The sequence below is a fragment of the Cyclobacterium sp. 1_MG-2023 genome (assembly GCF_030546805.1).
Taxonomy (GTDB): Bacteria; Bacteroidota; Bacteroidia; order Cytophagales; family Cyclobacteriaceae; genus Cyclobacterium.
On the sequence record NZ_JAUOPC010000005.1, the window covers coordinates 1 to 57,671 of the forward strand.

Genomic DNA, 57,671 nt, shown 5'->3' on the forward strand with positions numbered 1-57,671 from the left:
ATTAACCTACTTTAAATGATCTTTCTTAGTGGCACGGTTTGACCGAAATCACTGGCATGGTCAGACCGAAATAGCCAGGCTTTTCCGTTTGGTCTTTTTTGTCTGCCATATCGTTGTTTTTTTTACTTTTCTAGTTGCAACTTGCGAGTAATATTACAACCGATAATGTTAGTATTATTTTATACCTATCGCTAATGTTAAATTATCACGATGTTTATTTAGCTGACGCACAACGTTCTGGGTATGGTGTCGTTTTTTTATTTATTTTCTTCTTCAATTTCTGGTTCGATTATCTCTGGAACTTCAAAGATCATAGGAACATTTGATTTTAAAGCTTTACCCGCTGCAATCGCTTGTCTAAACTTGAGATTTGGAAGAACGTTTGCAATACCTTGACCAAAATAATTGGAGAGGAATTCACTACTGGTTTTGTCAAATTCTTGAAATGATATAATTGTATTACATTGTGTAAGGACAGTTTTTGACACATTAGCCGTCCTTTGAGCGATTACCATTAGTCCAACATTATATTTACGCCCTTGTAGTGCAATTTGAGCGATACTGTTTAACAAAGACTGGGATGATTTGTCTGCTATTCCAACAAAATTCCATTCAGGAATCACAGTATGCGCTTCCTCTAAAACTAAACATACTTTATTGCCAAACGACTTGTCATTTTTTGCAATATGAAATAATAGCTTGAAGAATAATCGAGTATATTCTAAGATACCTGAAGTATTATTAACATCAGGCAATTCGAAGATTGAAATCTTTGCTGCAGGATTTTGCATGAAAGAAGTTATTTCAGCATGCATAGTTTTAGATACTTCTTTTCGCTTAGCTATTGTTGCCTCATTGTCTTTTCCATAATTCTTCGAAACGGCTAATTCAATTTCATCTATTTCTTTAAATGCCATATCGGCAACTGTATTATTGATTACATCAATTGGGTCTAAATCATCGAATTTCCCCTTATACTCACCTGTAAAATCAATACAAATAACCTTGATTGTTTCATCCTTTAAATATTCCCTAATAAGATTGCGGGCGAATATTGATTTGCCTGTTCCCGTAACACCAAGAACTGCAGTATGGTGGGTTAAGGCTAATTCTTTGTTTATTATAACGGGAAAATTAGTATTTGGAATATGACCAATCTGAAACTCAGTTCCCGCAATTTCTACATCTTGAATCTTTGAAGAAATATAGACGGGAGAGTTTATTTCGGGAACCCAACCAAATTGTTCAAACCTTACCTTTTCATGATTCCAAGTTCCTAATTGTATTGCTTCTCCAACTATTAAACCTGTTTCATTTCTATTTTCTAGTTGCTCAATTCTAGTTATTCCTTCTACAATTTGATAATAAACGGAGGTGTCTTTAACTCTAACTTCTAAAAGTTGGCCATCATTAACAGAAGCCTTTGAATTATATACAAATTTGATTTTTTGAATTGAAGAGTTTTCGGTAATTATACCTACAAATGTTTCTAGATACTCATTCTCTGGAACATCAGAGATTTTGTAAATGATATCGTCAGTATGTCCTTTAAGTATAGGCTTGTTTTCAAAAATCTTATTGATTTCAGCAGTCGTAAGAACCTTTATCCATTGTTGTTCATTTAATAGATAAGTGTCTAATATTATACCTTTTCTAATTTGACGAGTATCATCAATAGAGTAGACAAACTCTACAAAATCGAAGAGTTTTATTTTTTGTTTTCGTTCTGAAAATAATTTGACAAGAAATGTGTTTTTTGATTGAACACCCAAGATTGAGCCAAGAGCATTTTCTTGTTTTTCTAATTCTTTCGGTTCAAATAGATTATTGAAGATAACCGCAATTGCTGGAATATTGAGTATCATGAAAATAACCCAATACAATAGCAAAGCGTTAAAACCGTCACTACCTAATCCAAATTGATTTAACGCTCCCCAAAGAAAGAAAGCCGAGAATAGCGTTTGAGGTTTTCCTATTTCTCTATTTACCCTAGAGAAAAATTGTATCCATTTATTCTCTTGAGTTAAAGGATTATTTCTCACCCACATCAATAAGTAACTACTCAGGGCTAGATACAAGGTTATTCCAAGGAAAAGCCAAAAGACCCAATTCCTATTTTCTTCAGAAATTAAAAGAAGAGATATGCCTGCGGTAACGGCATTTATAAAAATACTTGAGTCCTTCGAAAAGTGAGGTTGGTCAATTAGAGAAAGTAATATTAAAAGCAAAAACCCTGAAGTGAACCAAAAGTCATTGAGTAAGAAATCAAAATCATTTGTAACGAATCTCCCAACTCCAATTAAAAGAAGTAAAGAGAGTCCGAGAAATATGAGCCTTGTTCTCTTATTCATTTTTAGTGTCTTTAATTAATGCACCCCAACGATCAATATAAAAAAAGCGTTTTAATGCCTTTTATATTGATCGTTGGGTACATTATGTTTCAATTTCTTCAGATGAAGTGTATACAAAATGCCCCAATTCTTCAAACAAATCTTCCATAGGTAAAGTGGAAATATTGTCCATAAGATCTATTAATTTGGTATTCCAAAAAATGCCTTGTCTTGGATTAAAAATTTCTATACTATCTATCGCCAATTTCTCTTCTGTCAGCCAATTTAAAGCACAATAAACTAATAATTGTTTAATATCGGATGCTTGAAGATTCCTTTCGCCTGCTTTAATTTCACATAGAGTATTTTCATAGTATATATCACCTTGACAATTTGCAATTATTCCACAACCTCTAAATTTTGGGTCGAAAACTAATGTCTTTCCGAAATATGTTTTTACTAATCTATCTGTTTGCTCATTAATTATTTTACTGTTTATCTGATCCAATTCAAATGTGTCCAAGCCATTTCTAGGAAAATACTTTAAATATTCCGCAGCAATTTGTACTACCTCCATTATTTCTAAATCATTAGATGTATTTTTTAGTTTGAAATTAATAAAAGCAGACGTATTATTTATAGATCTATGCTTAGCTTCGTCTAAAGAATCAATAGGTTTAAATATTCGATCAATACTGCCTTTATTAAGAAAACTCACATAGTCACTTAACCAAGGAGTATTTTGAGTCCAAAACGAGGTGTAACCTCGAGCAAATGTTTTTTCTGAAATCATAATGGTAATTTCCAGTTTGATGCCGAAGGATTTTTACTTCCTATCCATCTCTTTAACAAAGTTTCAAATTCTGATAATTGAGGTTCAATTTTATCTCTCCAATGTTTTCCTTCATCATTTAGATAATAACTTGCGGCTATAAATGCCCTTCTCTCCCAAGATGTAAACGTGGAAAATTGAGGCTTCAAATCAGACAACCAAAAGGAATTAGATAGGTTTGTCATACCATAAATACAATTCATTTTTACTAATGCTGATCTTGAGGCACTTGCTATGTGGTCAATTGCCTGAATACTACTTTCTCTGTTTTTTAAAGATAGTACTCGAGCAGTATACGATGAGTTATTATCAGTCTGAACAATGTATGAATCTGTAAATACCAACTCAGCTAGTGTATCTAGAAAAAAATCAATCGTTTCTTCATCACAATCCAAAAGTTTTCTATTAGCAAGATGCATAACAGAAGGGTAAATAGGATAAAACGAGTCTAAATTAGAGGCAATAGTTTTAAATGCTAAATTCAAAGGTTCATCTTCAAGGATGTTCACAGCATTTAAAAGTTGCTTCCCAAAAGCGTGATGAATTCTACTTTTTCTAATTTCAGTTTTTATTAAAGGAACAATATCAAAGTCTGATAATTTCCTTTTTAATTCTTTATAATCTTGTTCTGCTGTTATAGAATAGGGGTCGTATTTAATGTGTATTCTCATGAAGGCAGATCGTTCTTTTCCTTCCTTGTCATCTTCACCTTCAAGAATGACAGTCGATTGTGAAATAAATTCGGAACTTGTTAAAATTTGAGTCTTATTTTTTTGAAGGGTCAAGCCTTCATTTCTCAATAGAAATTCAGCACACCAGTTCAATTTTTTAAATGCATCTTCCTTTGAATCGGCAAATATTATATAATCATCAACATATCGGCAAAAATCTATTTTTTTACTATTTATAACTTGATCAAATGAATTAAGTAAAGTTTCAGCCAGAATTCTTGCAGCATTTCCCCCAACAGGTAACCCATAGGATGCATTTTTTGATATACTGTTAAGAATTGTCATAATCCTCTTAACGGAAGTAGTATTGCTTGTTGACCTCAATAAGGCATTCTCCAACCTGTGGTGATAAATACGAGTGTAGAAATCAGAAATATCAAGTTTAATTACGTAGGCAGAGCTGCTAGCCTTTGTTCTTGCTGTCTCATAAAATTTTCGCCAAGTTAAATCATTATCAAATAACTTTCCTGTAGTTTGTTTTAATTTTAACCGATAAGAAAAAACACAATTCTTTGATGGAGCTATTCTTTTAGTTTCTAAATCTTTTGAAATTCGTAATACTTCATAAAGTAAAAAAGCATTCCAAATTGGATCAACGATTGCTGCCCATCTAAATCCGGTAATACCAACAGGAATACAGCTATTGATTGATTCAACAGGATAATTAGTGCTCCAATTGTCGAAATCACCTGATATTTGTTCTAAAATTTTTTTTACTTCCTCGGGTTTATCATAAAACAGAGCATTTTCAATAGGGTAGGGAAATATATCGGTGTCCCCGAATTTTGAAATGTTATCTATTGCTAATTTGTAGTAATCCATTATTTTATTTATTGTGCCTAACAATCCTATATAAACACATTTTAGCCCAGGAGTTACATATATACCCACTATACACACCACTCATTCGACTAAACCACCCCTTAAATTAATAATTTAGGACAACCAAACCATTGTAAATACTGAAATCTTAATGGATTTTATTAAAAACGGTCAGAAAAGAGATATTAATGGGCATTGCTTTAAACAAAACACAGAATATACTTAGGCCTACGCTTTTCCCACTTCCATAATTTAAAAGCAATAAGTCCAAAAGCCTCTCTATATACAAAAAGCCACTAGAAATAAATCCTGGTGGCTTTGGCTTGGTTTTATGTTGGTATTTTAGGTCTAGTCCAGAAGCGCAGGGTTTCCAAGTTTACCCACAAATAATATCGCCCCACTGCTGTTCTCCTGGATAAAAAAGACAAAAGGTTTGTCCAGACTGAAAACCCTTGGCTGGGAAGGACCCGAACTGGTGGTTTCAATTGCTACAATGGTTGCAGCAGCAGCTTCGGTACCTTCTTCACTGACTTCAATTACCGCCTCGTGAATCACCCTGCTGATCGCCATTGGTGCGGTTGGGTTCACAAAAAGTTTACTGAAATTTAAAGGACTGGGTACAAATGGTTTTACCAAACCTAGGTGCTGTAGCTCTTCTTTTAAATTATCTATTCTATACCCCATCTTGAACTTGGGCATCTTTAGGATAAAATTTGAAGTATCTGCATTGGCTCTAAAATGCTCCAGGTCTTCCAAAGTAAAAGCCTCCATCTTACTGTCCAATTCAAAATCCTTATCCAAGATTACGCCCATGGTATACTGCCCGGTACTATAAGGTATTTCCAGGTACTCCAATGCGCCATCAGCGTAATACCTCAATCCTGCCGGAGAAGACATTTGCATCATGTCCACATCTACTTCCTGACCCGAGGCGGTATAAAAAGGCGCTTTCTTTGTATTACCAACATCAAAACGGTACTTCCAATTCGCCTTGAAATAGATGGCATTGACAAGGTACATCACTGCTGCCGGATCAACATAATCAAGCATGTCTTTGATCATTCCATTGGTATTGTTTTCAATCCACTGATTAATCACCTCTTTAGATTGTGGATTGGACATGTCAAGGCTCGCAATCTCTGCACTGAAACTGTCCCTCACATCCTCTGCAAATTCCTGATTCAATTCAAAGCCCTGTTTGTACCAAATGGCATTGGCGATAGACAACCTCACCTTGGGATCAAGTGCCAATAGATAATCGGTCAGGGACTTTGCTGCTTTATTCGCTTCTTCCAATTCCATCCCCTCAAATCGCAAAACCTGCATAAACTCTGCCTCTACCTCGTCTTCATTGCCATTCATGGCCATGGCGAGTGCCTGATGTACACTGTAGGGACTGAAAAACTGGTTGACATCCTCCTTCTTCTGAAGTTCATGAAACAAATCGAAGGCGAATTGAGAACTGCTCGAAACCATCTCTTGCTCCTGAACCTGTAAAGGCCGGATATTGGCTGTAAGGTCGATTTCCTCATCCTCTCCCCAATTGCAAGCGGTAAACACCATTAAACAGAGCAAAGCAGTCGTTATTTTCATGATTTTTGGGATTTATTTATCACCTATACGGAAAGAAGTGGGTAAATGCTACAATGAAAATTAAAAAAACCAAAATCTTCTTCCATTTTCGGATTGGAAGAGCTAATTACCCCATTAAAAAAAGGAGGACTCAGGGGGATTTATACGGTAGGATACTATTTTTTCAAGCTCGTATTTTTGAATGTTTACGAAAGAATCCCCCTTGGTCCCTCCGCCGCGGCGGAGGGATTTTGGATTTTCAGGATTTACGAATACGTTACTGATTTAACATTTTAACAGTACCTTTAAATTCTAAAAATTCAGCGTTAAAAAACCTTGGCCGAAACTCCCCCAAGGGGGATTTAAAACGGGCTTTAGCTAGATTTAACTTTTACTCCTTTTCAAACCTTACTACCAGGAACCTGAAAACACCCTCATCATAATCAGGATGGAAAAGATTATTTCTAGAGAGGTACAAGCCATCTTCCCTAACAAAAAAATTTCTTCCAACATAAACTTCGAAAGTGTCAAAAGTATGTTCCGCCAATATATTCAGGTCTTTATCTAAAACCATAATACCGGTATAAGGACGGTAATAATTCAAATGGTTTAAGTCTTCATCAGAGGCCTCCGGATCATATTCCACTGCTGGAGTGGTGACCCTATAAAATACATCTCTAAAAGGATCATAGATCAGGGCACCATATTGGTCATATTTTATCCTATCTTCCAAAGCCGCCCTGGGATTAGGTGCCAATTCCTCTACATAAAGAAAATTATTGACTGTTTCAGATTTAACTTCTTTTCTATGGACAACCTTACCCGATTTCGTGTCAAAAATCTGGATTTCATGGTCATACAAGGCCGCAATATAAATTTTATCTTCTCTTTTTGCCCAGGAATACCCACTGCCTTTTTTGCCCTTATCCCAATAGTCTTCCCGGTAAAAAACATCATACCACTGCACGGTATCCTCTGATATATCATAACTGTATACCAATTGGTGTTTTTGAATGTCCGCCTTATCCATGTCATGGTACTTCATAAAAAGTGGCTGCGCACCATACACCTTATTACCTATTTGGTAAAATGGGGTTTCCAAGGAAACACCTATATGGGAAATAGGGAAAAGCTCATTATGAATGGGTTTCCGTAACTGAACCTCTCCTTCCAAGTTAATTAAAACGATTTTTTGAGGGGCATAATTGACCAGCCAGATAGAGTCTTCTGCTATGAGTACTCCACCTGAAAAAGGCTTGACACTATTGGGTCCATCCATATGCAAGGGGACTTCCTTCACCAATTTCCCCTCAGGATAGGAATAAAACTGGTATATTATTTTAAAATAATTGTATATAAATATTTGAGATCCCGAATCAGTTTCCAAAAACTGAATATGCCCCGGATTGATAGGCACCAGGCTGTCTGTTTCAAAAGTAATTTCATCCACCACTTTTAATTTCAACTCTCCTTTTTCATTGTTATTTTGGCAGGCAAAAAAGAGGAGACTAAGTACCGAACAATAATAAAACAGACTCCACTTTATAAAAGGCTTGGCTAAGAACATGCTTAAAACTAAACAAATAATTACCGCTTCCCAATAAACCGCTCCCTTTTATCCTGGAGAAGAGAATATTTGTTGGGCAATATTCATTAGTGTCTAATTTTAATTTCAATTGCTCCGGATTCCCTCCAACCAACCGATGAAAACTTAATTTAACTGATAGCATTTGCATTATTAAAATTTAATTAGAAGATTAGGCAATTCAAAAGCAAAAAACCCTCCCTTAACCATGGAAAGAAGACAATTTTTAAAGATTGGTGGCCTGAGTTCCGTCGCCTTATTTTCCGGAATACCTTTTTCAAGTCACGCACGTTCGGATTATAAAATCAAAAAAATCCGTTATTACGCAGCTCCCGGATACAACAAGCCACTCTTTAACCAGGCAAGAGGCATTGTGGAAATAGAAACCGATTCCGGATTGATTGGAATAGGTGAAGGGGGCACTCCCGACATGGTCAAACAATGTGCTGAAATGCTCATTGGAGAAGACCCTTTCAGAATCGAACACCTGTGGCAATACCTCTATCGTGGGATGTTTTATCCCCCGGGCCGTGAGAAACTTCATGGAGTCGGCGCCATAGAAATGGCCCTATGGGACCTTAAAGGCAAAGCGCTGAATGTTCCACTATATGAATTACTGGGCGGAAAAACCCGTAACTATGTAGAATGCTACGCTACAGGTTTTCGCAAAAGCAAAGCCAGCACCATGGAAGGCCAGGCACAGGACTGTCTTGAGGCAGGACTAAGGTGTTATAGAATTGGTCCTACCGGTGGCAATGGGGACTTGCCATTTGATTTTTATGAAAACAGTAAAAAAACCATTGAAACTTGTCAACGGCTAGACAAAGCAGTGGGCGGAAGCGGCAATTGGGCCATTGACCTTCACACCCGCTTTGACACGACAGAAGCGATAAAGATCTGTGATGCACTAGAAGAATTGGAACCCTATTTTGTAGAAGACATCATCAGGTCTGAAAACCCTGAAGTATACCGAACCATTAGGAACATGACCAAAGTGCCCATTGCCGTGGGAGAGCAATTTGGGGATCGCTGGGACAGCAATGTGTTGATGGAAAATCACCTTATCGATTACAGCAGGGTAACCCTACCCAATACAGGGGGTATTAGCGAAATCAAGAAAATAATAGCCATTGGCGAAACGCATTATGTGGGCATCATCCCCCATTTTACCGGCCCGCTTTCTACTGCAGCACTGGTACATGTATTGGGATCTTCTAGTCCTACCCGATGCATGATAGAGCTAGCTGGTGGTGAACCTGAAAAACCCAATTATTTCAACGAAGATTTTATAGACTTCAGGGAAGGAAAAGTTCATCTGAATGACCGCCCCGGACTTGGCGTTATTTTCTCACCGGAAAAAGCCAATTTATTGTTTGAGGTAACAAAAAACACCGAGTTTACACATCCCTACTTGAAAAGTCCTGATGGCGCCATTCACAACTGGTAGTAGAGACTTAAAAAAACAAATAGCTTCCTATAAGGATTAAAAACCATTTACTAAAAACAAAAGAAAGGCTACTAGGGATTGTATTGCATACTGAGGTTTAGTCGGCCACGGCTATACCACTGGCTGTTATATTTTACCATGTCGGCTTGCGGTTTGACAAAATCACATTTTTCCAGATCATAAAATGTAATCAACATTATTAAATGGTATGAAAATCCAACCTTTTGATATGATTTATCGACTTTTATTACTAGCTATCCTTTTGTCTTCTTGTTCATTTTTTCCTTGATGAAAAAACGAACCAAAAAAATCAAGGCTGTATGTAAATCTTAACGCAAAATGAATCACTCCTTGGCTAAACAAAAAAAACTCGGCCGAAAAGGCCTCAAACAGTTTTTTGTTTTAACGCCATTGAGCAATCCATTTTACTAATTTCCATAAGGCCGAAAAAAATAAATGGAATTGAATAAGCTTAGGCAGCTAAAGCCATATAGGCTAGACATTTAACCTAACATAGAACTCATTTTCGCTTGACACTACTCTCTATGGTAATATTGAAGGAAAAGCCTAACAAATCCCAAAAACCCCATAGGGGTGTCATTTTTGTAGCCAAGGCTGTAAAGCCTTGGTTAAAACGATAAGCACAACCCGATTTTGGCGGTATTGTTGCTTTTTTTTTTCTGCAACAATGCTGACAAAATCCCTTTCGCCTATAGTTATCCAAATTTCTACCTGTTCATTTTTGTCCCTGAGTGAGTTAAAAATCAGGCAGGCTTTGATACAAAAACGAATCAAAAAGATCAAGGCTGTATGTAAATCTTAACGCAAAATGAATCACTCCCTGGCTAAACAAAAAAAAACTCGGCCGAAAAGGCCTCAAACAGTTTTTTGTTTTTAACGCCATTGAGCAATCCATTTTTCTAATTTCCATAAGGCCGAAAAAAAAAACAAACGGAATTGAATAAGCTTAGGCAGCTAAAGCCATATAGGCTAGACATTTAACCTAACATAGAACTCATTTTCGCTTGACACTACTCTCTATGGTATTATTGAAGGAAAAGCCTAACAAATCCCCAAACCCCATAGGGGTGTCATTTTTGTAGCCAAGGCTGTCAAGCCTTGGTTAAAACGATAAGCATGATACGATTATGGCGGTATTGTTGCTCTTTTTTCTGCAACAATGCTGACAAAATCATTTAATGTGTATTTCCTAAACTAAGCTTACACCTCCGGCTGTGATATTTCGCCACATCGGCTTGCGGTTTGCTTTTTTATTCCGAGCCCTGGTCGTGATTTATACCCGCAATGGATGAAGCACTTCCCATTTAATTTGGATGGACAATCGGAGTATTACACGCTTTCAGGGCTTGAATGCTTTAAAACACTCAATTAATTGTATTAATGTTCCTGAAGGATCTGAAAAAATAAAAGTCATGGATGCATGCCAATGGTCAGAAAAAAGCAAGCTCAAATTTTGGCGATATTGTAGCTTTCCCCCTCAACCATGCAGACTAAATCTCTAGACGAGGTTTATACTTACATCACTTTGCATACCATGAACATTGTTATCGCTTAACTGTTCTCACAATGGTAATATTGAAGGCAAAGCCTAACAAATCCCAAAACCCCAAAGGGGTGTCACTTTTGTAGCCAAGGCTGTCAAGCCTTGGTCAAAACCATAACCACAATCCGATTTTGGCGGTATTGTTGCTTTTTTTTCTGCAACAATGCTGACAAAATCACTAACGCTTATGGTTATCCAAATTTCTACCTGTATTGAATATTTTCTTAGGAGCTATACAAAAGAACCCTTACCATACAGGGCTTAAACAATAGTCATTTATTTAAATTTTTTTATCAATAAAATCAATTGTAACCAAGTAAAGCATCATAACATTTTAACAAGGTATTTACCTAATAACCAAACCTTTTCATTTATTTTTTAACCATTTAACAAAACATTTACACCTTCTATAAAATTTAAACAATATTAAATTGACATATATAATGATTAATAATATATTGAGTAAACAATAAATAAAGTATTAAAGTCAATAATAATATGATTTAAAGTAATTAATAACTTTTAGTCTTATTTTACTCAATTAATAATGATTTAAAATCATTTAAAATCAAATTAATAGGGTTTAATTACTATTTGTTATTACTCAATCAATTGTTGCACTTAATTACTTTATATCACTAACCCAAAATAACCTTAGTTATGAAAAACAAAGTAATTTTGCTTTTTCTCACCATGATTTGGTATGGCCAAATCTACGCACAAAACAACAGCATCAGTGGCACAGTGAGAGATGCCAGCGACGAACCCCTCCCCGGGGTAAGTATCATCATTAGCGGAACATCACAAGGTACCGTCACAGACATTGACGGGAAGTACAGCTTAAGCGCTCCTCCAAATGCTACCCTTATTTTTTCCTACATCGGCCATCAGCCCCAAACCATCGAAGTTCAAAACAGAAGCCAAATAGATGTGATGCTAAATTCCAGCGATATAGGCCTGGAAGAAGTGGTAGTAACCGCGCTGGGAATAAAAAGAGAAGCCAAGACCCTCGGTTTCTCCACCACTACTGTAGATGGTGAACTCATTTCAGACAACCGAACCCCTAATTTTGCAGACGCCCTTCAAGGCAAAGTTGCCGGGGTAAACATTTCCTCCATGTCTACCGGTCCCGGAGGGACAAGTAAAATACGGATTAGAGGACAATCTTCCTTTAGTGGGCAAAACAACCCCTTGGTAGTCATCAATGGCGTACCCATGGACAATTCGAATTACTCCTTGGGAGGAAATTACGGCAATCGACAAATGAACAATTCAGATGGAGGAGATGGACTATTGAGCATCAACCCGGACGACATCGAAACCTTGACCGTACTAAAAGGAGCAACCGCCGGAGCCCTGTATGGCTCTCGGGCAAAAGACGGGGTCATCATGATCACCACCAAAAGCAAAAACGCAAGCAAAGGCCTAGGTGTGGAAATCAACTCCAATTTCACCACTGACACTCCCCTTGATTTTACAGATTTCCAATACGAATACGGTCAAGGTGAAGGAGGTGTCCGACCAACCAGCGCATACCCTACTTCCGGTGTTTGGAGCTTTGGTGAGAAATTTGAACCGGGTATGACTCAGATTTTATTTGACAATGAGGAATGGCCTTACGAACCCGTATACGATCGGATCAGCCAATTTTATAATGTAGGCACCAACTGGACCAATACGGTAACTGTAGCCAACAGTGGTGAAAATGGCGGCTTCAGCCTTTCCTTTGCCAATACCGACAATAACAGCATTGTCCCCAACTCAGAGTTAAACAGAAAAACGATCAATTTAGGCTTTTCTCAAAACATAACAGACAAGCTAGTAGCCTCAGGAAACGCTAATTATTCCCATGAAGCCAACCAAAATCCACCTCAGGTAAATGCCCAGGATTTTTCTACCGCCACCGTTATCATGACCCTAGCCAATTCAATGCCTTTTGAAGCCTTGAGAAACAATATCACCCACCCCAACGGGGATGAGGTAGTGATGGCCAGGTTTCTGGTAAGAAACAATCCTTACTATTCCACCTCCAAACGATTTGATAATGTAAAAAGGGACCGCCTTATCGGCAATGTTTCTCTAAACTATCAATTTACGCCCTGGCTCTATGCCATGGGGCGCCTTTCCATGGATTTTTACGTTAGAGACAATGACTACAACACACCCAATGGCTACGCCCCCATTCCCCCGGCTCCTGCAGGTTTTGTAAACGGGAGTTTCACCCAAGACACCAGAAGGTTCAGGGAAACCAACCATGACTTCTTGATAGGTGCCAACCGAACCTTTGGCAATTTTAATATTGACCTGACCATGGGCGGAAACCAACGCTTTGTAAGAATGGACTACAATAGTGTGGCTGTCAAGGACTTTGTAATTCCCAACTTATACACAGTAATGAATGGCCGTGTAAAAGACCCATTGTACAGCCTTTCTGAAAGAAAAATCAACTCCCTATATGGGCTGGGAGAATTTTCATACAAAGAGTGGCTCTTTCTTAACCTAACGGCCAGGAACGATTGGTTTTCCACTTTGGCTCCTGCCAATAGAAGCATCATGTACCCTTCCGTGGCGACCAGCTTTGTGTTTTCCCAAGCCTTCCAAAACCTTCCGGAATGGCTTTATTTCGGTAAACTCAGAATGGCTTATGCAGAAGTGGGCGATGACAATGTCTCCCCCTATTCCAACGCCTTGTTTTATGCCGTAGACAACAACCTTTTCCCAAACCCTGATGGACTTCCATCTCCTCTAGGCAGAGTGAACGCCAGCACGGTACCCAATACCAACTTAAAACCACTGAGAGTTCAGGAAACCGAAATTGGTATGGAACTCAGGTTATTTGACGAAAAACTAAACCTGGATTTTGCCTATTACCATAAAATCACCAATGACCAGATCCTGGCTACCCAGATATCAGATGCATCCAGCTTTACCAATCAATTGGTAAATATCGGCCGAAGCATGAACAAAGGATTGGAAGTTTTGGTCTCGGGCGCCCCTATTCGATCAGAAAAATTCCGATGGGATGTAAGTGTAAATACTACTTACAACACTTCTGAAGTATTGCAACTCGGGTTAACTGAGGCCGACACCATGATTACGGTAAGCTCAGGCGGCGGGCGGATACTCAGGCAAGTGGTAGGTCAACCCATAGGGCAAATCTACACCTTTACCTATCTCCGGGATGATCAGGGAAGAATGGTTTTTGATGAAAACAGCGGCCGCCCCCTAAGAAATGACGAACCGCAAAACATGGGCTCTGTACTTCCAAAATACTACGGTGGTATTTCCAATACTTTCACCTATAAAGGATTAAGCCTGTATACCCTTATTGATTTTAAATTGGGCCACAAAATGATCGCCGGGAGAAACCAAAACTACCTTCGACATGGCCTTCACAAAAACACCCTCAATGGCAGAGATCAAGGCTATGTAATAGGTGATGGTGTCAATCCAAACGGAGAGATCAACACCACCCAATCTTTGATTCAACCTTTCTACGAAACCACCAATGTGCTGGGCATTAACGAAGACTGGGTAAGCAATGCCGGTTTTTGGAAGCTTCGACAGGTATCCTTGAGCTATGACTTTAGCAAACACTTGCCAGAAAATCTGTTTATCAAGCAGCTGCGCCTAAGCGGGGTAGCCAACAATGTATTGATCCTCAAGAAATGGACCCAGAACATGGATCCGGAAAATGTATCGGTCACCTCAGACAATGCCAATGGCATGGATTTCTGGCCTGCATTGCCACCAACCAGAAGTTTAGGATTTAATCTAAACGTAAAATTTTAAAACCATGAAAAAGCTAACAAAATATATTTTGAGCCTGATAATGGCTGTAGGATTTTTCAGTTGTGATGAGAAATTTGATGAAATCAACACCAATCTGGTAGATCCTACTTCTTTAAATCCTGTGTTTCTATTGAATCAGGGGATCTTAGACATGCGCTATAGAGATGGGGTAAGTTCCCTACAGGACCTTTCCTACAATTTCGGGATTGTTCAACAAATCATCACCCCCTTTGGTAGCTCCCTTGCCGGAGCCAATTACAACCAACTGAACCTGGCCCGCTCCCAACATATCTGGCAAAACACCTATCGAAACGTATTAAAAAACACGGTGGATGCAGTAGAGAAAAGTAAGGAGGCCTCTGAAGACACCAATCTTTACCATTCTGCCAGAATATGGAAAGCCTATGCCTATATGGTTTTGACAGACTCTTATGGAGACATCCCCTACTTTGAAGGTGCCAAAGGATTTATCGAACAGATTGTGACGCCAAAATACGATAGCCAAGAAACCATCTATATGGACATCCTAAAGGAACTGGAAGAAGCTACTGCCGGACTAGACCCCAACAACCCCTCTTCCTCCAGTGAAATTCTTTATGGAGGAGACCCATTGAAATGGAAAAAATTCGGCTACTCGCTAATGTTACGTGCAGCCATGCGCTTGACCAAAGTTGACCCCTCCACTGCACAAACGTACGTGTCAAAGGCCGTGGCCGGAGGTCTAATCTCCTCCAATGAGGAGAATGCCATCCTTCGCAATACATCCGTCTTCAATAATTATATTGGTGTTCATCTTGGTGCAAGGGAAAAAGCGAACTATTACCTTACAGAACCCTTTGTAGAACACCTCAAAAACAATGAGGACCCAAGGTTGGAATCCATTGCCATTAGACATGTAGGCGCTACAAACGGCCCAAGCCAAACCATTGATCGGATCACTCGGGACCCCGACTTACAAATAGGCATGCCCATGGGACATGATGATGTTTCTATCAATAGCGTACTGGATGAAAACGGAGTGGTGAGTCTTTGGGATTTCTCCCAAGCAAATATTTATACCGTTTTGAAAGTGGACTCTCCGCAGTTTTTTCTCACTTATGCCCAAAACCAACTGCTATTGGCTGAAGCTGCCATCCGGGGATGGATCCAAGGTGATGCTGCAAGCTATTATGAAGCCGGTATTAGAGCCAATATGGAGCAAATGGCCATGTACGATGTAGCCGCTTCAATTTCAGAACCCGACATCAACAGCTATATTTCCAACCATCCCTTGGTAACAGAAATGGCACTGGAGCAAATCAACACAGAGTATTGGATAGCTTCTTTTCTTGATGGCTCTGAATTATTCGCCAATTTCAGGAGAAGTGGCTACCCTACCCTGGAGCCCAATCCCTATGCAGGTTCTGAAATCACAGGAGATTTTATCAGAAGCATGCCTTACCCTGATTCAGAAACGGTCGTCAACCGATCTAACTTACAGGAGGCAATCAGCAGACAAGGCGCTAACAACTTAGACAGAAGAGTTTGGTGGGACCAACCTTAAGTGTTTAAGCGTGCTTGCCAATAAAAGGCAGGTGCGCTTAACTAATTATTGTGAAAATTAAATTTATTCCATAGAAGGTTTTTAATAGTTTAAATTGTACACTAAATTCTAACTTTCTTTTTTCGCTTTAAAACACATCAAAAAAAGAAGATTACATAGGTATTCAGGTTAACCACAAAACACCAAAAATTAAACATGCTATTCTTTTTTGATGCCTACTACTTTAAGCAATCTCTGGATAAAACAATTAATCTAAGACATAAAAACGCAAACAACAACCCAATAATCGATGAAAAAAACTAAAAAAAAGGTGACACGAAAACCTGCCGGAGCTCAGGTGAGCAGGAGAAATGCCATACAGTCTGTATTAGGGCTGGCAGGAACCGGCCTTCTTCTCCCACTTTCTTCTTACGCAGAAAAACCAAGTCCAACAAACTTTAAAGAAGGAGAGGTAAGAATCACCAAACTGGAAACATTTTTAGTAAAACCACGCTGGATTTTCCTCAAAATTCACACGGACGCAGGTGTAGTAGGGTTAGGTGAACCACTTTTGGAAGGCCGTGCCCTCACCATCCAAACCGCCATCAAGGAGCTGGAACCTTACCTGATTGGCAAGGACCCTAGACGTGTGGTACACCATTGGCAGGCGATTTACCGCCATGCATTTTATAGAGGAGGCCCAATTTTAACCTCAGCACTTAGCGGCATAGACCATGCATTATGGGACATCAAAGGAAAACTCCTGGGAGTACCTGTTTATGAACTTTTTGGAGGACCTACCCGAGACCGGGTTCGGATTTACGGTAGGGCATCCAACGCTGAAGACATGAAAAAGAGAAAGCGGGAAGGCTATACCGTCATCAAAACAGGGGTTGCTAAAAAACAGCCTGCAAGGATTGTAGAGAACCCTGCATTTATCCAATATGCTGCTGATAATTTCGCTTCACTTAGGGAAGCCGGGGGACCTGAAATGGACATAGGGATAGATTTTCATGGCTCCATATCCCCACAGACTGCCAAAGTACTTATCAAAGAGCTGGAACAATACCAACCTATGTTTATTGAAGAACCTTGCCAGGCGCAAAATGTGGATGTCATGGCAGAAATTGCCAGAGGAACCCATCTCCCTATTGCCACAGGAGAAAGGGTATTCACCAAGTGGGGTTTCCGAGAAATTTTAGAAAAAGGAGCTGCAGCCATCGTTCAGCCGGATCTTTGTCATGCGGGAGGGCTAACAGAAGGCAGACTTATTGCCGGAATGGCCGAAGCTTATTATGCTGCCATAGCGCCCCACAATCCAATGGGCCCCATTTCTTTGGCTTGCGGCCTACATTTAGCAGCCAGTGTACCCAATTTTCTTGTACAGGAGCAGGTTTCTTTAGGTGAAGGTTATTTAAAAAACCCATTTAAACTTGAATCTGATGGAACAGTACTAATACCAAAAGGTCCCGGCTTAGGGATAGAACTAGACGAAGACGCTTTGGCAGACAAAATAGGCCATGACTGGACCAACCCTCAATCCTACGACCCTAGGGATGGATCAGTAGTGGACTGGTAATCAATAATTACTCATAAAAACAAAACGAACTCAAATCAGACCATCAATAAAAAATGAAAGAAAAGGAAAACAATACCAGAAGGAATTTACTCAAAGGATTGGGACTGGGCACCATGGCCGGAATGTTGGGCATGTACCCAAAGGCCAAGGCTGCCACTGAAAAAGAAAAACCTGCCTACCTAAATGGTTTACCTCCACTAAAGATTACCAATGTAAAGGCCATTGGTCTCGCCCCCAGTGGGTCTAATTTAATTGTCATCAAAGTAGAAACCTCAGAGCCGGGTCTTTACGGCTTGGGTTGTGCCACATTTACCCAGAGGGCATTTGCAGTGATCACTGCCATTGAGAAATACCTCAAAGAGTTTTGTGTAGGCAAGGATGTAGACAATATTGAGGACATGTGGCAGGCTGCCTTTGTTAGCTCCTACTGGCGCAATGGCCCGGTACTCAACAACGCCATCAGTGGACTTGACCAAGCTTTGTGGGACATTAAGGGCAAGCGTGCCAATATGCCTGTTTACCAATTATTGGGAGGTAAATGCAGGTTTGCCATTCCATGTTACACCCATGCTAGCGGCAACACCCCCGAAGAAGCAGCCAACCAGGTTTCCTCTTATATGGAAGAAGGGTATCGTTATGTAAGGATTCAGCAAGGGGGCTATGGAGGTGCAGGTATATCCGGTGAACCAGATTTTAAAAAGCAAGGCTTTGCAAGAGATACCGATCAATACATGGATCAGGGAAAATACAGAAAAGATGTTCCAAAGTTATTTGAAACCGTAAGAAGGCAATGTGGAGAGGAAGTAGAGTTGTTGCATGACATTCACGAGAGGTTAGATCCGATTGATGCCATCAATGTAGTGAAAAGTGTGGAGCCCTACCATCCGTTTTTTATTGAAGACCCTTTCTCTCCGGAGCAGATGGAATGGTTCAAACAATTGAGGAATGCCACCACTGTTCCTTTAGCCATGGGTGAACTCTTTAATAATATCAATGAATTCAAAGAGCCAATGACCAACCGATTGTTTGACTATATACGCATCCATATTTCGCAGATTGGCGGTATAACTCCTGCAATGAAAGTGGCTAGGTTGGGTGAGTTTTATGGAATCAAAACAGCTTGGCATGGACCGGGAGATGTTTCTCCGGTGGGTCATGCAGCCAATGCACATATTGATTTGGCAATCTGGAATTTTGGTATTCAGGAGGCCGCCAGAATATCTGATTTATCTAGAGAAATATTCCCGGGATCCCCTACAATGAAAGATGGCTATATGTGGGTAAACGAAGTGCCCGGCCTAGGTGTGGACATCAATGAAAAACTTGCCGCCAAATACCCGATGCATACCAATTCAAGATGGACAGTAAGGAAATTTGATGGGACGATTATAAGGCCTTAAGAAAGAGAAGGTATGTGGTGATCTGTGATTGGGTGATAAAGTGATCGGTGATAGGGTAACGAGAATAAATCTCACTAGATCACCACATCACTACATCACCACATCACTCGATCACCACATCACTACATCACTCGATCACCCCTTAACCAAATCCAAATTACCATGAAACAGGAAGAGTTCAATGAAATATTCAGGGACCGAACTAAAATCCTAGCTTTACAGGTAATAACTTTATTGAGTGAACTTAAGTACAGCGATGCCTTAGGCGTAATAAGAAAGCAATTGATTAGATCAGTAACCTCCACTGCCGCCAACTTTAGAGCTGTCTGCAGGGCAAGGTCTGAGAGAGAACGCTTCGCCAAACTTTGCATAGTGGTTGAAGAAGCCGATGAAACCTTATTCTGGATAGAGATGATCACAGAAGCAGGATTTATTTCCAAAGAAAAAATGACAAAAAGCTATAAAGAAGCCGAAGAAATCCTCAAAGTGATGGCCTCCTACAGAAAAAAGTTAACGATAAAAAAGTAAAAGCCTTAGCGGAAAATCAATGATCTGTTGAAGGAGTGATCAGTAAGCGGGAAGAGCTATGTTCTGGTTATCTGGTGAGTGAGGAGACCTGTGATCAATCAAAATTAAAGCATCACCCTATCACACCATCACCTCATCACCAAATCACCTCATCACCAAATCACCCCATCCCTCACCTAAAATACTCCCTATCTACCATTACCTCTCCCAATAAAGGGTCGTTTATTTCCTTCATTTTATCCAATATTTTTTGATGTAAAACAGCAACTATCTCTTTCACCTCTTCTCTATTATCATGGATAAGATTGATGTTTTCTTCAGGATCTAGGGCAATGTGATACAATTCATCCCGGCTAGGATCCATAAAATCCCTCACCAATTTCCACTCAGGTGTCCGATAACTTCTCAAGAATGAAGTGGCATAATTTACCATACTGTACTCAGAATAAAAATCATTGTCCCAATCTGCAACTTCTTCCCCTTTAATTAAAGGGATCAAACTTCTCCCTCTAAGTTTATGCTCAGCATCGGAAGGGAGCCCTACTCCGGCCATTTCAAGAAGAGTGGGGTAAACATCAAGTACAGAAATAGTTTGGTCTATCTTTCTACCTGCCTGAGTTACTCCTTTCCAGTAAACAATGGCAGGTATTTTTAAAGAGTTATCAAATAAATTGGGTCGATAGCCTTCGTTAATGTTCTCGGTTTTCTTAGGGATGGTTTTGGTAATCCATTTTCCATTCCCTTTATGTTTTATGCCATTGTGCCCCATATTGTAACCATGGTCCGACATAAAAATAACAATGGTGTTGTCCATGATCCCTTTTTCCTCCAAAGCGGTGATCAACCTTCCCACATTTCTATCCACCCCTGCAGTACTGGCTAGGTATTCCTTCATTTGCTTTTTGACTTTTTCAATGTCTAAGTCAGGATAGTTTGGATTAGGAAGAACAGGATCTAAATTTTCAAAAGGTGCCCAATCTTCATCCGCTACAGGCAACCATTGCGAATGCGGTGCTCTTGTATTGAAACACAAAAGAAAAGGAGACCTTCTTTCTTCATTTATAAATGAAATGGCTTGGTCCGTCAATATATCAGTGGTCAACCCCTGAACGGTCTGCAATTTACCCTCAATCTCAAGTTCAGGATCTACAGGACTGGCACCACCACCCGTTAGTCCCATAAAGAAATCAAAACCATGATTTTTCGGATGGTATTTCTTCCCTTCATCCGAAGCCCAATCTCCAAGATGCCATTTCCCTACCAAACCGGTATAATACCCGGATTTTTGCAACATTTCAGCAAAAGTGATAGAACTTGGATCAAGGCCTGCATTTACATTGGGGTCATATTTTAGTTTACTATGCGTTGGGCTTACAATAAAATCCAAAATATTGTATTCACTTGCATACCGCCCGGTCATAATGCTTGTCCTAGATGGGCTGCATACAGGAGTAGTGGTAAAGGCATTTTGAAAAGTAACCCCTTTATCGGCCAACTTGTCTATATTTGGTGTATAAGCATTGGGATCCCCCGAAGCACCAAAGGCCCAAGGTGCTTGATCATCCGTTAGGATAAACAAAATATTAGGTCTATCTTCACTTTGAAAGGAGTAAACCTTTTGAACAACAAGTAATAAGCAAAAAGCTGCAATAAAAAACTTGATCTTTTTATTATTCATTTTATAAAGGTATTTATTTTGGGTAGTTTCTTTGGTTCTATACCAATCATGCCAATAATCCTCATCTAGCCATCTTGGCTATTAAGCCACCAATTTATAGCTTTGCAACATGCAGACCAAACCTTTTAAATACTTATTTAGGATTCAATATTTAGGCCTTCGCTATCATGGATGGCAGGTCCAAAAAGGAGTTAAGACCATTCAGGGCACCTTGGAGAAAACTTTCCGTTATGTACTGCAACATGAAAATTTTAAAATCCTAGGATCAAGCCGTACAGACACAGGGGTTTCTTGTTTATATGGAGCTTTTGAATTGTTTTTGCCGAATAAGGTGGAACCAAACAGCTTGGTAGACCCGTTAAACGATTTCTTACCGGCAGACATAAGGATTATAGAAGGATTCCAAAGCAGTTATGACTTCAATGTAATTCAAGATGTGACCAACAAAAGTTATGGTTACTATTTCTCTTTTGGTAAAAAGCCACACCCTATGTTTGCCGGATCGGTGGCGTATGCCGGCAAATCATTGGATTTGGACATTATGAATGAAGGAGCAGCACTGTTTAAGGGGACACATGATTTCAGAAGATTTTGCAGCCAAGGAAAAAACACCAATGATTTCATAAGAAACATTACCTATTCTCAAATCGATGAACCTCCGAAGCATTTTGCCTTTTTACCGGAAAACAATGTAATGGTTTACAGAGTCATTGGCAATGGCTTCCTCATGCACCAAGTAAGAAGGATGGCTGCTTCCTTAATATCATTAGGAAAAGGGGAACTGAAACTGAACAATATTGAAGAGGCGCTTATTAGTTCGGAAAAAACTCCTTTAAGCGCCAAAGCTCCTGCAAACGGCTTAATTTTAGAAAAAGTGTCTTTTGTTGGTTACAAATTTGAATAAATCGCAAAGAAAAGATTAGATAAACCAAGGCATAAATAGTTGGTCTTACATAATGGCCCCTTTAAGGGAATCATAAAAAGGCATGACTATTAATTCCAGTAAATTTCTCGGATTTCTTTCAAAGGTTTTTTTGTTTTTAGGATTTCAGATTACCTTCGTAACTTCATCGTAAAGAAGAAATACAGATATGAGAACATGGTTTTTGTGTAAGGTAAAGTATGCCAAAGAAAATGAAGAGGGACTTCTCAAAAATGTCTCAGAACAATATTTGGTGGATGCAGTTTCATTTACAGAAGCTGAAGCAAGGATATACGACATGCTCGGCAGTGTCATCAGAGGGGATTTCCAGGTAACCAGTATCAGCAAAAGCAATATTGTTGATGTATTTTTCTTTGATGATGTGGACGTTTGGCACAAATGTAAGATCACTTATATAGTAGCTGATGCTGACAGTGGTAAGGAGAAAAAGGTGACCCAGTACATGTTGGTCACTGCACATAATGTCAAAGAGGCCTACGATCGTATTTATGAAAGTCTGAACAATATGCTCGTAAGTTTCAATGTCCCTGATATTTCAGAAAGTCCAATTGTAGAGATTTTCCCTTACGAAAAAGATGACGAGGAACTGAACCCTGCAATCCCGGATAATTTAAAGCCACTTTCGGAAGTGGACGAAAGCAGTGAGAAAGTGGAAGAAAATCAATCTTAGTAAAAAATATTAAGCCTAAATTTCAAGACTTAATGCACTACTATGGGTAAATTTAGTAGTGCATTTCTAAAAACACGAACCGAGGTAGCTTAAGGCTAACCTCGGTTTTTTTATTCCCCGGCCCTACACCGCCTATCCTTGCTAAACAATATCAGAAATTGGGTTTGATAGCTCAAATTCATTCATTGGATTCCATTATTGGACATCCCGGCATTGTTAATAATGGCTAAAGCCTGCCTAAACAACTGTTTTAATGAACTTATTGATCTGTCTCATAATATTTATCGTAAATATTAAACGACTTCGGTAAGATCATTCAAAATGTTTTATCCCAATACGAAATACATTTTGCTTTATATATTTAGAAGTTATTACTAACTTGCCAGTAGCATATTGAAAATTCAGATTGTATGAAAGGTTTTGTGTCATTTTTAATTTGCATCTTTTTATTGTCTATAAACCCAATTTTAGCCCAAGACAACCGAACAGACAGAATAGGTATTGGAGTTGGACCATCTTTTATGTATGGAGACAATACAGGTGTTCACAGTAAGTTTAAATTTAAGGTATTACCTGCGCTATCACTAGATTACCAAAAAAAAATTAACCCTTTTTTTGATGTCAAAGGCACCATAGGTTGGCAATTGGTAGGCAGTGGGGATCACTATACCCAAGAATTGAAAGAATCGATTTCAATTGCCAATCAGCCTTATGGCTTTTCAGGCAGTGTGTTTTTTGGAGATATAATGCCTATATATCATTTTAACCCAAATTTAAGTGGTTACATCCCTTCTTTAATTAAAGTGTATAGTGGCTTGGGCTTAGGATACTTTTACTCCAGTCGGACAGATGAAAAACTCCTTTTGGATGAATCAATGGGAAGTATTGAGAGTTACAAAGCTTCTGATTCAGGGATTTACATTCCATTTAGGGTAGGCGCTTTTAAAAACCTTCAATCTGATGCCGATATAGGCTTAGAAGCCACCTTAATTTACAGCCCTTTTAGTGAACTTGAAGGCAATGACCTCCAGCAAAAACGAATTAGACCTGATATGCTGATGCAATTCCAGTTTTATTACAGAATACATATTGGGCAAAGGTATTAATTCTAGTTGTTTCTGACATCGATACTGTTTTATACCCTCCTCCTAGCAAGCACCAACTATAATACAGGAGGAGTACTCGGTAGAATTCATCTTTAAATCATGAATTTCAGATATTTCCTACCCTATTGGTATATCTTGTATATGTTGAATAAATCAAATATGCTTTTTAAGACCATACTTGCTAAACTTAAAATCAAATAAATTTTTTAAAAAGCCCATATCTTTCTAGATTTAAAAAATCTTCACACCCCTATAACCTATGAAAATTAATAGTTATGTTTTGTTTCTCTCTCTAGTAGCAGCCTTGGGAGGGTTTTTATTTGGTTTTGATACTGCTGTAATTTCCGGTGCAGAAAGACAGATTCAAGAGTTATGGTCATTGAGTGACTGGAGTCATGGACTGGCCATTGCTATTGCACTTTATGGCACTGTAATAGGTGCTTTGTTTGGAGGGATACCCGCCGACAAGTATGGTAGAAAAACATCCCTGATCTGGATTGGAATACTCTTTTTCGTTTCTGCAGTAGGTTCAGCCATAGCTCCGGAAATCTATTCATTTATGTTATTCAGATTTATTGGGGGATTAGGAGTTGGAGCCTCATCAGTAGTGGCCCCCATGTACATCAGCGAAATATCTCCTGCTAAAAACAGGGGGCAATTGGTGGCTTTGTACCAGTTTAATCTTGTTTTTGGGATATTGATGGCCTATTTATCTAATTACCTAATCGATTTGAATATCCAGACCAATAGTTGGCGATGGATGTTGGGCATGGAAGCTATCCCTGCATTGATCTATACCCTATTGGTGTTTAGAGTTCCTTTGAGTCCAAGGTGGTTAATAGCTAAAAAAGATGATTTCGAGAATGCTGAAAGGATTTTAAAGCGTACAGATCCTGAAGGTGTTGAAGAGGCAGTACGACTCGCAATAGAAGAGAAAAAACTTAACAGAGCCCAAGTAGGGTTTATGGCGCTGTTTAATAGAAAGTACATTAAAATCACCATGCTGGCAATTCTCATTGCCTTATTTAATCAATTGTCCGGCATCAATGCCATCATCTATTTTGCCCCAAGAATTTTTGACATGGCAGGAATCAGTGCAGAAAGCGCATTATTGTCCACTGTAGGTATTGGTGTAACTAACATTATCGCTACCATGTTGGGGCTTTTCTTAATTGATAGAATTGGAAGAAAAAAATTAATGTATATCGGCTCCTGCGGCTATATCATATCCTTACTCCTAATTGCTTACTCATTTTCGGGGGCTCAAATAAACAATACTTTCTTACCCATTTTTGTGTTCATGTTTATCGCATCCCATGCCGTAGGCCAAGGGGCAGTTATTTGGGTATTTATTTCGGAAATATTCCCAAATGAACTTCGGGCACACGGACAGTCTATGGGATGTTTTACTCATTGGATACTTGCAGCCGTCATCGCCAATGTTTTCCCACTAATGGCAAATCAATTTGGACCTGTAGTGATTTTTGGCTTCTTTGCCTTTATGATGGTACTCCAACTAATCTGGGTATTTACAAAAATGCCGGAAACAAAAGGCCGTTCATTGGAAGAGATTCAACAAGAATTTATAAAAGACAATGGTTAAAAAGATAATCTGCTTTGGCGAAATGTTGTGGGATGTCTTTCCCAAGGAAAGCATTGCAGGAGGGGCACCCATGAATGTGGCCCTTCACTTACAACACTTGGGATTGGATGTAAAAATGATTTCCAAGGTAGGAGATGATAAACTCGGAAGGAAATTACTAAGCTTTACGGAAAAATACGGATTGTCACAAGATCTGATTCAAGTGGATAAGGAATTCCCTACAGGAAGTGTACTTGTCAATGATGACGACAAGGAAAACATTAAATATGAGATTGTTAAACCTGTAGCCTGGGACCATATTCAATGGGATCAGCAAATAGACAGGGAAAGTAGAATTGCTGATGCTGTCATTTTCGGCTCTCTCGCTGCTAGAGAAGAAGAAAGCCGAGAAACGCTTTTTAAAATTCTGGATACACCGGCATTGAAAATTCTGGACATCAACCTTCGCCCCCCCTATTATACAGCTGATCTACTCGACAAGCTTTTAACCAAAGCTGATATTCTTAAAATCAATGAGGATGAACTAACCCTCTTGGCCAATTTTTATGACTTGCCCAATCAAATGGACGCTGCTTTGGAAAAGTTAAGTGAGCTGTTTTCATTTGAGTTGGTATGCATAACCCTAGGAAGTAAAGGAGCAGCCATTTATCAGGATGGGGAAATTATCAATCACCCGGGATATCCTGTAGAAGTAAAAGACACCGTAGGTTCGGGAGATGCTTTTCTTGCAGGGTTTATTTACAAATACCTTAGCAAAGAATCTCCTGAAAAAACCCTAGATTTTGCTTGTGCTTTAGGGGCTTTGGTGGCCACTTTTAATGGAGGGACCCCACAGTATCAGGAAGAAGACATCCGCTCAATCATGGTGGACATGTAAAAGCACAGCATCACGTAATAATTACGTGATGCTGTGACCTTTTCTGCCAAAACGCATTTCGGCAATATTGGAAATACATTCTTTCTTAGGGGCATTCAGGCTTGTAGCAAGTGATTTCATCAGCTGAAACAATCCCGCTTACCTCATCCGAGTATTGCTTTAGAAACTGATTCCTGCAGACAATTTAAACCCTCTGTTGTAAACCGATGCATCTGAATCTTTAAATACAGGGTTGATACCAAAATCATAACTGGCTTGTAGATTAAAGCCTTTCGGTAAATTATATCCCACACCTACTACCACTGCAGCATCGAAATCACTGATATTATCCGTGTCCCAGCCGTAGGTATTTCCCAAGGCGTCGGCCTCAAAGCTAGAACCTACCAATACTGAAGCCTGAGGGCCAAAAAACAAATTCACCCCATCAGTAGCATAAATCCTAAACAATACTGGCAATTCTACATAATCTAAAACAGCGCGGGAATTGACCATGTCATCATTTTGGGTACCTTTTACCGAATAATACAAACCCGGCTCGATAGAAAACCTATCTGAAACAAAACCATTCCCATAAATACCGGCGTGAAAACCTACACGATTATTGTAATCATTGCTATTTATATCCGATCCTCCCCATGTGAAAAAGTTTGCTCCACCTCTAACGCCAAATCCAGATTCGCTCTGAGCTTGTACCGCGACAGTTCCTATTAACAAAAGTGATAATAATAATCCTAGTTTTTTCATAGCTATATAATAATTGGTTTAGATTAACTATTAAACCAATTCTATGCCAAAGAGCCTGGCTTGATTTTCTCACTTTAGGAAGGTTAAATTCTGATCACCAAATACCCGGATCTTAAGTACGGGGTTAAAAGCATGATATCCAGCAATATCAGATTGATAAAAACCCAGGAACAGATAAAAAATTAGCTGTAACTAGGATAGGGCTATCCCGTTCAAAGAAGGGGGTACAATTAATTAAAGAATCTAACAATATCTATAGAGGTATTAAAATAAAAAAGTTTCTTAGCTATTAGATTCGCTAAGGGTAGATAACGAATTGTAATAACTAAGAAACAGTACCAATTAAACTACTCTTTTTTCTATATAGCTAGAGTTTAGGATGGCAAGCGCCCCCATGTATTTCAGCTGAAATTTTATCAAGTCACCTACCTTGTATTTCTTAGGATTTTCTCCAAGATTAATAATAATCATATCCGAACTCGCTCCTAAAATCTCAAAGGCGCCATCGTCGGGCAGTAGGTATTTGGGATCAACATCCAACAGTCCCAAATCTAATATTGCCCTATAGGAAGATTTTCCATAGAGGGATTCATCAATTTCTGTAACCTCTCCTTGAGGGTTGGATGCTAAAGTTCCTGTAGGAAGCAAGGGTTTCTCCTGCATTTCTATGATCTCGGCAAAGAGTTCGAAAACATTGTCATGCATGCCTTCAATCGTTTTTTCCTCTACCAAGTCTACACCAAAATAAAGTGTTTCTCCTATTCTAAAATGGTTAACACCTTTAGGCAATTGCTTGCGCAACATGAGTGGAATGGTAACAGAAGTTCCCGCAGACACCCAAGGGATCTTTTTATTGAATTTCAACTCAATAATCTGTTTGTAGAGAGAAAGCTGAATCAATTTATCTGCTGAAGGAAGCACTCCATTCAAGCAGTTCAAATTGGTTCCCAACCCAATAATCTCAAGATTGGGAAGGTCAAAAACTTTGGCATAAAAATCCAGCAGATGGTCCCCCATTACTCCTTCCCGAAGATCACCGGTTTCCACCATGATGATGATTTTATGGCTTTTTTTCTGCTTAACAGCCTCCTCACTTATCCACCGAATGGTATTTAGCTCACTGTTTAGGCTGACATCCGCATACCTAACCACATCTCCAAGGTTTCTTTTTGAAGGAGGCTTAATATAAACAGTCTGAACATCCGGGTTTAATTCTTTTACTTTTGCCAGGTTACTAATACGAGAGTCGTGAATTTCATTGGCCCCCATATCTATCAATTCCTGCAAGTACATTCGATTGCCACAAAGAATTTTAGACACAACACCCCATGACACTTCGTTAGCTTCAAATTCTTTCTTTAGAAATTCAAAATTTGATTTGAGCTTATCCCTGTATAGATTTAAATATGCCATATTATTTTTTCAACCTCATTTCCAGGTATTTGTTAGTAAAGCCAAGTTTTTCATAGAGAATTTTCGCCGGATTATCCGGTTCTACATGTAGCGCAATATCACCATGTGCCATATCAATGGCTGTTTTCATCAGTTTTTTACCTACTCCTTTTCCTCTCTGTGAAGCATCCACTGCTATATAAACAAGAATATTTTCGGGGATATATCCCGACATACCGGTCTTATTAACGATCACCGCACCAACTATTTTACCCTCTTCCCTAGCCAAAACTGTAAAACCACCTTTATCTCCGGCTTGATCTAGCGCATAATCCAGACATCGCATAATGTCATTTTTTGGATCACCGTATTGCTCTAGGTGCTCAAATAAAAAGTCGGCAATTTCATTTTTCTGCAAGTAAGTGGCATTATCTATGGCCGATAGTGTTTCTAAGGTAAACATTTATGTTCTGTATTTAAATTAAATTTTATCTATTCTTTTATCGATCCTAAAAACAAGCAAAAACACTGCTAAAGATGCAAAAACGCCAAAAAAGTTAGGATCAAGACCAAATGGCAGGGTCAATTTCAACAAAGACAGCACCGCCGTGGTTCCTCCTCCTATAATCATTGAAGACAAAGCAGCTTTCGGAGAGCGCATGTTCCAAAAAAGGCCTGCAATGATAGGCACAAAAAGGCCCGAAACCATAAAGGCATAAGAATACAACATGAGTTCAAGAACATTGGTCATTTGTAGGGCTATTACAAGTGCCACCACACCTATAAGTAGGGTAAACAACTGACTTATCCGCATCACAAATTTATCCTCTTTGGTTTTTAGCATTTTCCCAAATATGTCGGTGGTCAGATTTCCGGAAGCGGCCATCAGGCATGAATCTGCTGTAGAAAGGACTGCGGAAAAATAAGCTGACATCATCAACCCCATTATTCCGGGAGGTAAAACAGTGCTCAAAAGAATAGGTAAGCCCATCTCCGGATCTAAAGTTTCCAAACTCTCTACGATCAATCCTTGTTCGAAAGCCACCTTAGCAAGAAGCCCTAAGGAAACTCCCATAAAGGCCATGATAGGCCATTCAAATAAGCCGGCTATAAACCAAGCTTTTTTGGCAGACTTTACATCTGCACTTGCAAATATCCTTTGGTACAAAGTCATCCCAACAAACCAAATAGGTAAAATGGTAATACCCCAATTGGCAAAGTCTTGCCAACTCAAATTGGTGAGGGAAAAATATTCATCCGGCAATGTGCTTCTGATGGCTTCCCATCCACCAACATGATAATAAGATATGGGAAGCCCTATAAAAATAAAGCCTGCCATCAAGACTATCCACTGAATAGTATCTGTATAAATCACTGCTTTTAACCCACCAAGAACCGTATAAACTACCGCTATGATACCCATAATAAGTAGGGCCATGTTTAAATCCAAAGTAGGAAAAGTGCCGGAGGCCAATTTCGCCCCTGCTAGCAATTGGGAGGAAGTAAATCCCATATAGCCAACAAAAGAAATAATGGCAGCCGCTATCCCCACCTTTTTGTCAAATAAATATTGAAAAATTTGAGGCAAAGTATAGAAATTCTCAAAGGCGGGATTGGATCTCACTTTTGGTATCAACAAAACAGCAGCCATCCAGGCGCCTAAAAGACCTGTAAAGAGCATCCAGCTACCGGATAACCCCATCATAAAGCCTAGGCCGCCCAATCCAACAGAAAAGCCTCCTCCGACATCAGTGGCCACTACAGAGAGCCCTATATGCCAACTTCCAATATTCCGCCCTCCTACATAGTAGTCATCTTGGCCGGTATTCTTCCGCATAAAGTAAAAGCCTACACCAAGCATTAAAATCATGTAGACAATGAAAATAGATAAATCTATAAGTGACATTTAAATTTGGTTGTTTGATTGATAGCCCTCCATAGATAAAATAAATACTTAGAATTCCTAATGTCTTCGTCTTGAATTGCAAGCCTTCATCAATAACATACCATGGATAGGCAAAAAAAAAGACCGGAAGTCCGGTCTTTTATAAATATAGTTTAGAGAAATTTAGCTTTTCTCTGTACTGAGAGAGGCAGCAAAATATTCCCTATTCATTCTAGCAATATTACTTAAGTCAATTTCTTTCGGACATTCGGCCGAACAAGCACCTGTATTGGTACATGCACCAAATCCTTCTTCGTCCATCTGTGCGACCATTTTTTCAGCACGCTCTCGTTTTTCAACTTTTCCCTGAGGCAATAGTGCCAATTGAGAAACTTTGGCAGAGACAAACAACATGGCAGAAGCATTTTTACAAGCTGCCACACAGGCTCCACAGCCGATACAGGTAGCCGAATCAAAAGCTTCGTCCGCTATGATTTTTGGAATGGGAATTTCATTGGCATCGGGAACACCTCCGGTATTTACCGAAACATAGCCTCCTGACTGTATGATCCTATCAAAGGAACCCCTGTCTACAACCAAATCCTTAACGATAGGAAATGCATTGGCTCTCCATGGTTCTATTGTGATGGTATCCCCATCTTTGAAAGAACGCATGTGTAATTGACATGTAGTGGTCTGAGTAGGTCCGTGAGGTTGTCCATTGATATACAGTGAACACATTCCACAAATACCTTCCCTACAGTCATGGTCAAAATGAACAGGGTCTTCTCCCTTTTCGGAAAGATCTTCATTCAAAACGTCTAACATTTCCAAGAAAGACATATCTGCAGAAATTCCACTTAATTTATATTCTTTAAAACCCCCTTTATCAGACGGGTTTTGTTGCCTCCACACTTTTAATGTAAGATTCATATTATGATGAATTTTATAGGTTCAATCAATTATTTGTAGCTTCTCTGTGTAAGCTTAACGTTTTCAAAAACAAGATCTTCTTTATTCAAGATTTCTTCTTTCCCATCACCTGCGTACTCCCAAGCAGCTACATAGGCAAATTTCTCATCATCTCTCAAGGCTTCTCCTTCAGGAGTTTGATGCTCTTCTCTGAAATGACCACCACAAGATTCTTCTCGATGCAAGGCATCTACCACCATTAACTCTCCTAACTCTAAGAAATCAGCCACTCTATGGGCTTTTTCTAAAGAAAGGTTCAACTCCTCACCGGTACCTAGAACTTTTACATCAGCCCAAAATTCCTTCTTCAGTTCCTTGATCATTTCTTTTGCCTTGGTAAGACCTGCAGCATTCCTAGCCATTCCACAATAGTTCCACATGATCTTTCCTAATTTTTTGTGGAAATGATCTACAGTTTTACTACCGTTGATGCTTAACAAATTCTGAATCTTGGCCTTAACTTCCTCCTCACATTTCTTGAATTCAGGATGATCTACGGATATTTTTTCATTTGGATGCTTAGCTAAGTAATCACCAATTGTATAAGGAATAACAAAGTAGCCATCTGCTAAACCTTGCATAAGGGCAGAAGCTCCAAGGCGGTTGGCACCATGATCAGAGAAATTAGCTTCTCCTAGGGCATACAAACCGGACACATTTGTCATCAAATTATAATCTACCCAAAGGCCTCCCATGGTATAATGGACTGCAGGATAAATCTTCATTGGGGTTTTGTAAGGATTTTCACCGGTGATTTTTTCATACATGTCAAACAAGTTGCCATATTTTCCTCTCACCGCATCCTCTCCATCTCTTAGAATAGCATCCCTAAAATCTAGGAAAACTGCCTCTCCTGTTTCATTAACACCTCGACCATCATCACATACATACTTTGCATTCCTTGAGGCCACATCCCTAGGCACCAAGTTACCAAATGATGGATATTTTGTTTCCAAGTAATAGTCCCTGTCTTCATCTTTGATGTCCTTAGGAGCTATTTCTTTTTTTCTTAATTTTTCAGCCATCTCCACCGTCTTCGGTACCCATACACGGCCATCATTTCTTAAGGACTCAGACATTAAGGTCAACTTCGATTGATGGTCACCTGAAACAGGTATACAAGTGGGGTGAATTTGAGTGTAACAAGGGTTGCTAAAGTAAGCACCCTTTTTATGGGCCCTCCAAGCTGCTGTCACATTGGAACCCATGGCGTTGGTAGAAAGGAAGAACACATTACCATATCCACCGGTACAAAGCAACACTGCATCTCCACTATGGGACTCAACGGCACCTGTAATCAGGTTTCTGGTAACTATTCCTTTTGCTTTACCATCGATGGTCACAACATCCATCATCTCTGTCCTTGGATATAGCTTTACCTTACCATTGGCTACCTGACGACTTAAGGCAGAATAGGCTCCCAACAACAATTGTTGTCCTGTTTGCCCCCTTGCATAGAAAGTTCTGGACACCTGAGCCCCACCAAAAGACCTATTGGCCAACAAGCCACCATATTCTCTTGCAAATGGAACACCTTGGGCCACACACTGGTCAATGATATTTACAGACACCTGTGCTAGCCGGTATACATTGGCTTCTCTGGAACGGTAATCACCACCTTTGATGGTGTCATAAAATAAGCGGAACACTGAATCACCGTCATTTTGATAATTCTTAGCAGCATTTATCCCTCCCTGCGCAGCAATGGAGTGCGCTCTTCTAGGACTGTCCTGAAAGCAAAAAGCCTGCACATTATATCCTAATTCGGCAAGAGAAGCCGCAGCTGAGGCCCCGGCCAAACCGGTACCTACCACTATAATATTGTATTTTCTTTTATTGGCCGGATTGACCAACTTAACGTTAAACTTATGATTGGTCCATTTTTCAGCCAAAGGACCATTGGGTATTTTTGAATCAAGTTTCATCAATATTCAAATTTAATTTCCCTTTAATTTCTTAATTGTAGTCTCCTTAGCTTCCCTGAATAAACATCACAATGGGAATCAATGCAAACAATGCAGGAACTATTATGGCAAATGCCAAGCCCAGCTTCTTGATAAAAGGGGTGTATTTTGTATGATTAATTCCTAAAGTTTGAAAAGCACTTGCAAAGCCATGTGATAAATGAAATGCCAAAACACCCATACTTACCACGTAAAAAATCACATAAAGTATATTTTGGTAGGCAGCTGATACAATGGCAAAGCTATCTTTGTAACTCACGCCATCATAGGTGACCATCGGTACTTCACCAAACTTCAATTCATACCAAAAACCTCTCAAGTGAACCAAAAGGAAAATGAAAATCAAAGTTCCCAGGATCCCCATACTTCTGGAGCTCCATGTACTATTCTCTGAAGCTTTTGAAACGGCATAGCCAATAGGCCTTGACTTCTTATTGTGTCGCGTGAGAATAACCGCATACACAGCATGCAGAAGAATGAAACCAAAGTTTAAAATTGAAACAACTCTGATTAAAGGATTCGTTGCCATTGTTTCTGCATAAATATTAAATGACTTTCCCTCATCCGGAAAAATCAATTGCAGGTTACCGGCAAGGTGAACCACCAGAAACAAAATAAGAAATAATCCCGTTAGGGCCATCAATAATTTTTTGCCCAGCGTACTATTTAAGGTTTTAGATACCCAACTCATATAATTTTTCGTTATTACGGTTTGATCTTAGTAATGAGGCCAAATTTACATTTGTAATCGATAGCAAACAATCAATCATCTGTCAATCATCTTATTTTAAATAGTTCTAAATAATCAGATGTAAATAAATATTTGCGATAATATTAACCGTTATTTATTCGGTTTTGTTTGGTTTCTTCTACACACCTAGAAAGAAAGCCCTAATGATCAGGCGCCTTTGAATGTACAATGAAGTTTATTTATAGCATACCCTCCTCCATATTGACAATAAAATGGCTCGGAAAAAAAAGTGAATCAAATGAAAACTAAAGAATAATAAATACCACCGGGAGTGAAAAATTCACTATAAAGCTATAATTTAGGGTAACCATTGAAAAAATAAAAACGTTTTGATCTAATAGAGTGGTTTTGAAGGGATAATCTTTAAAAACACAAAACCAAATAACTTGACTAGAGCAAACCGCTGAAATATACCAAAATATGAAATATTGTTACTTTCTTTTGGGCTTAATGGCCTTGATGCTAAGCGCAGCCTCTTCTTATGCCACCCACATTAGAGCCGGAGAGATCATTGCCGAAAGAGTCTCTACCCAAACATTGACCTATAAAATAACAGTTGTAGGTTATACAGATACCCGCTCCTCTGTAGTTTTTGGTCCGGGAGAAATTGACTTTGGGGATGGGAGATCTGAAGTGCTCAATACTGAAAGTGACATTACGAGTACAGAAAACTTAGGAAATGACATTGAAAAAAACACTTTTGTAATTACCCATACCTACCAAGGTCCGGGAACTTACACCATCCGATTCATGGAATTTAACCGGAATGCGAATACCTTAAACATGGATCAATCTGTTGACACTCCTTTTTATATTGAAACCATGATAAATATTGACCCGTTTTTAGGTGTCAATAATTCTCCGGTTCTTACCATTGCCCCAGTAGATAATGGTGCCGTCAACCAAACCTATATTCACAATCCGGGAGCTTATGATCCTGATGGGGACAGTTTGGCCTATGTGCTGGACATTCCCAAACAAGCATTTCAACGCCAAGTAAACAATTACAGAAGCCCTGCTTCAAGTGAATTTAGCTTCACTAAACAAGATGGTTCCACTCCTCCCATTTTAGAATTAGACCCCGTCACCGGGGATTTAATTTGGGATGCTCCAGGCATTGCAGGTCAATACAATGTTGCCTTCAGAATTGAAGAATGGCGCCTAGTGGCAGGAGAATGGACGCGAATCGGCTATGTACTGCGTGACATGCAAATTATTGTCGAAAACACGGACAATCGAAGACCTGAATTAATCATGCCCGATGACATTTGTGTAGAAGCAGGCACTGAAATAACAGAGATTTTTCAAGGCATGGATCCTGATGGAGATCCTATATTAATTGAGGTCTTTGGAGACCCTATTGAGATCACTTCTTCACCGGCTAGCTATTTTCCCATCTCTACCTTCCAGTCCTCTCCCGGTATTGTTAATTTTGAATGGCAAACCGTATGTAGTCATGTCAGGGCCCGAACTTATCAGGTAAGGGTGAGAATTGCAGATAATCCGGATTCCGGTCCGTCTTTGGTCGACATCAAAACCTGGAACATCACAGTAGTGGCTCCTCCTCCAAGCTTCTTTGGAATTGAGCAAGCACCCGGACGATCTGTCAATTTGGAATGGGATCCTTATTCTTGTGCCAATACCGCAGATACCATGCAGGTTTGGAGAAGGATTAATAGTGACAATTATGAACCTGATTCTTGTGAAACCGGTATTAGACCCGGGTATGAACTGGTAGGTACCACAAATATGGACGAAGTCGAATTCCTTGACGATAACAATGGTATGGGACTAAGTCCGGGAAATACCTATTGTTACCGATTGGTAGCTGCTTTTCCGGCCCCGAGAAGTGGTGAAAGTTATGTTTCGGATGAAATTTGTATAACCATAGATGTAGACGTACCACTAATCACCAATGTAAGTGTAGAAAAAACCAGTATAGACGAAGGTGAGATTTTAGTAAGGTGGACTCCACCATATGATATTGACACACAATTGTATCCCGGACCTTACACCTATGAATTGTTACGAAGTGAAGGATTTTCAGGAACCAATGACCGAACATCATTAATCACCACCAGTGACACAGTCTTTACAGACAGTAATATCAATACTGAAAATCTGGTGTACAATTATCAAGTAATTCTCTTGGCTCAGGGAGTAAAAACAGATTCGTCCAATACAGCCTCCTCAGTCCGGCTAGAACCCACCATTATCAATGAAGCCATTGAGTTAAGCTGGGATTTTGAAGTCTCTTGGAACAATGAAGTTGCCCAATACCCACATCAGGTTTATAGGAATAGAACAGATGCAAATGCAGCCGATGAAGATACCTTTGTATTGATCGGGGAAGTGGATGTTACACAGAATGGTTTTGTTTTCCTTGATGATGGAAGCCATAATGGTGTTCCTTTGGATACCGAAAAAGAGTATTGCTATTATGTGATTACAAATGGGGATTATAATTTGGACATATTGGATTATCCGTTGGCCAATAAATCGCAGATTGTATGTGCAAAACCTGATGATGACAGATTGCCTTGTCCTCCGGTACTCTCCTACGAAGGACCTGAATGCGAAGCCTTTTTAGCAGACAAGCCTTGTAACTTTAGCGACTTCTATCATGACCTGAGTTGGGAGCCTGACTTCTCAGGCAACTGCGATACAGAATTAAATGGCTACAAGATTTATTTCTCTGAAACCGGGGAAGAAGGCACCTTCAACTTCGTGAAAGATGTTTCGGTAATCAACATTGAAACAAGGATAGAGGGCTTAAGTGAATTAAAAGGTTGTTATTACATTACAGCCATCGACCGGTCCGGAAATGAAAGTGAGCCAAGTAATATCGTTTGTATTGACAACTGTCCATATTATGAGCTTCCAAACGTTTTTACTCCAAATGGAGACAATGTGAATGAAACCTTTCAAGCTTTTGACAACCCTTATGCCAAGTGCCCCAGGTTTGTAGAAGCTGTTGCCATCAAAATCTATAACAGATGGGGCGTATTGGTACATGAATACAACAGTGCTCAGGCTTCTGAGAACAATATTTTCATCAATTGGGATGGTAAAGACCAAAATGGCAACAATCTACCATCAGGCACTTATTATTATGAAGCGATTGTACTTTTTGATGTCTTGGATGAAAACCGGAGACAGCAAAAGATCAAAGGCACAGTTCAACTGGTAAAATAAATGAACTGGTCAACCTATGTTACCAAACCTAGTATTTGGAAATTGAAGTAAAAGGCTAGCCTCACAAGGCTAGGAATAGGTTTTTATTGAGGTAAAAAGGGGCTCGAATAACTAAAAATTGAGCCTACTCATTTTTTTACTTATCTTTGAGCCTTTATTTTAAATTTGAACTAATTACAATGGTAGCTTATATGTTTCCGGGCCAAGGAGCCCAATTCCCGGGTATGGGAAAGTCACTTTATGAAAGCAGTTCAGAAGCCAAAGCTTTATTTGAAAAGGCCAATGAAATTCTTGGGTTTAGTATAACCGATATCATGTTTGATGGTACCCAAGAAGAATTAAAACAAACCAATGTAACCCAACCTGCAGTATTTCTCCATTCTGCCATAGCCGCTTTAACAGCCGCTAACTTTAACCCTGATATGGTCGCAGGGCATTCCTTAGGGGAATTTTCTGCTCTTGTTGCCAACAAAGCATTAAATTTTGAGGATGCATTAAAACTGGTTCACCAAAGAGCCCTTGCCATGCAAGAGGCTTGTGAAATCAACCCATCTACCATGGCTGCCATTCTTGGACTAGCCGATGAGAAGGTAGAAGAAATTTGTGCTTCCATTGAAGGGCAAGTAGTCGTAGCAGCGAATTACAATTGCCCGGGACAATTGGTCATTTCAGGAAGCCTTGAAGGAATACAAATTGCCTGTGAGCAACTAAAGGAAGCAGGGGCTAAAAGGGCACTTCCACTACCTGTGGGAGGTGCTTTCCATTCCCCACTAATGGAGCCTGCCAAGCTTAAGCTGGAAGCGGCAATCAATGCTACTACTTTTTCCGAACCGATTTGCCCGGTGTATCAAAATGTAAGCACCACTGCAGTTAGCGATATTGATGCCATCAAGGCAAATTTAATTGCTCAGCTTACCGCTCCGGTCAAGTGGACCCAATCAGTACAAAACATGATCAAGGATGGATCTACCCAATTTATAGAATGTGGCCCAGGGAAAGTATTGCAAGGATTGGTGAAAAAGATCAATAGAGAAGTAGAAACCAAATCGCTCGATTAATTCAGGCAAACTAATTTCTGCTAGCAGAAACGAATTGAGTCTATCTTTGATGATGAAGTTAGACTCAATTTATATTTTTTATACTTAGGTAAATTTCAATATCAGTAGTAGTCAAAAATTTTACGTTCAACAGCTTGAGTTCCGAAATACAAATCATTTGTGATTTCTTCAATTAATCTATCATTCGAATCATATTTGTATTCAAACGCGGGTCGATACTCTGGGCTTATTATTTTTAAGGATCTGGCTATTAATAAATCTCTTTCATTGTAAAAATATTTATACCGATAAAAGGGATTTTCCATTCCCCATTCCCGGAAATGTTCTTCTCTGATCTTTCTGTCCTCTTCATCATTGTAGTAATATTCGTACAATTCAAAAATTTCATCATCCCCTCGACGGTAAGTGATTTTTCTACCCAGATCATCAAACTCAAAGCGTTCATATTCTTTAAACTTTCCATCTCTGCCCTGCTCCACTCGTATGGTCCGCCCATCATCTTCATAAAACCGTTGAAAATCAAAATCGAAAAATAGCCCCTCAGCTCCTGACCCAAATACACTCGTGCGGTTTAATGCTCCATTTTCTAAGTATTCATTTAAATAGACCCTAGTCGTATCAAAGTCTTTAATACGAACTTTGAGTAACTCTTTACCCGCTTCATCATAATAAAAATCGATTCTGGACTGAAGCGTCTGTGGACCATAATAAAAAAATTCAGCTTTTAACTTCCCTTCTGGTGTGGCCAAAGGCCCATTGAGCACTTCATTCAATCGAATCAGGTTCTTGTTTATTGGAACGGGGAGTTCTGGACGCTCGGGATCACTACAGGCAATAATCAAGCTGAACCCAATACAAATATACCATATGGCTAAACGCATAAGCTCGCGACTTTTATTATTTAACGTTAATCCAAAAAAAACATTATGCTTGTACAACAAACTAAACCCGAGCTGTAATTTCACCTTACCCTCAATAGCAAGGGGCTTCAATATAGCACATAAGTGTCATTTAATTCCTTTGGTAATACCACACCCTCTTAGCTTATATTACACAATGGCTTTACCTTTAGGCTATCCTCACATTCTTCCATCAAAACCATGGACGACTTTCCCATCTGTGGATGTACAAAGTCAGGCAAAACCTCTGCCAAAGGAACGAGAACAAAGTTCCTATTGGCTATATGAGGGTGTGGCACTTTCAGTCTTTCGGTATTTATGATTTCATTGTCAAAATACAGAATGTCAATATCCATGGTTCTATCTCCCCACTTCACCTCTCGCTTTCTGCCCAATTGATTTTCTATTTGTTGGATAAAATTCAGGCATTCCTCCGCTTTCATAGACGTATTCAACACAAGCACCTGATTTAAGTACGCTCCATGCGAATTTCCTCCCCAAGCGGCTGTATGATAGATTGAAGAAGCCTTTTCCAAGTCCATTTTTTGGGCGAGTAGTTTGCTTGCTTTGTCGAGCAAAGCAAGCCGGTCTCCCCTATTTCCACCTAAGCCCAATACTACCTGATGCATAAAGAATTAATTAAATCAAACCCAACAGTTTTGTGAAAAATAGGTTAATTTTGAATATTATTAAAAGAGAGCAAAGATATGAAATTTTTGAGCAATGTTTTGGCCGTCATAGTTGGCCTGCTAATTTTCTGGGTAATAGGCTTCTTTTTATTGGCCGGAATCATCGCTATAGGATCCAGTGGGGATCAAGCGACTATTGAAGAAAATTCAGTGCTGCACATAAAGCTCAACGGGATACCGATTGTAGAAAGTGCGCCGGATGATGATCTTGGTTTGCCAACCCTACCTTACCTTGGGAACACCACAACCATTGGACTCAATCAAATAATTAAAGCCATCCGCACAGCGGCAGAAAACGATGACATCAAAGGAATATACCTGGAAAGTGGCATGCTCTCGGCGGGGCAAGCCCATATCCTAGAAATTAGAAATGCGCTCAAGGAGTTTAAAGATAGCGGGAAATTCATTGTGTCTTATTCCGAGTACTATACTGAGCCCGGATATTTTCTTAGTTCCGTAGCAGATGAAATCTACGTGAACCCCATAGGTGATGTTGAATTCAATGGTCTGGCAAGTGCGCCGGTTTTCTTCAAAGGTCTATTTGAAAAATTAGAGATTGAACCTGTGATTTTTAGAGTAGGGGAATTTAAAAGCGCTGTTGAACCATTCATTTTAAAGAAAATGAGTGAAGAAAACCAACTACAGACCAAACAATACCTCAATGACATCAACAATGTTCTCGTAGAAAGTGTAGCTGAAAGTCGTCAGCTTGACCTGGAAAAGATGAGAGCGGTTAATGATGGCATGTTGGTAAGAAATGCTCAAGATGCGCTTGACTACAAATTGGTCGACGGGCTTTGGTATGATGATCAAGTAAAAACACGATTAAAGGAAAAGCTGGGCTTATCAGAAGACAGCAAAGAAATCAATAGCATCGGCATCACAGGAATCAATCAAACTGCAAAAGCAAAAAATCGCCTTTCTGAAAACACCATAGCACTTATTATTGCTGATGGTGAGATAGTGGGAGGTGAAGCTTTGGATCAAATTAGTTCTGATCGCTTTTTGAAAGAAATTAGGAAAGCCAGGAAAAATGAGGATGTCAAAGCCATAGTAATAAGAATTAACTCCCCTGGTGGCTCCGTCATTGCTTCGGAGGTAATTTGGAGGGAGCTTTCTGAAGCCCAAAAAGAAAAGCCATTAATCGCTTCCATGTCCAATTATGCTGCCTCCGGAGGCTACTATATAGCCGCACCGGCAGATACCATTGTGGCCTACCCCAACACCATTACAGGATCTATAGGTATTTTTGGTTTATGGTTCAATGCCAAAGGGTTCTTAAACAACAAACTTGGAATTACTACAGATGAAGTCAAAACAGGCAAATATTCAAACTTGCTTGACCCAACAAAACCTATTTCAGAAGCAGAAAAAGCCATCATGCAAAAAAAGGTAGAAGAAGGTTATGATACTTTTATCAGCAGAGTTTCTGAAGGCAGAAAGATGAGCAAAGAGCAAGTGCTAGCCATTGCCGGAGGCAGGGTTTGGTCCGGTAAAATGGCCAAAGAAAAAGGCTTAGTAGATGTATTAGGAGATTTTGATGATGCTATCGAGATTGCGGCGAAAAAAGCCGGCATAGAGGAGGATTACAAATTGGTGGTTTACCCCAAACAAAAGAGCATGTTAGAACAGATTATGGAAGATTTTAGCACTGATGTAGAAAGCACCTACCAACGAATCAAACTGGGCCAATCCTATGAGATTTTTAAAACCCTTGAAAGACTTGAAAACTTAAAAGGCAGAATGGTACTTTTACCTTTCCAATCAGAGATTAAATAACTAAACATAACAATGAATATTTCCAAGTTTTCAGGATTTAAAGCCGCCATTTTCAATTTATCCGTTTTAAAATTTCAAGTTGCACTGCTCTTGTTTATTGGGATTCAGACCCATGAATTATTTGCGCAGGAAACCTATAATATTGCTACCTACAATATTCGCTATGCGAACCAAAATGATGAAGGAAATTTATGGGAAGATAGGGCTCCACATCTAATAAACTTGATACAATTCCATGAAATGGACATCATTGGCACCCAAGAAGGATTGTTCAACCAGCTTGAACTGGTAAAAGAAGAATTGAATTTTCCATACATTGGTGTGGGAAGAGATACAGGAAAGAAAGAAGGGGAATTTAGCGCCGTATTTTACAATCCCGAAAAATTCAATTTACTCGAACAAAACACCTTTTGGCTTTCACCTACTCCCGAAAAACCATCTAAAGGATGGGACGCCGCTTTGAATAGGGTCTGTTCTTGGGCAAAATTCAAAACCCAAGATGGCCAAGAATTCTACGTTTTCAATGTTCATTATGACCACCGTGGACAAAAAGCAAGAGAGGAAAGCAGTAAATTAGTGCTTCAAAAAATTAAATCAATCAACAAAGAAAACCTCCCTTGTATCCTTACGGGAGATTTTAATATTGAGGATGACAATCCTGCTTATGATGAAATCACCAAGGGGAATTTGATGAAAGACAGTAAAAAAGAATCTATCCTTCCTCCTTATGGGCCATTGGGCACCTTTACAGGGTTTAAATGGGACATGTTACCCAATAAGAGAATCGATTACATTTTTGTAAATGATAAAGTAAAAACGCTTCACCACGGAACAATATCGGATAATTATGGCAAAAAATACCCTTCTGATCACTTTCCGGTAATGGTGAAAGTTCAGCTGGACAATTAACAGGCTAACAACAATTCAGGACTCCTCCACTTGCAAAAAACGGATAACTTTTAGTAATCCTTTCCATAAAGGTGCGCCAAAAAGTATTAATGTATTATTTTTGCACCTCAAAATGATTTAAAATGGCACTACCTACCAAATATACTCCCTCAAATACTGAATCCAAATGGTACCAATACTGGATGGAACATGGAATGTTTCATTCAGAACCGGACAGCAATAAAGAACCTTATTCCATTGTAATCCCCCCTCCCAATGTGACCGGGGTGCTCCACATGGGACATATGCTTAACAATACCATCCAAGACATCCTTGTGAGAAAAGCGAGAATGGAAGGGAAAAATGCCTGTTGGGTTCCCGGTACCGACCATGCATCTATTGCCACTGAAGCTAAAGTGGTGGCCATGTTAAAGGAAAAAGGGATAGAAAAAAAATCACTTAATCGAGAATCTTTTCTCACCCATGCATGGGAATGGAAAGAAAAATATGGTGGTATCATCCTTGAACAGCTTAAAAAGCTAGGTGCTTCATGTGATTGGGAAAGAACCCGATTCACCATGGACAAAGATCTGAGCGAAGCTGTTATTAATGTATTTGTTGACTTACACAAAAAAGGCAAAATTTACAGGGGCATAAGAATGGTAAACTGGGACCCCAAGGGTCGAACAGCACTTTCTGATGATGAAGTAATTTTTAAAGAAATTGCTTCAAAATTATACTACATCAATTATAAGATTGAAGGTGAGGATGAATACCTTACCATAGCCACCACCAGGCCGGAAACCATTATGGCGGATGTGGCCATATGTATTCACCCGGAGGACCCAAGATTCACACATTTAAAAGGAAAAAAAGCGATTATCCCATTGATAAATAAGCCGATTCCAATCATTGAAGATGCCTATGTCGACATGGAGTTTGGTACCGGTTGCTTAAAAATCACCCCGGCCCATGATATCAATGATTATGAGATTGGGATCAGGCATCAACTTGAAGTCATCGATATCTTAAGTGATGATGGGACTTTAAATGAAAAGGCTCAATTGCTGGTAGGTGAGGACCGGTTTATTGCGAGGAAAAAGATTGCCAAATTATTAAAGGAGGCCGGACAGCTACACAAAGAAGAAGCTTACACCTCAAACGTAGGTCATTCGGAACGCACAGATGCAGTAATCGAGCCGAAATTATCCATGCAATGGTTTTTGAATATGGAGGAAATAACCCAGCCTGCACTTAAAGCAGTGATGGACGATAGTGTCAAGCTATTCCCTCCTAAATTCAAAAATATGTACAAAAGTTGGATGGAAAATGTAAGGGATTGGTGCATATCAAGACAACTGTGGTGGGGCCACCAAATACCTGCATATTACCTTCCCAATGGAGAATATGTGGTAGCATCAACCATAGAAGAAGCCGTACGACTGGCCAACGAAAACCATGAAGGAGAATTCACTGCTTCAGACCTGAGGCAAGATGAAGATGTATTGGACACTTGGTTTTCTTCTTGGTTATGGCCTATTTCAGTTTTTGATCCTGACTTTTTTAAAACAGGTGAGAAAAATAAGGACTTGGCCTATTACTATCCTACCAATGATTTGGTAACTGCACCGGAAATTCTATTTTTCTGGGTAGCAAGAATGATAATTGCCGGCTATGAGTACACAGGAGAGAAACCCTTTAGAAATGTTTATTTAACCGGGATAGTAAGAGATAAACTCGGGAGAAAAATGTCTAAATCATTGGGCAACTCACCTGACCCACTGGAGTTAATTGAACAATATGGTGCGGATGGGGTAAGGACCGGAATGCTTTTCAGTAGCCCTGCAGGAAATGACTTGCCTTATGACGAAAAGCTTGTAGAACAAGGACGAAACTTCTGTAATAAAATATGGAATGCCTACCGGTTAATTGAGGGGTGGGAAGTGACTGATAAAGCAGGCGCCAACAATGACACTGCCATTGCCTGGTTTGAAAACCGATTCAATCAGGCCCTTCATGAGATTGCTGATCATTTTCAGAAATTCAGAATTTCAGACGCCTTGATGTCAGTGTATAAATTGATATGGGATGACTTCTGCTCCTGGTATTTGGAAATGATAAAACCCGAATACCAAGCACCTATTGACAAGGCAACAAAAGAGCAGACCATAGTTTTCTTCGAAAACCTTATGAAGGCTTTACATCCATTTATGCCTTTTATTACCGAGGAACTTTGGCAGCAGTTGGGTGACAGGAAAGAAGGGGACGCCATAATGATCTCCTCTTGGCCTCAATCTGGCGAATTTAACAGCCAAATCATTGAAGAAGCTTCCAAGGTATTTGAAATAGTATCGCAAATTCGAAATGTAAGGGCATCCAAAGGAATTTCCCCAAAAGAGTCTTTTGAGCTGACCATTCATACTTCAGATACTAGCCTATACGATAGATATGGGGATATTATTTCAAAATTGGCCAATATTTCCACCATACAATTTGGTGAGAATGTAGCCAACGCCGTTAGCTTCGTGGTTAAATCAGATGAATTTTTCATTCCATTGAATGAAAAGATTGACCTTGAACAAGAAAGAGAAAACCTTCAAAAGGAATTGGATTACACTTTGGGATTCTTGAAAGCTGTTTCCAAAAAACTGGAAAATGAACGTTTTGTCAACCATGCTCCTGAGGCCGTCGTTGCTAGGGAAAAGAAAAAAATGGAAGATGCTAAATCTAAAGTAAAGGCCTTAGAAGACAACATTAAAAAACTGGGCTAAAAAAAAACTCCTTTAATTCCCGATATAAAATTATTCTATTCTAAATCGGGAATTAAAGGAGTTATACAATAATAGGGAAAAACCTTAAAATTATTTTTATTTTACTGTTCTGAAAGTTCTGTCATACAGATCTACAGCCTCAGTAATAATTCGCTTGGCATCTTCTTTACCAAGAAAATCCTCCACTTTCACTTCTTTATTTTCGAGTTTCTTATAATCCTCAAAAAAACGATGCGTTTCTTTCATCAAATGTGGAGGGAGTTCTGAAATATCTTCGTAATAGTTCACGGACTGATCGTCGGCAGCTACAGCAATGATTTTATCATCTGCCTCTCCCCCATCAATCATTCTCATTACACCTATAACTTTGGCTTTGACAAGCGTCATAGAAGGTATATCAATTTGGGAAATAATTAATATATCTAGCGGATCATGGTCCTCACAGAATGTTTGAGGAATGAAACCATAATTTGCCGGATAATGGACTGCTGAAAATAGCACCCGATCCAACAAAAGCATACCTGATTTTTTATCAAGTTCATACTTACCTTTACTTCCTTTGGGTATTTCAATTACTCCCGTTACGTATTCCGGTGAGTCGTCCCCAATACTTACATCATGCCAAGGGTTAATCATAAAAAAACATCTTAATTGATAAAACTAATGTTGCAAATTACCTCCATTTTATATCTCAACAAAGGAATTAATAAAATTTAAAAAGGATTTAAAGATATTCTAGCTTACCGGACAGTAGAAAATTGTGAACATTATATAAAACCATTCCTAAACCAATAGTCCGAGAAAAATAAAATATCACAAATAGCACAGAATCAAAGGTCTAACAAATTTGGAAGGTGTACAAGAACTTCTGTACCATTTCCGGGAGTTGAATTGAGTTCCACCTTTCCTTTGAGTTGTTCTATAGACTCTTTCACCATATAGAGACCAAGTCCTGAGCCTACGTTTCTTTGTGTAGCTCTATGAAAAAGATTGAACACATCATCTTTGTGTCTATCTTCAATCCCTATTCCATTATCAGAAATTTGGATCACTGCGGTTTCCTGGTTTGCGTTGATGTCAATTTTTATCCATTTGCCAGGTTCATCCTTCTGAAACTTAAAGGCATTACTAAACAAATTATTAAGAATCACCCTGATTTTTGATTCATCAGAATGAAAAGATTCCTCCTGTTCAATTGCCACGAATAACTCAATTCCTGCGAGGTTCCATTTTGTCTTGTACTCAGCCAGTAATTGGTCCAAAATTCCATTGAAATTAATGGCTACAACTTTGTTTTCAATTTTTGTCGACCTGTAAAAATCCAGCATTTTATAAATAAAGTCATCCAGCTTCAATGTAGCTGAATCAATCATTTCAAAATATTCAATAATCCCCGGATCCGAAACTTCCATTTTGGCTAATTTGGAAATACCCGATATACTCATGAGGGGACCACGTAATTCGTGCGACAAACTGTAAACAAATTGATTCATTTCTGAGTGCAGTTTCTGCAATCGTGTATTCTTTTCTTTAAGTTGCTTTCTTGCGTCAAAGATTTCGGCCGCATTCAGTATCGCATTCTTAATCTGCTCAATATTCCAAGGTTTGTCAATAAAGCGATAAACCTCTCCTCTATTGATAGCATCTATTACACTTGAGATATCAGAATAGCCGGTTAATAGTATTCTGATAGGATCGGGATTAATTTCAACCAGCTTTTCGAAAAACTCAACACCTGTCATTCCAGGCATTCTTTGATCAGCTATGACCACCTGAAATTCATAGGTTTTAGCAAGGACCAAGCCCTCCTCAGCATCCATCGCTGTTTGTACCTTAAACTCTTTCCTCAATGCTGCCTTGAATGAATTTAGATTATTATCCTCATCATCAATGTACAGCACATCGATCCTTTTCCTCATTTGTTATCCTTTTTGGTTAACCGGCAATCCTATATAAAAAACTGTTCCTACATTCTCTTCAGATTCAACTTCTAAGGTTCCTTTATGGTTTTCTAAAATAATGGTATAAACGATAGAGAGTCCAAGTCCGGTACCTTTACCAACTGCTTTCGTGGTAAAAAATGGGTCAAAAATTTTCTCTTTGACACTTTCCGGCATTCCAATACCGTTGTCCTTGATTTCAATAATGACAAATCCATCTTTAAAGGAGGTGCTAATTGTAAGTTCAGGCTCTCTTCCTTCAATGGGATGATCTAGTAGGGCATGAATAGCATTGCTAATAATATTCATAAACACCTGATTTATTTTCCCAGCAAGACACTCTACCATAGGAATCTCCTCGTAGAATTTATTCACTTTAATCCTCCCAGAAATAGTACTATTTAGAAGGATCAATGTACTATCCAAACCTTCACGTAAGTCAACTTCTTTAACATCTTGTTCATCTACTCGAGAAAACAATTTTAATCCACGTACAATTTCAACGGTCCTTTTGGCACCATCTTCCATACCTGTCAGCAACTGTTCCACTTCTTCCAAAAGGTAATCAAACTCAATATCTTCTTCCAATTCCTCTATCTCCTCTTTGCTTTCTTCTGAAAACTCAAGCTTACCCTTCTCTCTGTAAACATCCATCAACTCCAAAATATCCTTCATGTCTCGCTTCAAAGGTGATATATTGGAACTCACAAAGTTAATTGGATTATTAATCTCGTGGGCAATCCCTGCTGTTAACTGACCCAAAGATGCCATTTTCTCCTGATTCACAAGCTGGGTTTGCGTGTTTTGAAGGTTTTTGAGCGTCAATTCCAATTCCTCTGTCCGAGACTTCACCATTTTTTCCAAATAAATATTTTGCTCTTTTATTAACCTTTCATTTTCTTTTACCGCCTCTAATTTATCTATTTGCTCTTTTTCTTTTTCTTTCTTTAATATATTGATTTTATCAGCCAATGCAAAAGAAAGTAACAAGGCTTCAATAGCTGTTCCTGCCAATAAAGGGGCATTTGCAAAAGAACCAAGATTAATGATCATCAAATTGTGAAGGATATACACCACCAAACCAATCAACAAAAAGCTCCATGCCAATAAAAAGAAATAGGCCGACCGAAACCCATCTTTTGCAGCAATTATTCCAATGGTGAAAAAACAAATGGCTAGAATTAGTCCATTTAAATCCATTATAGAATAACTGACCTCAATAACCCCAAACAACCTTAATAGCAGCGCAATTATATAAAAGATAGGGATGAGATAAAGGTATTTCTCGTATTTTGGTACATATTCATCTGTTTTTAAAAACAACTGAATGAAAGGAATCACAAAAATACTCGACAATGTAGTAAAGCCAATAATGCTAACTTCGTAAAGAAATGCATTCTCATTGAGAATAAAGAACGAATGACCGGAAATTGATAGTTGAGCTAGAGCAATAAACAATATATAAAAGCAATAGAATAAATAGACCTTATCTTTTACCGAAAAATAAAGTATTAAATTATAGATAAAAAGGGCAATCATTATCCCGAAGTAAACACTTATGAGAATGAGCCTAAAACTATAATTTTGAAAATAAGAAGAATAAGGAAAGATATAAGCCTCAAATTTTAAAGGAACCTGCGAGGCAATTCTTAAAACTACGGAAGGATTGAGCTCTTCATCTATTCCAATATTAAAAAAAGGATTTGGGTTTTTCAGTGGGTTTGAATTCCCTGCCATCGTACCTGCAATTTCTTTGGAAACCAGATCACCATCCTTGTCGAACCGAAACATTTCTACTTCTCTAAAACCAGGGTTGGTCAGCTCAAGGATGTATAGGCTGTCTGAATTCAGCCAAGTAAAGTCATTGAGATCCAATTTAACAAACAAATTTTTGCTGATTGCCCCAAAATCAATTCCTCCGAAGGCGACAGAATCAAAGGAATCCAAGCTTGATTCATTATTAATTGGGGTGTTTTCACCTACATAATAGGTGTAATGGCTAAACCTTAGTTCATCATCCTGCTTAAGCACCCCTAAGAAATAGATGGTAGGTACGATTAGCACCACCAAAAACAAAAATGTTAAAGTTGCATATTTAAAATAGGGCTTATTCTTTTTCATTGCTAGGCTTTGGGACTTGAAGTTCAAACTGTAATTCCATTTCCCCCTTCGGACCACTCTCTACAGTATTAAAATTTATTTTATTCCTCAATTCAAAAATGTAATCTCTTTCTGCCTCCTGTGCTTTAGACAATTCATTAATATCATTTATCTCTAAGGCGGTTGCAATAAGCCCTTCTTTGGGGTAGTAAAAGGAGCCTTTGTCCCCTAATCCTGTAATAATTTCATAGCCCACGCTTTTCGATATGCTTAAGGTCACAGGAGAACTCAACCCGAATAGCTTTTTCAGATTCAATTGAGGTAGAATTGCGATCCCCACCCGTACCAAATAAATGCTTCCTATCCCATATCCTGCCACTTCTCTACTGTTCCAAAGGCCACAATATTCAGCCACTTCCAAATCTTTAAACGATGAAAGATAGTCTTCAATCTTTGGATCTATATCTTTGATCGCCAATTCAAATGGTAATGGGAAATATTCGGTTCTAAGCTGGATTCTTCCTCCACCCAAAACTCTTTGGTCGTCCATAGATTCAAAAAGGATCAGATACACATGAGGATTAAGAGCCCATGATCTATCAGCTGATGTTACTTTAGTTATTCCGTAAGATTCCAAAACCTTATGGTGACCAAAAATGTACTTCTCTGTAGCCTCGACATCATCTATTGCCCTAACTATCCTTACTCTAACTTTCATTAAAATTGATTATCTTGTCTAAATCAACATAAAACCTTCCTGAATCTATTTTTTGATCCAATAATAATAGTCTTGCATAATGGCAACAAGCAGCCCCTCCTAAAAACACAGAAGATGCCAACTGAGGCCAAGATGTAATGGTTTTTCCTAGTTCGGAAAAACTGAATTTTACTCTTGGTGAAAGATTATCAAACTGCAGCAATGACATCATCATTTCTTTGCCACTCTCAGACAATCTTGACATAATATTTTCCTCAGGCCCAAATTTTTCCAGTAAACCATGAAAAATTAATCGGTCGGGTTCCAAATCAAACCTCTCGATGTCCATCATACCACGGTCACTGGTATCCATTAAGACAGGTATTTTAAGCGCCTTCGCTTTGATTCTACTCAAGAGCTTAATCGGTAAACTATCACATTCTTCAATCAATAGATCCATTTTTCCGTTTAAGTTAAAAAAATCATTGATATTATCCTCAATAATCCCTTCATTATATAAGGTAACTTTCAAATAGGGGTCGATTTCAGCTATTTCTCTCGCAACAATCCATGATTTCTTCAATCCGATGTTATAAACACCAGTTCTTATGCGATTCATATTACTCAAATCCAACCTATCGAAATCAGCAATTCTAATCTCTCCAAAACACCTTTCCATGGCCAAACTTATGGCCACACTTTGCCCTACCGATAGACCAATAATCCCTACAATTTTCTTTTGTAGCAACTCCTGTTCTTCATCAGTAATTTTATAGCGATTTCGTATGGTTCGTAATGTTACAAATTCTTTTTCCTCCAAAATTCGGACCACCGTATTTCTCCAAGGGTAATAAACCCACACGCCATTATCAGCTGCGGGCAAACCTGAGTTAGAATAGTATTCTTTAATTTTTTCTTCCGTCTCCTCCTGAGACAGTGTTCTTGATGGATTTTGTGCTTTGATAAGTTCCGCTAGCTGTAAATCAAAGGAATCAAAAAACATTACTTTACCTGTTGCTAGAAGTTTTTTGAGGTCATTTTTATCCTCCTCTTTTTTTGGGGAGAATAAAACAGGCTTGAAGGACTCATTAAACTCACTAATCTTAATTGAGTTTTCCATAAATTTTAATAACTAAAAAAGGAGATAATGTAGGTAAAGTTATATTTTTGTTATTACAAATAATCAAGTGAGAAGAATTAATTTAATATTTTTTGCAATTCAGTTTTAATTCATTAATTTATAAAATAAACTTTTGAATATAACTTAATTAAGCTTAAACTAGTAGATTGTATTTATAAACAGGCTAATTCTGCTTAAAATTAAAAATTCAGGTTTTAAATCTTTGAAATTAATCGCGGTATTTCGATATTTAAGGTATGGAAAAAAATAAGATCAGAATCCTTTATGTGGATGATGAGGTCAATAACTTGAAAGCGTTTAAGGCCACTTTTAGAAGAGATTACAAGATTTTTTTAGCAGATTCTGCTGATGAGGGTAGGGATATTTTACTTCAGGAAGACATTGATATTATCATTACTGATCAAAGAATGCCTAAAGAAAATGGCGTGGATTTCCTTGAATCAATCATCCCCATGCACCCTGACCCAATGCGTATCCTTTTAACAGGATACACTGACATTCAGGCAGTTATCGATGCTATTAATAAAGGAAAAGTATACCACTACTTGACCAAACCTTGGGAAGAAGACTACCTTAGAACGGTTGTAAAAAATGCTTTTGAAGTATTCTCGCTAAGGAAGGAAAACAAACAATTGACCGATAGCTTATTGAAGGCAAATGATCAACTAGAATTTCTTCTTAGACAAAACCTTCTATCCTAGTGGCTTGCCGGGTAGTCAATACCTGGCAGCCAATAACAATTGTAGTTCTTTATGGGTCATTTGAAATTTTCTGGCTAAATGTGCATTCGTAAGGCTTCCTCTATAAGTGTATACCCCCTTCATGAACCATTTATAATTAAATACCATCTCTTCTGCTCCTCCTATATCTGCCATTTGTAGCAAAATCGGTGTGAAAATATTACTTAGTGAATAAGATGCTGTTCTTGACACTCTGGAGGCAATATTCGGCACGCAATAATGAATTACGCCATGTTTTTTAAATACAGGTTGATTATGGCTGGTCATTTCTGCAGTTTCCACACAGCCCCCTTGGTCTATGCTCACATCAATGATGATACTACCTTCCATCATCTGAGAAACCATCTCCTCAAAAACCACTATTTTGGACCTTCCTTTTTCTGCCCTAAGCGCCCCAATTACTACGTCTGACTCCTTTAAGGCCTGACCCAATACATAATTGTCAATGGTAGAGGTAAACACTTGTTGCCCTAGCACCTGCTTTATACGCCTTAATTTATATATTTGGTTGTCAAAAATTTTTATATTGGCTCCAAGTCCCAGTGCCGTTCTGGCAGCATATTCAGCCACTGTTCCTGCGCCTATAATGACGACCTGAGTAGGAGGCACTCCGGTAATTCCTCCTAAAATCAAGCCTTTCCCATCATTCACATTGCTTAGATACTCTGCAGCAATAAGCATTACCGTACTACCTGCAATTTCACTCATGGCTCTAACCACAGGCATCCCCCCCACTTTGTCCTCTAAATTTTCGAAAGCCACAGCAGTGATTTTTTTTCGATTCAACTGATGGATAAAGGCAGCATTTTGTTTTCCCAATTGAAGGGCAGAGATTAGACATGACCCCTGCCGCATATAATTAATTTCCTCTTCGGAAGGTGGCTCCACTTTCAAAATCACCTCTGCATCAAAGGCCTCTTTACTGCTATAAACGACCTTGGCACCTGCATCTGCATAATCCTTGTCTGAAAATTTAGAGAATTTCCCTGCATTTGCTTCCACAACCACACGCTGCCCATTATTAACCAATAAGGCCACCGCCTCCGGCGTGAGTACCACCCGTTTTTCTTGATCGGCTGTTTCTTTGGGTATCCCAATCAAAACAGGGGGACCCTTCCTTTTTAACCGGTCCATAGATTCTTGGGTATACACAAGTGGTTCTTCGGCAATTTCGGTAAAACCTGACTTACCTATCATTGGTTGATGGTTTTAATGGCAATAATTCTTTTTTCATCACTTTCACTTTCAATCGAAATCAATGCAAACTCATCCGGCAAAAACATAGGGATTTTCTCGGCCCATTCCACAAAACAATAACTCCCACTAGCAAAATATTCTTCAATTCCCATATCAAATGCCTCCATGGGATCCTCTATCCTGTAAAAATCAAAATGGTAAATTGCATCGCCTGTTTCACCTGTATATTCATTGACTATAGAGAATGTAGGACTACTGACAGCATCCGCTATTTTGAGTTTTTCACAGATTGCTTTTATGAGCGTGGTCTTACCTGCTCCCATATCCCCTTGAAAAACCCAAACTTTTTTATCCTTGCATAAAGCTATTATTTTTTCAGCAATATTTGGGACTTCGCTAATATGATCACATTGAATCCGCTTCAAACAAATTTTATTTTGGCTGCAAATGTACGATAGGAATAATCATTTCCTCCAAAGAAACGCCCCCGTGTTGAAAAGTATCCCTGTAATAGTTTACATAGTAATTGTAATTATTAGGATAGGCAAAGAAATAGTCTTCAACCGCAAAAACATAACTGGAGGAGATATTTAATCGAGGTAGTCTGGCCTCATCAGGCTTGTCAACCTCAAATACTTTCCCAGACTCAAAATTAAGATTTTTTCCTTGTTTATACCTCAAATTGGTAGTTACGTTTCGGTCCCCAATGATTTTATAGGGTTTGTTTACCCGCTTGGTCCCATGGTCTGTAGTTACAATTACTTCTGCACCGGCAGCACTTATCTTTTTAAATAGCTCAAACAATGAACTATGAAGAAACCAACTGGTAGTTAAAGAGCGATAGGCAGATTCATCCGGAGCTAACTCTCGGATCATTTTCATATCCGTTCTTGCATGTGACATCATGTCCACAAAATTGTACACAAGCACATTCAACTCATTTTTCATCAGATTAGGAAACTGATCCAAAACTGCCTTTCCCTGGTTCGTTTGTATGATCTTGTTGTAGCTGGAACGTATTGAAAGCCTGTTCTTTTTAAGGTTTACATTTAAAAACTCCTCCTCGTGATTGTTTTTACCTTCATCTGTATCTTCCCCTTCCCATAAATCCGGGTGAGATTTGGCCATTTCCAGAGGCATCATACCGCTAAACAAGGCATTCCTTGAAAAGGCTGTGGTGGTAGGCAGTATACTGTAATAGGTACCATTTTCTTTCACTAAAAAATAATCCCTGAGTTGATTTTCAATCATTTCCCATTGATCCAATCTCAAGTTATCAATCACAATAAAAAACAGGGGTTTGTCCTTTTTCAGTTTAGGGAAAACATGCTTCTTCATCACCTGATGTGATAAAACAGGCTTACTTATTTTCGGCAAGTTTAACCAATCCAAGTAATTCTCTTTAATGAAACGTGCAAAGTTTGCATTGGCTTCCACTTTTTGAGATTCAAGCACTTCCTGCATGCTTTTATTTTCCGTCTCATCAATTTCCAGCTCCCAATAAGTAAGCTTCTTATAAATATCTACCCATTCCTCATGATCAATGGCATCATTATATGCCATGCTAATGTTCCTAAAATCTTGTTGATAGGAGAGATTGGTCTTCTCGCTGATCAACTGCTTATTTTGCAGGATTTTTTTAACAGATAGAAAAATTTGATTTGGATTGATCGGCTTGATTAGATAATCGGCAATTTTACCTCCGATGGCATCATCCATGATATGCTCTTCTTCACTCTTGGTGATCATCACCACAGGTATCTGAGGCTTTAAGGTCTTGATTTGTTGTAGGGTTTCCAAGCCTGTCATCCCTGGCATCATCTCATCCAAAAAAATCACATCAAAATTATCTTCTTCCACTTTCTCAACAGCATCCAATCCACTGTTTACTGTAACAATATCATAACCTTTTTGCTTTAAGAATAAAATATGTGGTTTTAGAAGATCAATCTCGTCATCTGCCCATAATATTTTGAAATTTTGCATATCAATTGGTTTAATTCTTTTTTAGTTTAATTACTTTTGGCAAGTTGCTTCTATGAAACGGACATTGAAAAGTTATAAAATAATAAATGACCCTGTCTATGGGTTCATCAACATTCCAAGTGAATTGATTTTTGCCGTCATTGACCATCCTTACTTTCAAAGGTTACGTAGAATCAAGCAACTTGGTTTGACTGATATGGTATACCCCGGAGCCTTGCATACGCGTTTTCATCATGCCATCGGAGCGATGCACCTTATGAGCATCACCTTGGATCAACTTCGGAATAAAGGAATTGAAATTTCTGATGAAGAATATGAAGCTGCATTGCTTGCCATTCTCCTCCATGACATTGGTCACGGCCCTTTCTCCCATGCATTGGAGTCCATTCTTTTAAAAGGACAGCATCATGAAACCTTATCTCTTCTCTTCTTTGACGAATTGAATAAACAATTTAATGGTCAACTTTCCAGGGCAAGAGAAATTTTTGTCGGAAGTTACGAAAGAAAATTCTTTCACCAACTAGTCTCAAGTCAATTGGATATCGATAGATTAGACTATTTACAGCGGGATTGCTTTTTTACGGGAGTTTCTGAGGGTACCATTGGAGCTGATAGGATTATTAAAATGATGACCATAATTAATGATGAGGTGGTCATTGAAGAGAAAGGAATCTACAGTATAGAAAATTTTCTCAATGCAAGAAGGCTTATGTATTGGCAGGTTTACCTACACAAAACCACGGTTTGCGCTGAGAAAATGCTTATCAATTTGATCCTAAGGGCCAAGTACCTGGCACGATCTGGTGAAACGCTCCCAGGATCTATAGAGTTTTTGGGATTTTTAAAGAAAGACCTTCCTCAAGAAAATCCGCCGGGGACACCAATTTGGCTAAATGATTTTGCACAACTGGATGACCTGGACATTTGGGGTGCTATAAAACTTTGGAAAAACACGGATGATTTTGTCCTGAAAGAGATTTCAAAAATGTTTTTAACCAGAAACTTATTCAAAATTCATTTCAGTAATAACCCATTCAAAAGACAGGAAATTGATAAATTAAAATTAAAAACTCAAAAAAAATTAGCCATTTCTGACGATGAAATAAAGTATTTTTTCTCTGAAGGTGAAATTAGTAATTATGGATATTTAACAGAAAATAAAATTTTAATTTTAACAAAAAAGGGCAAAGTCCAAGACGTAGCTACCGCCGCAGATTTGCCGAACATCAAAGCGATGAGTAAAATTGTTAAAAAACACTATGCTTGTCATGCTAAAAATTTAACTTTACGGTAAAAATTAATTAATCCCAATGGAATTCACCATCGATCAAATTGCTCAACTTTTGGAAGGAACTGTAGAAGGTGATGGTTCGCAGGTAATTAATACCCTCAAAAAAATCCAAGAAGGCACCTCTGGTAGCATAGGGTTTCTTTCTAACCTGAAATATGAAAAGTACCTCTACACCACCAATTGCACTGCAATTATTGTTTCTGAGGACTTCACACCTAAAAAAACAATCACTACAACCTTAATTAAGGTAAAGGATCCATATACAGCTTTTTCTAAATTGCTTGAAAGTTATGCGGAATTGACAAAGCCTAATCCGTTAGGAAAAGAAGAGCCTTGCTTTCTTGGTGAAAACAGTAGCATTGGAGAAGGGTTTTACCAAGGGGCTTATTCATATATTGGTAAAAATTGCACCATTGGAGAAAATGTCAAAATTTTCCCTCAAGTTTACATTGGAGATGATGTTACCATAGGTAACAATTGTGTATTCCATCCGGGAGTAAAAATTTATGCCCAAACAAAAATTGGCAATGACTGCGAGATTCACGCGGGGACAATCATCGGGTCAGATGGTTTTGGTTTCTCTCCACAGGCAGATGGCACCTACAAAAACGTCCCCCAATTGGGTAACGTTGTATTGGAAGACAATATTAGCATTGGCGCCAATTCTACCATAGACTGTGCCACTTTGGGTTCAACTTTAATTAAAAAGGGAGCAAAACTAGACAATCAAGTTCAAATTGCCCACAATGTTACCATAGGTGAAAATACCGTAATAGCTTCCCAAGCAGGTGTTGCCGGATCCACTATAATAGGTAAAAATTGCGTCTTGGCCGGAAAATCTTCCATTGTAGGACATATTGAGCTTGCAGAACGAACTGTTGTTGGAGGGAATACCGGAATAATGAAGTCAGTTAATGAACCAGGAACAACGCTTTTTGGTTTTATAGGCTTTGACTTAAAAGCATCCCTTAAATCTTATTCTATCTTTAAGAAGTTACCTTTACTTCAAGA

42 protein-coding genes (1 of these 42 running past the window's edge) are annotated in these 57,671 nt (G+C 38.8%); 19 read left to right on the plus strand and 23 right to left on the minus strand.

The genetic code is table 11. The features are described from left to right. Window positions 1-257: 257 nt before the first annotated feature. The 5 genes from Q4534_RS08740 to Q4534_RS08760 all read right to left on the minus strand — a co-directional run bounded on the left by Q4534_RS08740 (window position 258) and on the right by Q4534_RS08760 (window position 7,854). Complete coding sequence (locus tag Q4534_RS08740) at window positions 258-2,351, minus strand: ATP-binding protein (protein WP_303612789.1); 2,094 nt, start codon at window positions 2,349-2,351, stop codon at window positions 258-260. 82 nt (window positions 2,352-2,433) lie between these two features. Further along, complete coding sequence (locus tag Q4534_RS08745; protein WP_303612790.1) at window positions 2,434-3,123, minus strand: hypothetical protein; 690 nt, start codon at window positions 3,121-3,123, stop codon at window positions 2,434-2,436. Further along, window positions 3,120-4,715 carry an RNA-directed DNA polymerase gene (locus Q4534_RS08750; RefSeq protein ID WP_303612791.1) on the minus strand — a complete coding sequence of 532 codons (1,596 nt, stop codon included), beginning with the start codon at window positions 4,713-4,715 and terminating at the stop codon, window positions 3,120-3,122. Before Q4534_RS08750 ends, Q4534_RS08745 begins: the two co-directional genes overlap by 4 nt. 348 nt (window positions 4,716-5,063) lie before the next feature. Beyond that, window positions 5,064-6,308: a serpin family protein gene (locus Q4534_RS08755; RefSeq protein ID WP_303612792.1), complete on the minus strand. Its 1,245-nt coding sequence runs from the start codon at window positions 6,306-6,308 to the stop codon at window positions 5,064-5,066. Between the two features lie 370 nt (window positions 6,309-6,678). Continuing rightward, entirely contained in the window at window positions 6,679-7,854 is a 1,176-nt protein-coding gene (locus Q4534_RS08760) for a DUF4221 family protein (protein ID WP_303612793.1), read from the minus strand. 226 nt (window positions 7,855-8,080) lie between these two features. Here Q4534_RS08760 and Q4534_RS08765 point away from each other — a divergent pair, with 226 nt between their 5' ends. From Q4534_RS08765 to Q4534_RS08790, 6 genes are all read left to right on the plus strand, one after another. Then, window positions 8,081-9,319, plus strand: coding sequence for a mandelate racemase/muconate lactonizing enzyme family protein (locus Q4534_RS08765; protein WP_303612794.1), 1,239 nt, complete (start codon window positions 8,081-8,083; stop codon window positions 9,317-9,319). A 2,224-nt stretch (window positions 9,320-11,543) separates the two neighbouring features. Then, window positions 11,544-14,675: a SusC/RagA family TonB-linked outer membrane protein gene (locus Q4534_RS08770; RefSeq protein ID WP_303612795.1), complete on the plus strand. Its 3,132-nt coding sequence runs from the start codon at window positions 11,544-11,546 to the stop codon at window positions 14,673-14,675. Between the two features lie 4 nt (window positions 14,676-14,679). Continuing rightward, entirely contained in the window at window positions 14,680-16,218 is a 1,539-nt protein-coding gene (locus Q4534_RS08775; protein WP_303612796.1) for a SusD/RagB family nutrient-binding outer membrane lipoprotein, read from the plus strand. 289 nt (window positions 16,219-16,507) lie between these two features. Continuing rightward, window positions 16,508-17,776: a galactonate dehydratase gene (dgoD, locus tag Q4534_RS08780; protein ID WP_303612797.1), complete on the plus strand. Its 1,269-nt coding sequence runs from the start codon at window positions 16,508-16,510 to the stop codon at window positions 17,774-17,776. A 53-nt stretch (window positions 17,777-17,829) separates the two neighbouring features. Continuing rightward, entirely contained in the window at window positions 17,830-19,176 is a 1,347-nt protein-coding gene (locus Q4534_RS08785; RefSeq protein WP_303612798.1) for an enolase C-terminal domain-like protein, read from the plus strand. A gap of 162 nt (window positions 19,177-19,338) precedes the next feature. Further along, window positions 19,339-19,704, plus strand: a complete 366-nt coding sequence (locus Q4534_RS08790; protein WP_303612799.1) for a four helix bundle protein — start codon at window positions 19,339-19,341, stop codon at window positions 19,702-19,704. A gap of 172 nt (window positions 19,705-19,876) precedes the next feature. On the opposite strand, the gene Q4534_RS08795 is transcribed toward Q4534_RS08790, so the two are convergent. Next, the gene (locus tag Q4534_RS08795) at window positions 19,877-21,382 is read right to left on the minus strand and encodes a sulfatase-like hydrolase/transferase (protein WP_303612800.1); all 1,506 of its coding nucleotides are present in this window, start codon (window positions 21,380-21,382) and stop codon (window positions 19,877-19,879) included. Between the two features lie 109 nt (window positions 21,383-21,491). Here Q4534_RS08795 and truA point away from each other — a divergent pair, with 109 nt between their 5' ends. The 5 genes from truA to Q4534_RS08820 all read left to right on the plus strand — a co-directional run bounded on the left by truA (window position 21,492) and on the right by Q4534_RS08820 (window position 26,581). After that, a complete protein-coding gene (gene truA / locus Q4534_RS08800) occupies window positions 21,492-22,286 on the plus strand; it encodes a tRNA pseudouridine(38-40) synthase TruA (protein ID WP_303612801.1) in 795 nt (264 codons plus the stop codon). 187 nt (window positions 22,287-22,473) lie between these two features. Beyond that, complete coding sequence (locus tag Q4534_RS08805) at window positions 22,474-22,995, plus strand: DUF4494 domain-containing protein (protein WP_303612802.1); 522 nt, start codon at window positions 22,474-22,476, stop codon at window positions 22,993-22,995. Between the two features lie 410 nt (window positions 22,996-23,405). Beyond that, window positions 23,406-24,101, plus strand: a complete 696-nt coding sequence (locus Q4534_RS08810) for a hypothetical protein (protein ID WP_303612803.1) — start codon at window positions 23,406-23,408, stop codon at window positions 24,099-24,101. A 259-nt stretch (window positions 24,102-24,360) separates the two neighbouring features. Next, entirely contained in the window at window positions 24,361-25,704 is a 1,344-nt protein-coding gene (locus tag Q4534_RS08815; RefSeq protein ID WP_303612804.1) for a sugar porter family MFS transporter, read from the plus strand. After that, window positions 25,697-26,581 (plus strand): carbohydrate kinase family protein, encoded by an 885-nt coding sequence (locus Q4534_RS08820; RefSeq protein WP_303612805.1) that lies wholly within the window; start codon window positions 25,697-25,699, stop codon window positions 26,579-26,581. The genes Q4534_RS08815 and Q4534_RS08820 overlap by 8 nt, the downstream gene beginning before the upstream one ends. A gap of 159 nt (window positions 26,582-26,740) precedes the next feature. Here the strand turns inward: Q4534_RS08820 and Q4534_RS08825 are convergent, their stop codons facing one another. From Q4534_RS08825 to Q4534_RS08855, 7 genes are all read right to left on the minus strand, one after another. Continuing rightward, complete coding sequence (locus tag Q4534_RS08825) at window positions 26,741-27,325, minus strand: porin family protein (RefSeq protein WP_303612806.1); 585 nt, start codon at window positions 27,323-27,325, stop codon at window positions 26,741-26,743. Window positions 27,326-27,667: 342 nt separating this feature from the next. Further along, on the minus strand, window positions 27,668-28,738 hold the full coding sequence (locus Q4534_RS08830; RefSeq protein WP_303612807.1) for an alanine/ornithine racemase family PLP-dependent enzyme: 1,071 nt from the start codon (window positions 28,736-28,738) through the stop codon (window positions 27,668-27,670). Window position 28,739: 1 nt separating this feature from the next. After that, window positions 28,740-29,180, minus strand: a complete 441-nt coding sequence (locus Q4534_RS08835; RefSeq protein WP_303612808.1) for a GNAT family N-acetyltransferase — start codon at window positions 29,178-29,180, stop codon at window positions 28,740-28,742. An 18-nt stretch (window positions 29,181-29,198) separates the two neighbouring features. After that, complete coding sequence (locus Q4534_RS08840; protein WP_303612809.1) at window positions 29,199-30,623, minus strand: sodium:solute symporter; 1,425 nt, start codon at window positions 30,621-30,623, stop codon at window positions 29,199-29,201. A gap of 162 nt (window positions 30,624-30,785) precedes the next feature. Then, window positions 30,786-31,535: a succinate dehydrogenase/fumarate reductase iron-sulfur subunit gene (locus tag Q4534_RS08845; protein WP_303612810.1), complete on the minus strand. Its 750-nt coding sequence runs from the start codon at window positions 31,533-31,535 to the stop codon at window positions 30,786-30,788. A 29-nt stretch (window positions 31,536-31,564) separates the two neighbouring features. After that, window positions 31,565-33,499 (minus strand): fumarate reductase/succinate dehydrogenase flavoprotein subunit, encoded by a 1,935-nt coding sequence (locus Q4534_RS08850; RefSeq protein ID WP_303612811.1) that lies wholly within the window; start codon window positions 33,497-33,499, stop codon window positions 31,565-31,567. Between the two features lie 46 nt (window positions 33,500-33,545). Next, complete coding sequence (locus Q4534_RS08855; protein ID WP_149394953.1) at window positions 33,546-34,229, minus strand: succinate dehydrogenase cytochrome b subunit; 684 nt, start codon at window positions 34,227-34,229, stop codon at window positions 33,546-33,548. 480 nt (window positions 34,230-34,709) lie between these two features. Between Q4534_RS08855 and Q4534_RS08860 the strand changes: the two genes are divergently transcribed. Together Q4534_RS08860 and fabD are read left to right on the plus strand one after the other, a co-directional pair. Beyond that, on the plus strand, window positions 34,710-37,484 hold the full coding sequence (locus tag Q4534_RS08860) for a gliding motility-associated C-terminal domain-containing protein (RefSeq protein ID WP_303612812.1): 2,775 nt from the start codon (window positions 34,710-34,712) through the stop codon (window positions 37,482-37,484). 179 nt (window positions 37,485-37,663) lie between these two features. Beyond that, the gene (gene fabD / locus Q4534_RS08865; RefSeq protein ID WP_303612813.1) at window positions 37,664-38,542 is read left to right on the plus strand and encodes an ACP S-malonyltransferase; all 879 of its coding nucleotides are present in this window, start codon (window positions 37,664-37,666) and stop codon (window positions 38,540-38,542) included. Window positions 38,543-38,643: 101 nt separating this feature from the next. Here the strand turns inward: fabD and Q4534_RS08870 are convergent, their stop codons facing one another. Both Q4534_RS08870 and folK read right to left on the minus strand, forming a co-directional pair. Further along, the gene (locus Q4534_RS08870; RefSeq protein ID WP_303612814.1) at window positions 38,644-39,423 is read right to left on the minus strand and encodes a hypothetical protein; all 780 of its coding nucleotides are present in this window, start codon (window positions 39,421-39,423) and stop codon (window positions 38,644-38,646) included. Window positions 39,424-39,581: 158 nt separating this feature from the next. Continuing rightward, window positions 39,582-40,070: a 2-amino-4-hydroxy-6-hydroxymethyldihydropteridine diphosphokinase gene (gene folK, locus Q4534_RS08875; RefSeq protein ID WP_303612815.1), complete on the minus strand. Its 489-nt coding sequence runs from the start codon at window positions 40,068-40,070 to the stop codon at window positions 39,582-39,584. Between the two features lie 78 nt (window positions 40,071-40,148). On the opposite strand from folK, the gene sppA reads away from it, so the two are divergent. The 3 genes from sppA (at window position 40,149) to Q4534_RS08890 (ending at window position 45,568) form a co-directional block, all read left to right on the plus strand. Then, window positions 40,149-41,909, plus strand: a complete 1,761-nt coding sequence (gene sppA / locus Q4534_RS08880; protein WP_303612816.1) for a signal peptide peptidase SppA — start codon at window positions 40,149-40,151, stop codon at window positions 41,907-41,909. 12 nt (window positions 41,910-41,921) lie between these two features. After that, entirely contained in the window at window positions 41,922-42,818 is an 897-nt protein-coding gene (locus Q4534_RS08885) for an endonuclease/exonuclease/phosphatase family protein (RefSeq protein WP_303612817.1), read from the plus strand. A 122-nt stretch (window positions 42,819-42,940) separates the two neighbouring features. After that, a complete protein-coding gene (locus tag Q4534_RS08890; protein WP_303612818.1) occupies window positions 42,941-45,568 on the plus strand; it encodes a valine--tRNA ligase in 2,628 nt (875 codons plus the stop codon). 96 nt (window positions 45,569-45,664) lie between these two features. Here Q4534_RS08890 and Q4534_RS08895 read toward each other — a convergent pair whose 3' ends face one another. The 5 genes from Q4534_RS08895 to Q4534_RS08915 form a co-directional block, all read right to left on the minus strand. After that, on the minus strand, window positions 45,665-46,204 hold the full coding sequence (locus tag Q4534_RS08895) for an inorganic diphosphatase (protein WP_303612819.1): 540 nt from the start codon (window positions 46,202-46,204) through the stop codon (window positions 45,665-45,667). 194 nt (window positions 46,205-46,398) lie between these two features. Then, window positions 46,399-47,487 (minus strand): hybrid sensor histidine kinase/response regulator, encoded by a 1,089-nt coding sequence (locus tag Q4534_RS08900; protein WP_303612820.1) that lies wholly within the window; start codon window positions 47,485-47,487, stop codon window positions 46,399-46,401. 3 nt (window positions 47,488-47,490) lie between these two features. Next, on the minus strand, window positions 47,491-49,629 hold the full coding sequence (locus Q4534_RS08905; RefSeq protein ID WP_303612821.1) for a 7TM diverse intracellular signaling domain-containing protein: 2,139 nt from the start codon (window positions 49,627-49,629) through the stop codon (window positions 47,491-47,493). Continuing rightward, complete coding sequence (locus tag Q4534_RS08910) at window positions 49,616-50,326, minus strand: hypothetical protein (protein ID WP_303612822.1); 711 nt, start codon at window positions 50,324-50,326, stop codon at window positions 49,616-49,618. The genes Q4534_RS08905 and Q4534_RS08910 overlap by 14 nt, the downstream gene beginning before the upstream one ends. Next, entirely contained in the window at window positions 50,316-51,425 is a 1,110-nt protein-coding gene (locus Q4534_RS08915) for a ThiF family adenylyltransferase (protein ID WP_303612823.1), read from the minus strand. The genes Q4534_RS08910 and Q4534_RS08915 overlap by 11 nt, the downstream gene beginning before the upstream one ends. 257 nt (window positions 51,426-51,682) lie before the next feature. Between Q4534_RS08915 and Q4534_RS08920 the strand changes: the two genes are divergently transcribed. Next, window positions 51,683-52,147: a response regulator gene (locus Q4534_RS08920; RefSeq protein ID WP_149391960.1), complete on the plus strand. Its 465-nt coding sequence runs from the start codon at window positions 51,683-51,685 to the stop codon at window positions 52,145-52,147. 15 nt (window positions 52,148-52,162) lie between these two features. On the opposite strand, the gene Q4534_RS08925 is transcribed toward Q4534_RS08920, so the two are convergent. The 3 genes from Q4534_RS08925 to Q4534_RS08935 are packed head-to-tail and all read right to left on the minus strand — an operon-like array spanning window position 52,163 to window position 55,369. Further along, the gene (locus Q4534_RS08925; RefSeq protein WP_407933570.1) at window positions 52,163-53,320 is read right to left on the minus strand and encodes an alanine dehydrogenase; all 1,158 of its coding nucleotides are present in this window, start codon (window positions 53,318-53,320) and stop codon (window positions 52,163-52,165) included. Between the two features lie 59 nt (window positions 53,321-53,379). After that, entirely contained in the window at window positions 53,380-53,808 is a 429-nt protein-coding gene (tsaE, locus tag Q4534_RS08930) for a tRNA (adenosine(37)-N6)-threonylcarbamoyltransferase complex ATPase subunit type 1 TsaE (protein ID WP_303612825.1), read from the minus strand. 7 nt (window positions 53,809-53,815) lie between these two features. After that, entirely contained in the window at window positions 53,816-55,369 is a 1,554-nt protein-coding gene (locus Q4534_RS08935; RefSeq protein WP_303612826.1) for a bifunctional response regulator/alkaline phosphatase family protein, read from the minus strand. 52 nt (window positions 55,370-55,421) lie between these two features. Between Q4534_RS08935 and Q4534_RS08940 the strand changes: the two genes are divergently transcribed. Both Q4534_RS08940 and lpxD read left to right on the plus strand, forming a co-directional pair. After that, complete coding sequence (locus Q4534_RS08940; RefSeq protein ID WP_303612827.1) at window positions 55,422-56,663, plus strand: HD domain-containing protein; 1,242 nt, start codon at window positions 55,422-55,424, stop codon at window positions 56,661-56,663. Window positions 56,664-56,679: 16 nt separating this feature from the next. Continuing rightward, window positions 56,680-57,671: the 5' portion of a UDP-3-O-(3-hydroxymyristoyl)glucosamine N-acyltransferase gene (gene lpxD, locus Q4534_RS08945; protein ID WP_303612828.1), read on the plus strand. It continues 28 nt past the right edge of the window; only the first 992 of its 1,020 coding nucleotides appear in the window; the start codon lies at window positions 56,680-56,682; its stop codon lies beyond the right edge, outside the window.

Excerpts from the sequence above, each read along its gene's own strand:
- Q4534_RS08905 (WP_303612821.1), bottom strand. The coding sequence starts at position 49,629 with ATGAAAAAGAATAAGCCCTATTTTAAATATGCAACTTTAACATTTTTG.
- Q4534_RS08910 (WP_303612822.1), bottom strand. The coding sequence starts at position 50,326 with ATGAAAGTTAGAGTAAGGATAGTTAGGGCAATAGATGATGTCGAGGCT.
- Q4534_RS08855 (WP_149394953.1), bottom strand. The coding sequence starts at position 34,229 with ATGAGTTGGGTATCTAAAACCTTAAATAGTACGCTGGGCAAAAAATTA.
- Q4534_RS08825 (WP_303612806.1), bottom strand. The coding sequence starts at position 27,325 with ATGAAAAAACTAGGATTATTATTATCACTTTTGTTAATAGGAACTGTC.
- Q4534_RS08940 (WP_303612827.1), top strand. The coding sequence starts at position 55,422 with ATGAAACGGACATTGAAAAGTTATAAAATAATAAATGACCCTGTCTAT.
- Q4534_RS08765 (WP_303612794.1), top strand. The coding sequence starts at position 8,081 with ATGGAAAGAAGACAATTTTTAAAGATTGGTGGCCTGAGTTCCGTCGCC.
- Q4534_RS08925 (WP_407933570.1), bottom strand. The coding sequence starts at position 53,320 with ATGGACCGGTTAAAAAGGAAGGGTCCCCCTGTTTTGATTGGGATACCC.
- Q4534_RS08850 (WP_303612811.1), bottom strand. The coding sequence starts at position 33,499 with ATGAAACTTGATTCAAAAATACCCAATGGTCCTTTGGCTGAAAAATGG.
- Q4534_RS08815 (WP_303612804.1), top strand. The coding sequence starts at position 24,361 with ATGAAAATTAATAGTTATGTTTTGTTTCTCTCTCTAGTAGCAGCCTTG.
- sppA (WP_303612816.1), top strand. The coding sequence starts at position 40,149 with ATGAAATTTTTGAGCAATGTTTTGGCCGTCATAGTTGGCCTGCTAATT.
- Q4534_RS08860 (WP_303612812.1), top strand. The coding sequence starts at position 34,710 with ATGAAATATTGTTACTTTCTTTTGGGCTTAATGGCCTTGATGCTAAGC.
- Q4534_RS08890 (WP_303612818.1), top strand. The coding sequence starts at position 42,941 with ATGGCACTACCTACCAAATATACTCCCTCAAATACTGAATCCAAATGG.
- Q4534_RS08920 (WP_149391960.1), top strand. The coding sequence starts at position 51,683 with ATGGAAAAAAATAAGATCAGAATCCTTTATGTGGATGATGAGGTCAAT.
- Q4534_RS08820 (WP_303612805.1), top strand. The coding sequence starts at position 25,697 with ATGGTTAAAAAGATAATCTGCTTTGGCGAAATGTTGTGGGATGTCTTT.
- Q4534_RS08935 (WP_303612826.1), bottom strand. The coding sequence starts at position 55,369 with ATGCAAAATTTCAAAATATTATGGGCAGATGACGAGATTGATCTTCTA.
- Q4534_RS08810 (WP_303612803.1), top strand. The coding sequence starts at position 23,406 with ATGAAAGGTTTTGTGTCATTTTTAATTTGCATCTTTTTATTGTCTATA.
- Q4534_RS08885 (WP_303612817.1), top strand. The coding sequence starts at position 41,922 with ATGAATATTTCCAAGTTTTCAGGATTTAAAGCCGCCATTTTCAATTTA.
- Q4534_RS08745 (WP_303612790.1), bottom strand. The coding sequence starts at position 3,123 with ATGATTTCAGAAAAAACATTTGCTCGAGGTTACACCTCGTTTTGGACT.
- Q4534_RS08795 (WP_303612800.1), bottom strand. The coding sequence starts at position 21,382 with ATGAATAATAAAAAGATCAAGTTTTTTATTGCAGCTTTTTGCTTATTA.
- Q4534_RS08915 (WP_303612823.1), bottom strand. The coding sequence starts at position 51,425 with ATGGAAAACTCAATTAAGATTAGTGAGTTTAATGAGTCCTTCAAGCCT.
- Q4534_RS08805 (WP_303612802.1), top strand. The coding sequence starts at position 22,474 with ATGAGAACATGGTTTTTGTGTAAGGTAAAGTATGCCAAAGAAAATGAA.
- Q4534_RS08900 (WP_303612820.1), bottom strand. The coding sequence starts at position 47,487 with ATGAGGAAAAGGATCGATGTGCTGTACATTGATGATGAGGATAATAAT.
- Q4534_RS08760 (WP_303612793.1), bottom strand. The coding sequence starts at position 7,854 with ATGTTCTTAGCCAAGCCTTTTATAAAGTGGAGTCTGTTTTATTATTGT.
- Q4534_RS08870 (WP_303612814.1), bottom strand. The coding sequence starts at position 39,423 with ATGCGTTTAGCCATATGGTATATTTGTATTGGGTTCAGCTTGATTATT.
- Q4534_RS08740 (WP_303612789.1), bottom strand. The coding sequence starts at position 2,351 with ATGAATAAGAGAACAAGGCTCATATTTCTCGGACTCTCTTTACTTCTT.
- Q4534_RS08770 (WP_303612795.1), top strand. The coding sequence starts at position 11,544 with ATGAAAAACAAAGTAATTTTGCTTTTTCTCACCATGATTTGGTATGGC.
- Q4534_RS08755 (WP_303612792.1), bottom strand. The coding sequence starts at position 6,308 with ATGAAAATAACGACTGCTTTGCTCTGTTTAATGGTGTTTACCGCTTGC.
- Q4534_RS08895 (WP_303612819.1), bottom strand. The coding sequence starts at position 46,204 with ATGATTAACCCTTGGCATGATGTAAGTATTGGGGACGACTCACCGGAA.
- Q4534_RS08785 (WP_303612798.1), top strand. The coding sequence starts at position 17,830 with ATGAAAGAAAAGGAAAACAATACCAGAAGGAATTTACTCAAAGGATTG.
- truA (WP_303612801.1), top strand. The coding sequence starts at position 21,492 with ATGCAGACCAAACCTTTTAAATACTTATTTAGGATTCAATATTTAGGC.
- fabD (WP_303612813.1), top strand. The coding sequence starts at position 37,664 with ATGGTAGCTTATATGTTTCCGGGCCAAGGAGCCCAATTCCCGGGTATG.
- Q4534_RS08775 (WP_303612796.1), top strand. The coding sequence starts at position 14,680 with ATGAAAAAGCTAACAAAATATATTTTGAGCCTGATAATGGCTGTAGGA.
- dgoD (WP_303612797.1), top strand. The coding sequence starts at position 16,508 with ATGAAAAAAACTAAAAAAAAGGTGACACGAAAACCTGCCGGAGCTCAG.
- Q4534_RS08790 (WP_303612799.1), top strand. The coding sequence starts at position 19,339 with ATGAAACAGGAAGAGTTCAATGAAATATTCAGGGACCGAACTAAAATC.
- Q4534_RS08835 (WP_303612808.1), bottom strand. The coding sequence starts at position 29,180 with ATGTTTACCTTAGAAACACTATCGGCCATAGATAATGCCACTTACTTG.
- folK (WP_303612815.1), bottom strand. The coding sequence starts at position 40,070 with ATGCATCAGGTAGTATTGGGCTTAGGTGGAAATAGGGGAGACCGGCTT.
- Q4534_RS08845 (WP_303612810.1), bottom strand. The coding sequence starts at position 31,535 with ATGAATCTTACATTAAAAGTGTGGAGGCAACAAAACCCGTCTGATAAA.
- Q4534_RS08840 (WP_303612809.1), bottom strand. The coding sequence starts at position 30,623 with ATGTCACTTATAGATTTATCTATTTTCATTGTCTACATGATTTTAATG.
- Q4534_RS08750 (WP_303612791.1), bottom strand. The coding sequence starts at position 4,715 with ATGGATTACTACAAATTAGCAATAGATAACATTTCAAAATTCGGGGAC.
- Q4534_RS08830 (WP_303612807.1), bottom strand. The coding sequence starts at position 28,738 with ATGGCATATTTAAATCTATACAGGGATAAGCTCAAATCAAATTTTGAA.